The 57671-nt window shown below is 44.1% G+C and carries 57 protein-coding genes (1 of these 57 cut by a window edge); 3 read left to right on the top strand and 54 right to left on the bottom strand.

The window, feature by feature from the left end:
- The 29 genes from lysA to ACPW7N_RS03200 form a co-directional block, all read right to left on the bottom strand.
- Window positions 1-298, bottom strand: partial view of a diaminopimelate decarboxylase gene (gene lysA / locus ACPW7N_RS03340; RefSeq protein ID WP_425649594.1) — the start only. Its footprint begins 1028 nt before the window's first position; 298 of the gene's 1326 nt are visible here — the first part of the coding sequence; its start codon is at window positions 296-298; its stop codon lies off the left edge, out of view.
- Window positions 299-447: 149 nt separating this feature from the next.
- Complete coding sequence (locus ACPW7N_RS03335; protein ID WP_425649593.1) at window positions 448-1914, bottom strand: spore germination protein; 1467 nt, start codon at window positions 1912-1914, stop codon at window positions 448-450.
- Window positions 1880-2482 (bottom strand): stage V sporulation protein SpoVABEA, encoded by a 603-nt coding sequence (gene spoVAEA, locus ACPW7N_RS03330; protein ID WP_425649592.1) that lies wholly within the window; start codon window positions 2480-2482, stop codon window positions 1880-1882. The genes ACPW7N_RS03335 and spoVAEA overlap by 35 nt, the downstream gene beginning before the upstream one ends.
- Before the next feature lie 24 nt (window positions 2483-2506).
- Window positions 2507-2857, bottom strand: coding sequence for a stage V sporulation protein AE (gene spoVAE, locus ACPW7N_RS03325; protein WP_425649591.1), 351 nt, complete (start codon window positions 2855-2857; stop codon window positions 2507-2509).
- Window positions 2857-3885, bottom strand: a complete 1029-nt coding sequence (gene spoVAD / locus ACPW7N_RS03320; RefSeq protein WP_425649590.1) for a stage V sporulation protein AD — start codon at window positions 3883-3885, stop codon at window positions 2857-2859. Before spoVAD ends, spoVAE begins: the two co-directional genes overlap by 1 nt.
- A 31-nt stretch (window positions 3886-3916) precedes the next feature.
- On the bottom strand, window positions 3917-4390 hold the full coding sequence (gene spoVAC / locus ACPW7N_RS03315; protein WP_425649589.1) for a stage V sporulation protein AC: 474 nt from the start codon (window positions 4388-4390) through the stop codon (window positions 3917-3919).
- A gap of 92 nt (window positions 4391-4482) precedes the next feature.
- Window positions 4483-4902, bottom strand: coding sequence for a stage V sporulation protein AB (locus ACPW7N_RS03310; RefSeq protein ID WP_425649588.1), 420 nt, complete (start codon window positions 4900-4902; stop codon window positions 4483-4485).
- On the bottom strand, window positions 4899-5513 hold the full coding sequence (locus tag ACPW7N_RS03305; protein WP_425649587.1) for a stage V sporulation protein AA: 615 nt from the start codon (window positions 5511-5513) through the stop codon (window positions 4899-4901). Before ACPW7N_RS03305 ends, ACPW7N_RS03310 begins: the two co-directional genes overlap by 4 nt.
- 110 nt (window positions 5514-5623) lie before the next feature.
- Entirely contained in the window at window positions 5624-6379 is a 756-nt protein-coding gene (gene sigF / locus ACPW7N_RS03300) for an RNA polymerase sporulation sigma factor SigF (protein WP_425649586.1), read from the bottom strand.
- A 10-nt stretch (window positions 6380-6389) separates the two neighbouring features.
- The gene (spoIIAB, locus tag ACPW7N_RS03295; RefSeq protein ID WP_425649585.1) at window positions 6390-6839 is read right to left on the bottom strand and encodes an anti-sigma F factor; all 450 of its coding nucleotides are present in this window, start codon (window positions 6837-6839) and stop codon (window positions 6390-6392) included.
- Window positions 6840-7190 carry an anti-sigma F factor antagonist gene (gene spoIIAA / locus ACPW7N_RS03290; RefSeq protein ID WP_425649584.1) on the bottom strand — a complete coding sequence of 117 codons (351 nt, stop codon included), beginning with the start codon at window positions 7188-7190 and terminating at the stop codon, window positions 6840-6842.
- Between the two features lie 153 nt (window positions 7191-7343).
- Complete coding sequence (locus ACPW7N_RS03285) at window positions 7344-8522, bottom strand: D-alanyl-D-alanine carboxypeptidase family protein (RefSeq protein WP_425649717.1); 1179 nt, start codon at window positions 8520-8522, stop codon at window positions 7344-7346.
- 139 nt (window positions 8523-8661) lie between these two features.
- Window positions 8662-10788, bottom strand: coding sequence for a methyl-accepting chemotaxis protein (locus tag ACPW7N_RS03280; protein ID WP_425649583.1), 2127 nt, complete (start codon window positions 10786-10788; stop codon window positions 8662-8664).
- Between the two features lie 222 nt (window positions 10789-11010).
- The gene (locus ACPW7N_RS03275) at window positions 11011-11973 is read right to left on the bottom strand and encodes an ABC transporter ATP-binding protein (protein WP_425649582.1); all 963 of its coding nucleotides are present in this window, start codon (window positions 11971-11973) and stop codon (window positions 11011-11013) included.
- 15 nt (window positions 11974-11988) lie between these two features.
- Window positions 11989-12984, bottom strand: coding sequence for an ABC transporter ATP-binding protein (locus tag ACPW7N_RS03270; RefSeq protein WP_425649581.1), 996 nt, complete (start codon window positions 12982-12984; stop codon window positions 11989-11991).
- 11 nt (window positions 12985-12995) lie between these two features.
- Window positions 12996-13913, bottom strand: a complete 918-nt coding sequence (locus tag ACPW7N_RS03265) for an ABC transporter permease (RefSeq protein ID WP_425649716.1) — start codon at window positions 13911-13913, stop codon at window positions 12996-12998.
- Window positions 13914-13916: 3 nt separating this feature from the next.
- Window positions 13917-14846 (bottom strand): ABC transporter permease, encoded by a 930-nt coding sequence (locus ACPW7N_RS03260; RefSeq protein WP_425649580.1) that lies wholly within the window; start codon window positions 14844-14846, stop codon window positions 13917-13919.
- Between the two features lie 267 nt (window positions 14847-15113).
- Window positions 15114-16760, bottom strand: a complete 1647-nt coding sequence (locus ACPW7N_RS03255; protein WP_425649579.1) for a peptide ABC transporter substrate-binding protein — start codon at window positions 16758-16760, stop codon at window positions 15114-15116.
- Between the two features lie 108 nt (window positions 16761-16868).
- Entirely contained in the window at window positions 16869-17336 is a 468-nt protein-coding gene (locus tag ACPW7N_RS03250) for an Lrp/AsnC family transcriptional regulator (protein ID WP_425649578.1), read from the bottom strand.
- A gap of 406 nt (window positions 17337-17742) precedes the next feature.
- The gene (locus tag ACPW7N_RS03245) at window positions 17743-19044 is read right to left on the bottom strand and encodes a pyrimidine-nucleoside phosphorylase (protein ID WP_425649577.1); all 1302 of its coding nucleotides are present in this window, start codon (window positions 19042-19044) and stop codon (window positions 17743-17745) included.
- A gap of 42 nt (window positions 19045-19086) precedes the next feature.
- Window positions 19087-19896, bottom strand: coding sequence for a purine-nucleoside phosphorylase (locus ACPW7N_RS03240; RefSeq protein WP_425649576.1), 810 nt, complete (start codon window positions 19894-19896; stop codon window positions 19087-19089).
- 37 nt (window positions 19897-19933) lie between these two features.
- Window positions 19934-21112, bottom strand: coding sequence for a phosphopentomutase (deoB, locus tag ACPW7N_RS03235; RefSeq protein ID WP_425649575.1), 1179 nt, complete (start codon window positions 21110-21112; stop codon window positions 19934-19936).
- 56 nt (window positions 21113-21168) lie between these two features.
- On the bottom strand, window positions 21169-22056 hold the full coding sequence (xerD, locus tag ACPW7N_RS03230) for a site-specific tyrosine recombinase XerD (RefSeq protein WP_425649574.1): 888 nt from the start codon (window positions 22054-22056) through the stop codon (window positions 21169-21171).
- 74 nt (window positions 22057-22130) lie between these two features.
- Complete coding sequence (locus tag ACPW7N_RS03225; RefSeq protein WP_425649573.1) at window positions 22131-22370, bottom strand: DUF4227 family protein; 240 nt, start codon at window positions 22368-22370, stop codon at window positions 22131-22133.
- A gap of 63 nt (window positions 22371-22433) precedes the next feature.
- On the bottom strand, window positions 22434-23564 hold the full coding sequence (gene ald / locus ACPW7N_RS03220; protein ID WP_425649572.1) for an alanine dehydrogenase: 1131 nt from the start codon (window positions 23562-23564) through the stop codon (window positions 22434-22436).
- Between the two features lie 125 nt (window positions 23565-23689).
- Entirely contained in the window at window positions 23690-24151 is a 462-nt protein-coding gene (fur, locus tag ACPW7N_RS03215; protein ID WP_425649571.1) for a ferric iron uptake transcriptional regulator, read from the bottom strand.
- Between the two features lie 94 nt (window positions 24152-24245).
- The gene (gene spoIIM, locus ACPW7N_RS03210; protein ID WP_425649570.1) at window positions 24246-24875 is read right to left on the bottom strand and encodes a stage II sporulation protein M; all 630 of its coding nucleotides are present in this window, start codon (window positions 24873-24875) and stop codon (window positions 24246-24248) included.
- Between the two features lie 81 nt (window positions 24876-24956).
- Entirely contained in the window at window positions 24957-26141 is a 1185-nt protein-coding gene (locus ACPW7N_RS03205) for an endonuclease Q family protein (RefSeq protein ID WP_425649569.1), read from the bottom strand.
- A complete protein-coding gene (locus ACPW7N_RS03200; RefSeq protein WP_425649568.1) occupies window positions 26138-26683 on the bottom strand; it encodes an NUDIX domain-containing protein in 546 nt (181 codons plus the stop codon). The genes ACPW7N_RS03205 and ACPW7N_RS03200 overlap by 4 nt, the downstream gene beginning before the upstream one ends.
- Window positions 26684-26736: 53 nt before the next feature.
- On the opposite strand from ACPW7N_RS03200, the gene mciZ reads away from it, so the two are divergent.
- Window positions 26737-26934: a Z-ring formation inhibitor MciZ gene (gene mciZ / locus ACPW7N_RS03195; protein WP_425649567.1), complete on the top strand. Its 198-nt coding sequence runs from the start codon at window positions 26737-26739 to the stop codon at window positions 26932-26934.
- On the opposite strand, the gene ACPW7N_RS03190 is transcribed toward mciZ, so the two are convergent.
- From ACPW7N_RS03190 to ACPW7N_RS03135, 12 genes are all read right to left on the bottom strand, one after another.
- The gene (locus ACPW7N_RS03190) at window positions 26852-28057 is read right to left on the bottom strand and encodes a DUF3866 family protein (protein ID WP_425649566.1); all 1206 of its coding nucleotides are present in this window, start codon (window positions 28055-28057) and stop codon (window positions 26852-26854) included. The genes mciZ and ACPW7N_RS03190 overlap by 83 nt on opposite strands.
- A 168-nt stretch (window positions 28058-28225) precedes the next feature.
- Entirely contained in the window at window positions 28226-29341 is a 1116-nt protein-coding gene (locus ACPW7N_RS03185; protein ID WP_425649565.1) for a M20/M25/M40 family metallo-hydrolase, read from the bottom strand.
- Between the two features lie 111 nt (window positions 29342-29452).
- The gene (locus tag ACPW7N_RS03180) at window positions 29453-31009 is read right to left on the bottom strand and encodes an acyl-CoA carboxylase subunit beta (RefSeq protein WP_425649564.1); all 1557 of its coding nucleotides are present in this window, start codon (window positions 31007-31009) and stop codon (window positions 29453-29455) included.
- A 5-nt stretch (window positions 31010-31014) separates the two neighbouring features.
- Window positions 31015-31848, bottom strand: coding sequence for a methylmalonyl-CoA epimerase (gene mce, locus ACPW7N_RS03175; RefSeq protein WP_425649563.1), 834 nt, complete (start codon window positions 31846-31848; stop codon window positions 31015-31017).
- 24 nt (window positions 31849-31872) lie between these two features.
- The gene (locus ACPW7N_RS03170; RefSeq protein WP_425649562.1) at window positions 31873-33525 is read right to left on the bottom strand and encodes an acyl-CoA mutase large subunit family protein; all 1653 of its coding nucleotides are present in this window, start codon (window positions 33523-33525) and stop codon (window positions 31873-31875) included.
- A 342-nt stretch (window positions 33526-33867) separates the two neighbouring features.
- Window positions 33868-36015 carry a stalk domain-containing protein gene (locus tag ACPW7N_RS03165; RefSeq protein WP_425649561.1) on the bottom strand — a complete coding sequence of 716 codons (2148 nt, stop codon included), beginning with the start codon at window positions 36013-36015 and terminating at the stop codon, window positions 33868-33870.
- Window positions 36016-36270: 255 nt separating this feature from the next.
- Window positions 36271-37635, bottom strand: coding sequence for a dihydrolipoamide acetyltransferase family protein (locus ACPW7N_RS03160; protein ID WP_425649560.1), 1365 nt, complete (start codon window positions 37633-37635; stop codon window positions 36271-36273).
- A gap of 18 nt (window positions 37636-37653) precedes the next feature.
- Window positions 37654-38637, bottom strand: a complete 984-nt coding sequence (locus tag ACPW7N_RS03155; RefSeq protein ID WP_425649559.1) for an alpha-ketoacid dehydrogenase subunit beta — start codon at window positions 38635-38637, stop codon at window positions 37654-37656.
- A 15-nt stretch (window positions 38638-38652) separates the two neighbouring features.
- Window positions 38653-39654: a thiamine pyrophosphate-dependent dehydrogenase E1 component subunit alpha gene (locus tag ACPW7N_RS03150; protein WP_425649558.1), complete on the bottom strand. Its 1002-nt coding sequence runs from the start codon at window positions 39652-39654 to the stop codon at window positions 38653-38655.
- Between the two features lie 114 nt (window positions 39655-39768).
- Window positions 39769-41190 (bottom strand): dihydrolipoyl dehydrogenase, encoded by a 1422-nt coding sequence (lpdA, locus tag ACPW7N_RS03145; protein ID WP_425649557.1) that lies wholly within the window; start codon window positions 41188-41190, stop codon window positions 39769-39771.
- 174 nt (window positions 41191-41364) lie between these two features.
- Window positions 41365-42456, bottom strand: a complete 1092-nt coding sequence (bcd, locus tag ACPW7N_RS03140; protein WP_425649556.1) for a branched-chain amino acid dehydrogenase — start codon at window positions 42454-42456, stop codon at window positions 41365-41367.
- 258 nt (window positions 42457-42714) lie between these two features.
- Window positions 42715-44778 (bottom strand): sigma 54-interacting transcriptional regulator, encoded by a 2064-nt coding sequence (locus ACPW7N_RS03135; RefSeq protein WP_425649555.1) that lies wholly within the window; start codon window positions 44776-44778, stop codon window positions 42715-42717.
- 188 nt (window positions 44779-44966) lie between these two features.
- On the opposite strand from ACPW7N_RS03135, the gene ACPW7N_RS03130 reads away from it, so the two are divergent.
- Complete coding sequence (locus tag ACPW7N_RS03130) at window positions 44967-45230, top strand: DUF2627 domain-containing protein (RefSeq protein WP_425649715.1); 264 nt, start codon at window positions 44967-44969, stop codon at window positions 45228-45230.
- Window positions 45231-45235: 5 nt separating this feature from the next.
- On the opposite strand, the gene ACPW7N_RS03125 is transcribed toward ACPW7N_RS03130, so the two are convergent.
- The 9 genes from ACPW7N_RS03125 to ACPW7N_RS03085 all read right to left on the bottom strand — a co-directional run bounded on the left by ACPW7N_RS03125 (window position 45236) and on the right by ACPW7N_RS03085 (window position 52148).
- Complete coding sequence (locus ACPW7N_RS03125; RefSeq protein WP_425649554.1) at window positions 45236-46096, bottom strand: hypothetical protein; 861 nt, start codon at window positions 46094-46096, stop codon at window positions 45236-45238.
- A gap of 5 nt (window positions 46097-46101) precedes the next feature.
- Window positions 46102-46785 (bottom strand): glycosyltransferase family 2 protein, encoded by a 684-nt coding sequence (locus ACPW7N_RS03120; protein ID WP_425649553.1) that lies wholly within the window; start codon window positions 46783-46785, stop codon window positions 46102-46104.
- Entirely contained in the window at window positions 46742-47341 is a 600-nt protein-coding gene (locus ACPW7N_RS03115; RefSeq protein ID WP_425649552.1) for a copper transporter, read from the bottom strand. The genes ACPW7N_RS03120 and ACPW7N_RS03115 overlap by 44 nt, the downstream gene beginning before the upstream one ends.
- A gap of 11 nt (window positions 47342-47352) precedes the next feature.
- Window positions 47353-48516, bottom strand: a complete 1164-nt coding sequence (gene steA / locus ACPW7N_RS03110) for a putative cytokinetic ring protein SteA (protein WP_425649551.1) — start codon at window positions 48514-48516, stop codon at window positions 47353-47355.
- 136 nt (window positions 48517-48652) lie between these two features.
- Entirely contained in the window at window positions 48653-48820 is a 168-nt protein-coding gene (locus ACPW7N_RS03105; RefSeq protein WP_425649550.1) for a DUF2759 family protein, read from the bottom strand.
- Between the two features lie 120 nt (window positions 48821-48940).
- The gene (locus ACPW7N_RS03100; RefSeq protein ID WP_425649549.1) at window positions 48941-49519 is read right to left on the bottom strand and encodes a beta-class carbonic anhydrase; all 579 of its coding nucleotides are present in this window, start codon (window positions 49517-49519) and stop codon (window positions 48941-48943) included.
- Between the two features lie 184 nt (window positions 49520-49703).
- Window positions 49704-50348: a CBS domain-containing protein gene (locus ACPW7N_RS03095; protein ID WP_425649548.1), complete on the bottom strand. Its 645-nt coding sequence runs from the start codon at window positions 50346-50348 to the stop codon at window positions 49704-49706.
- 176 nt (window positions 50349-50524) lie between these two features.
- A complete protein-coding gene (locus ACPW7N_RS03090; protein ID WP_425649547.1) occupies window positions 50525-50992 on the bottom strand; it encodes a Dps family protein in 468 nt (155 codons plus the stop codon).
- A gap of 130 nt (window positions 50993-51122) precedes the next feature.
- Complete coding sequence (locus tag ACPW7N_RS03085; RefSeq protein WP_425649546.1) at window positions 51123-52148, bottom strand: NADH:flavin oxidoreductase/NADH oxidase; 1026 nt, start codon at window positions 52146-52148, stop codon at window positions 51123-51125.
- 164 nt (window positions 52149-52312) lie between these two features.
- Here ACPW7N_RS03085 and ACPW7N_RS03080 point away from each other — a divergent pair, with 164 nt between their 5' ends.
- Complete coding sequence (locus ACPW7N_RS03080) at window positions 52313-52669, top strand: winged helix-turn-helix transcriptional regulator (RefSeq protein ID WP_425649545.1); 357 nt, start codon at window positions 52313-52315, stop codon at window positions 52667-52669.
- 5 nt (window positions 52670-52674) lie between these two features.
- On the opposite strand, the gene ACPW7N_RS03075 is transcribed toward ACPW7N_RS03080, so the two are convergent.
- From ACPW7N_RS03075 to ACPW7N_RS03060, 4 genes are all read right to left on the bottom strand, one after another.
- Window positions 52675-53976, bottom strand: coding sequence for a GGDEF domain-containing protein (locus ACPW7N_RS03075; RefSeq protein WP_425649544.1), 1302 nt, complete (start codon window positions 53974-53976; stop codon window positions 52675-52677).
- Window positions 53977-54066: 90 nt separating this feature from the next.
- On the bottom strand, window positions 54067-54819 hold the full coding sequence (locus ACPW7N_RS03070; protein WP_425649543.1) for a peptide arginase family protein: 753 nt from the start codon (window positions 54817-54819) through the stop codon (window positions 54067-54069).
- Between the two features lie 215 nt (window positions 54820-55034).
- Window positions 55035-55817 (bottom strand): sporulation transcription factor Spo0A, encoded by a 783-nt coding sequence (gene spo0A / locus ACPW7N_RS03065; RefSeq protein WP_425649542.1) that lies wholly within the window; start codon window positions 55815-55817, stop codon window positions 55035-55037.
- 417 nt (window positions 55818-56234) lie between these two features.
- A partial coding sequence (locus ACPW7N_RS03060; RefSeq protein ID WP_425649541.1) for an Ig-like domain-containing protein occupies window positions 56235-57671 on the bottom strand: 1437 nt, incomplete at its 5' end.

Raw genomic sequence — 57671 nt, 5'->3', positions numbered from 1 at the left:
AACCAGCTTGAAGTGCTGTATATAGCTCGCCGCTTGATACAACATCAAGGGAAAGCCCTTCTTCCTCTACGAGTTTGCACATGGCCATGGTGCAGAACGCTTTACTGGCATAAGCAACCTGAAAAGAAAATCCGCTTTCCTTGAAGGCTTGCATGTAAGCACGGCATTTATTGCGAATCAATTCCTCGTCATATACATAAAGTGGTGTTTTAAACTCTTGAGCTAACTGGGTTGTATCACAACCGCCGATTTCGAGATGACCTAATTCATTAATGCGACTCGTGCCATGCAAAAACATCTGCAGTTCCTCCTTAAATTCCCTCTCATCCCGTTTTCCGGATACTAGAAAGCAACTGACGAACCCGTCAGTTGCTTATATATGTTATTTACTATATCATGTGCATTTCCTACCTGACAATGGGGGTTTCGTCCAAAATGCATAAATATTCATTGTCGATAAGGGTCCTGTGGCTTTACGATACTAGGCCTTGTGTTTTTAATGGGTACTGCCATGCGGAAGAAAACTTCTTTGATCGCTTGATAGTTAAAGGGCACAAACGGCCATAGGTAGGGCGTATCGAGTGATCTTGTTAATGCCAGGGTCAAAATGACGACAATTAGTCCGATCATTAAACCCGTAACCGAGAAAAATCCAACCATCAACGTTAGGAATATGCGTACAAGCCGATTCGCCAAACCGAGCTCATAACTTGGAGTTGCAAATGTGCCAATTGCGGCAACTGCGATATAGAGAATGACTTCTGGTGAGAACAAGCCGACATCAATAGCCACCTGACCAACCAGAATCGCTGCGATTAAGCCCATCGCTGTGGCAAGTGGAGACGGGGTATGAATGGCAGCCATTCTCATCAGATCCAATCCAATCTCTGCAATAAGAAATTGAACCAGCAATGGGATTGACCCTGACTTCTCCTTAATACCCAGAAAATCCAATGGCTCGGGAATCAGTCCGGGATGATTGACCAAAAGCAACCAGAGTGGCAACAAAAACAGAGATGCGATGATTCCCAGATATCGTACCCACCTCAAATAAGCTCCAACGACCGGACGTTGCCGGAATTCCTCTGCATGCTGTACATGATGAAAAAAGGTAGTCGGGGTGATCATGACACTCGGTGAAGTATCTACATAGATAAGGATATGACCTTCCAACAAATGAATCGCTGCCACGTCGGGGCGTTCTGTATAACGCACCAAAGGAAATGGATTCCATGACTTCCCGACAATAAATTCTTCAATCGTTTTTTCTGCCATCGGAATACCATCAATTTTGATCTTTTGCAACTTGTCCTTGATTTTCTCCAAAAGCTCGGGATTGGCTACATCGTGCAAATGCGCAATTGCCACATCCGTTTTGGATCGTGCCCCGATTTTCATAATATGAAAACGAAGCCGCTCATCCCGAAGCCTTCTTCTCGTTAGTGCCGTGTTCATGACTAACGTTTCTGTAAACCCATCATGCGCTCCTCGAACCACACGCTCCAGATCCGGTTCTTCTGGTTGCCTTCCCGGGTATGACTTCGCATCCAGGATGAGTCCCTCGTTTTCCCCTTCAATAACCAATCCAACCTGACCTACCAGCACACGATCAATCAATTCGTCAGCAGTCTTTACTCTGGTTATTTGGAAAAAGGGAATATAGCGGTAGTAAAGAAGATCAACGGCATCTCCTTCCAAATCGCCTTTTCGTAAATCGTTCATATCTCTCAGGATTTGAGTAACAATCTCGCTGTCTGCAAATCCGTTAATATAGTAAAGTAATATCCGCCTGTGGTCATACTCCATCTCATGCAGGCCAACGTCAAAACTATCTCCAACACCAAGAACTTTGTTGATGTGTTCCTTGTTTTCTTCGATTTTATTGGACAGGGGCAGTTTCTCTTTGGTTTGCATTAGTCTCACTCCTTTCTAAAATCCACTCAACTGCTTTCAGAGTGATCGGGCAACCGTAACGGACATTGTCTTTCCCGTGCATTTTCCCGATGTCACCAATTCCGATGACATTAGGGATATTGTATTTGTTGAGAACGTCAACCGTATCTCCGTAAATGTGATTTTCTAACGACTTGTCTGCATAACCATCTTTGTCTACAGCTTCATCTAAAATCTTTCCTTCATTCGTGATGGAATACTGTACTTTGGCCCCTTCTACGGTTTTGGTATTGGATGCGACTGCAATTGCCCCAATGACCTCGATCGATGGATGGGTAAGTAGATAAGCAATTGCTTGTTCTCCGGGACCAGTGGCGAAGTTGCCATTGTCATCAAACATGACGAGCACAGGGTCCTTGGCAGCTTGTGTAATCAACTCTGCCATTTGCGGTCCAGATAACGAGGTAGGATTGCCCGCTGATAAAGAAATACATCTCCCACCCACATGACGAGCAACTGCCTCAACCACTTTTTGGGCTACGTAATCTCCATCTGTTATGACAATAACTTTGCGCCGTTTTGCCACCATCCTTTGATGTCTCCTTTCTGCGCATTATCCTTTGGGCTTAAACACCAATGATGCAAGAAAGCCGAAGACGATTGCAGCAGAGATTCCCGCACTTGGCACTTCGAAAATTCCTGTAATGACTCCTACTACCCCATGCTTTTGGGCTTCTGAAATAGCACCATGATACAGGGCATGCCCAAAGCTCGTAATGGGAACAGTCGCACCAGCACCGGCAAAATCAATCAGAGGATCGTAAATCCCTACAAAATCAAGTACCACTCCCGTTACTACCAACGTACTCATGACATGTGCTGGAGTCAGCTTACCCACATCCATCATTAATTGACCCGCAACACAAATTAATCCACCCACTATGAAAGCGATGATATATTCCATCATGTCCCTCCTTCAAAAACGACTGCATGGGCAATACATGGGATGGAATTTCCTTGCTGATAGCTCACTGGGCTTAACAGTGCTCCTGTTGCCACTACCAGCACCCGTCCTAGTTTTCCTTGTTCAAGCTGGTTCATGATATACCCGTATGTAACAGTCGCACTGCTTGCACAACCACTTGCACCAGCGAAAACTTCCTGCTCAGGAGAATAAATCATCAATCCGCAATCATTATAAACCTTGTCCATATCATACCCTTGGGTTTGCATGTCTTCTTTGACGATGGCGTACCCCACAGTTGCCAGATCACCTGTGACGATCAGATCATAATCCTGTGGCTTCCGATTCAGATCCCGAAAATGCTGAGTCAAAGTCGATATGGCAGCGGGAGCCATCGCTGCACCCATATCAAATGGATCCTTGATTCCCATATCAACGACCTTGCCCATGGTGGCATGTGTGATTCTCGGACCATTGCCGCCAATACCTACTAGTGCTGCTCCGGCTCCAGTAACCGTCCATTGGGCATACGGAGGTTTTTGTCCGCCGTACTCCGTCGGATAGCGAAATTGTCGTTCTGCTGTAGCATTGTGACTGCTGCATGCAGCAACTACATATTTGGCATAGCCTGCATTTACGAGTGCTGCTGCATTAGCTAGCGTCAGCATGGAAGTGGAGCAAGCCCCGAACATACCCATCAACGGAATATTTAATTGTTCTGCCGTAAAACTGGCTGTAATGATCTGGTTAAGCAAATCACCCGCCAGGATGAGGTCAACATCACTTTCGATTTTATTCGCTTTTTGCAAAGTATACCGGACAGCATCTTCCATCAGTTGTTTCTCTGCCTTCTCCCACGTCTCTTGTCCTGCATACAGATCATCATACGTTTTATCAAAAAACGAGGCGAGCGGACCTTCCGCTTCTTTGGGACCTCCGACGGCTGAAGAGGATTGTATTCGCACATTTTCTGTAAATTGCCATGTCTGTCGGCTGACCCGAGCGTTGTTAGAAGTAACAGAAACCATCCTAATCACCCCTCCTTGTTACCTGTACCTGCTACACCCACCCAAGCAAACTTTTAATAATACCGCCTATGAAGGCAGCTACTACCCCGAACACAATAACAGAACCGGCAAGCTTGAACATATTGCCACCCACGCCCAATACATATCCTTCACTCTTGTGTTCAATTGCTGCTGACGCAATCGAATTGGCGAAACCAGTTACAGGCACGGCAGACCCCGCACCGGCATACTGACCAATATTGTCGTAGATTCCCAGACCAGTAAGTAGAACCGAAATAAAGATAAGAGTAGCTACGGTTGGGTTGCCTGCCGTTTTTTCCGTGAAATCAAAGAAGTTTATATAAAAATTTTGAAGGCCTTGCCCAACGAAACAAATGCTTCCCCCCACCCAAAAGGCTCGGAAACAGTTCTTCCATACGTCACGCTTGGGACGAAATTTGGAGGCTCTCTGTTGATACAATTGCTGGGTTGCTTCCATCCGTGCATCCTTCGTTTTGGTTGCCATTTTTTTCTCCCTCTCTGCATAGAAGATATGCCGCTAATTAACTTTATTTTTTTCGCTAACCTTTCTTTCTATTAGTGTCAACCATTGCCAAATCATAACTGAAAGATCCACTGGATAATGCAACCGATCACCTTTCCAAACACCATCGCCATCAGGAAGAAGAGAATGTAGCGCTCCATCTCCAGACGTTTTGCGAGAATCGGGAAAACGTTAAGCACTTCTGTCAGTCCGGCAGCCAAGGTTCCAATAAAGACCCCCGCCAAAAGTCCAATGAAGATCAGAATTGCCACGGGAAGCTGCAAGACGATCTCAAAGAAATCAATCAAGGTAAAAAAAAGGGCACCAAGAACCAGAGCCCATTCGTAACTTCTGACAAACGTTTGTGAATTCGTTAGTTGGGCTAGCCGTGGAATGATATCGAGCACAGTGATAAATGCGACTAATCCACTGCCGACCGCAAACCCTCCAGCCACTCCAATCAAGATTTGTAGCAATGATAAGGTGATACTCATGGCTTCGTCCGCTCATTTTCTTTATTTTCGTGCTGGATATAGTACTGATCTACATTTTGTTGATATAAAAACAGTTCAACCTCAAGCGGGCTCGGTTCTTCGTTAATTCGTTTCCGGAAAATATGATTAAAAAACAGGATCATCCCTAATCCCACCCCGATCGAATAGGGGATTTGCAAGAGAAGAGGCTGATGATTGAACTGTCCCGTAAGTAAAAAAAAGATGCGCTGATGTACTTGCAGCATGCTCACATCGGTATGAAAATTCATGATTGCCAAGCCGGAACCGACAAAAAGAATCAACCACACCAATCCAACCATGACGACATTTGGAGCTTTACGTGGATTATTCACCTCAACAATAATCTGAGGTGAGCCTTGAATCTCTATTGTCAAATCCGGATAAATGGACTTCAGCCTTTTGATCACTTGCATGATATCGATAATGATCAGGTCGCCATCCTCAGGTTTCACCTGATAAACAGGCAGTTTCTGCATGGTTTCCTCTTGCAGCCCATCACAATACAATTGGCAGATGTCTCCCAAACGAATCAAAGCATGCGGCTTCACGGCTAGCTTTTTTCGCAGTTTCAGGAATAAAGGTTGATCCAACGGTCTTCCCCTCTCTTCCTTGATTATGGCCATTTTCAACTAGTATGTGTTGTTTTTGATGTCTTATAAATAAAGCCTTTCTTACACGTCAAAAGAAAAAAGCCAGTGAGCTATTGCTCAATCTGGCCTTTTATGGTTTGGAGAATTCTTTTTTCTAAACGGGATACCTGAACTTGTGAGATTCCCAGCCTTTCAGCTACTTCAGATTGCGTAAAATCCTTGTAGTAACGCAGATAGACGATAAGTTGTTCCCTTTCAGTCAGTCTGCTGATTGCATCTTTGAGGGCAATTTTGTCAAACCACTTCCCAATGCTTTCATCGGCAATCTGGTCAATTAGCGTAATGGGATCTCCATCATTTTCAAATACGGTTTCATGGATCGAAGAAGGCGCCCTGCTAGCTTCTTGGGCAAATACAACTTCTTCTGGCGTTATCGATAAAGCTTCAGCAACCTCTGCAATGGTAGGTGACCGACCAAATACCTTGTACAATTCATCCTTCACTCGTCGAACCTTGTTTGCTGTTTCCTTTAGCGAACGACTCACTTTGACCGTGCCATCATCCCGGAGAAACCGTTGGATTTCACCGATAATCATGGGAACAGCATACGTTGAGAATTTTACGTCATACGCTAGATCAAATTTATCAACAGCTTTCAAGAGTCCGATGCAGCCAATCTGGAACAGATCGTCTGCTTCATATCCACGGTTAATAAAGCGCTGAACAACAGACCAGACCAATCGGATATTGCTGTTCACGAGAAGTTCTCTGGCATCATTGTCACCAGCTTGGCTTTTGGCGATCAACTCTTTAACTTGTTCGTTCGTCAGAAATGGGTGACTGGCGTTTTTTATATCTGCTCCCATGGCATTACCCCTAATTGTTTTGCACGGCTTTTGATAAGGTAAGATGTTTGGTCATACGGATCTTTGTACCTTTTCCAAGACCAGTGATAACCTCAATAGAATCCATGAAATTTTCCATAATCGTAAAGCCCATTCCGGAACGCTCCAATTCAGGCTTAGATGTGTAGAGAGGTTGCATTGCCAAATTGATATCTTCAATCCCTTTTCCGTGATCTTCAATACTGAGTTCAACAATGCTGTCAGTCAGCGTGACTTGAATATGAACCAGTCCTTCGGCATTCTCATCATACCCATGAATGATGGCATTGGTTACACCTTCTGAGACAACCGTTTTGATTTCCTCCATCTCTTCCATCGTGATGTCCACCTGGGAAATGAATGAGGCGACAGCAACACGAGCAAAGGCTTCATTTTGGCTGAGAGCGGCAAATTGCAACTGCATGAAGTTACGTTTACTCATTTACGCCACCCCCAATACAGTTAATGCAGCCGTTTCGTTTTCTTTGAACTTGATTACTTTAAACAAGCCCGACATTTCAAAAATTCGATGAATGGTTGGATTAATCGAACATACATACATTTCACCTGAACGACTGGTGATTTGTTTTAATCGTCCCAGAATGACACCAATTCCCGAACTGTCCATGAACTCCAACTCTGCCAAACTGAGCACGATATGGCGGATTTCTGTATCTTTGAGGACCTCGTCCACTTGATTACGGAGTTCAATTGCCGTGTGATGATCCAATTCGCCTTGCAAACGAACGATGAGTACTTCGTGTTTGGTTTCCATGTTTATGGTAAGACTCATATTGGTTAGCACTCTCCTTCTTCCCGTTGATACCCTCTTTTTCTCCATCGTTTTATCCAATTCCTCCCAGTCGACAAAAGAACAAAAAAATCGAGAAGCCTTCTCCACTCATTCGAGGCATCTCGATCCTTTTTGCGTCTTTTTCCTGCTGGTTTAATCGTAACTGATCAAGATCTTCTTGGTTGTACGCGCAAAGATTTCCCACATGCCTGCTGGACCAACCTCTTGATCCGGGTAAAGATCAATTCTTGCTACTGTTTGACCATCCTTTTTAATAAAGATGTGCCCTACAACATCCGATTTCTTAACGGGTGCTTTCAGGAAAGGACGCAGCTCAATTTCTTTCGTGTACTTGTCTACCGTCTCACCCTTTTTGGCCAGAACACTGACTGGTTGGGCAGTAATGATGTTCACCCGAGGCTGTTTTCCTTTATCAACATTAATCGGTTGAATGATGTCACCCTTTTTGTAGACGGGATAGACCTGGAAGTGGTTGAAAGCATAGTTAAACATCGATGAGACTTCACTGTTTCTCGTCTTGGTATCTGGCTCTCCGAGAACGACGGTAACTACCCGCATATTGTTGCGTTTGGCTGTCGCCGTCAAGCAATATTTGGCTTCTGAGGTATAGCCAGTTTTTAGTCCATCCACACCCTCATAAAAACGAACAAGTTTATTCGTATTGACGAGCCAGAACGGATTAGAACTATCTTTTCTCAGGTAATCTTGATAAGTGCCTGTGTATTTTGTGATTAGATCATGCTTAAGCAGTTCACGAGACATAATTGCTATATCCATAGCAGAGGAATAGTGATTGGGAGCAGGCAATCCGTTCGAATTGACAAAATGCGTATTCTTCATATCCAATTGCTTGGCCCGTTCATTCATTTTGGCGACAAACGACTCTTCTGTACCCCCGATATGTTCTGCCATGGCAACCGAAGCATCGTTTCCAGATGCGATTGAGATGCCTTTGATCATATCGTCAACCGTCATTTCTTCGCCAGGCTGGAGGAAAATTTGTGAACCACCCATGGATGCTGCCCGTTCACTTGTTCTAACTTTGTCTGTTAACTTTAATTCCCCACGCTCAATCGCTTCCATGATCAATAGCAACGTCATTACTTTTGTAATACTTGCCGGAGGAAGCTTTTCATTCGCGTTTTTCTCATACAGAATCGTCCCTGAATCCATCTCCAACAGAACAGCGGACTTGGCATTTGGGGCAATATTCAACCCCTGTTGCTGTTCCTGCGCAGCAGCCAATGCTGATGAGGAAAAGAAGACGATGCAGGTGATGCTACCAATCAAAAGACGTCGAAAGCTTTTCATAACGTTCTCTTCCCTCCATTTCATGATCCTATTCTCCCCAATCAATCAGGAAAATATTCACATCTAGCAATCGTTTTTGAGACAATTCAAACGAAAAAAAGGACCCTTTTTCCATTTCGGAAAAAGAGTCCTTCGACTATTAGATTTGAAAACGCTTGACACTCTCTGACAAATCATCTGCCAGCGTTTTGAGGTTCTCTGCACTTTCATTGATGCGGGCGATGGAAGCAAATTGATCATCAATCGTTTCAACTACACCCGAGATCGATTCATTAATATCATCGGACATGGATGCTAGGCGACCCATGGAGCTTGTGACCATCTGATTTCCGGCTGCCATTTCTTCAGCCGTAGCGGTCATCGCTTCACCTTGCTCTGCTGCAGCTTGTATATCAGAGAGAATTAACTGGAAGTTCTGGCCAACGGACTCTACAGAAAGCAAGCCGTCACCTACCATTTTGGCCACATCGTCCATGTTGTTGCTCATTTCAATTGATTCATCGTTGATAGAGCGGGCAATTTGCGCAATTTTCTCAGAGAAATTACTGCTTTCCTCTGCCAGTTTACGAACTTCCGTCGCAACGACAGAGAATCCTTTTCCTGCATCCCCAGCTCTTGCAGCCTCAATCGCTGCATTGAGGGCCAATAGGTTCGTCTGCGAAGCAATCGCACGAATCATCTCAACAATGCTTGTAATTTCTTTTGCACGGTCACGAAGGCTGTGCATTCGGTATGCTGTAGCTTCTACTTCTTTTGTTGCGGAACGAACGCCATGGATAACATCTTCCACTAATTGTCTGCCATTCTGTGCACGTTCGAATGTACGGGTTGTCGCAATTGAAGTATGTTCCGCAGCAATAGCTACCTGCTCAACACCTTGTGAAATTTCTGCAACGGTATGCGCTGTATTCTGTACTTCGCTTGTTTGCACTTGTACACGTTCAGAAATAGAAGAAATATTGTTTGAAATAACATCAATCGCCTGTTTGTTTCCATGAGCAAATACATTTAAATCATCGGCAGCGACATTTAATTGCGAAGCTTGTCCCTGAACCAGCGAGATAATTTTTCGGAGTTCAGTAACCATTTCATTCATGGAGTTGGCTACAAGTGCGATTTCATCTCGACCACGTACTTGTACTTCTACATTCAGATCTCCCGAACCGATGCGCTGCATGTCACCTGCAATTTGATGAAGAGAAACTCGGATTCCCTTGGCAAACCACCAGATGACCGCTGACGCCAGGATGATGACGGGAACACTAAATAGGATGAATGCCCAACCCATGCCGTTCACTTCTCCATACACTTCATCAATTGGTGTTGTCAAAATGATAAACCAGTTAACGGAAGGGATCGGAGCCAAAGCAGCAAATGAATCGACACCATCATCATACAAGACACTGTTGCTTTGACCAGCAGCCATTAATTGAAGCATTTCACTATATGCTGTGTTTTGCTTTAAATCCAGCTTGTTGTTCTGTTCTTTATCCTTGTGAGCCATCACAAGTCCATCTTTATTAACCACAAACGCATATCCATTTTCCATAAAGGAGAACTCTGGTATCTCTTTCACCAATTTATTAATCGAAAAACCAGCGATTAAAATACGATCGGTATTGTCATTGGCATCACCAATTGGTGTTGCTACATAAAGCGTGCTTTTCTCAGCATTCGGAGTTATTTCTACATCGGACACCACTGCTTGTTTGGTGTCTCTTGCTTGTTTGAAATACTCTTTGTCAGAGAAGTCTGTATGTGTATTTCCTGTCATGGAGTAAATTTCTTTACCTGACTTCCCATCGACAAGGAACACTTTGGTCACTTCACGATGTGTTTGATTCAGGTTGTGGAACTGCTCCTTGATTAAGGTTTCCACATCAGTCGACATCAGCCGCTTGGAAGCGATCTCTTTGGTTGAACCCATAATATCCGTAATCCAGGTATTAATCGTGGACGCATGCTGTTCAGCCAACATTTTGGACTGTGATGACGTAATTTTGATTAGTGTGCTTTTTGAGTAAGAAAGTGCGATAAACTGTGATGAAACAATTACAACTACGATTAGCAAGATACCCAACACGATCATTTTTTTGGCAATTGAACTTCCAATGGAACCAAAAAACGCATTCGGTCGAATATTCCGGCGTTTTGGCTTTTCATCCTTTTCTGAGTTGTCCATTTTTTCGGAGTTGTTAGATTTATTTTTTTTGAACCGATTGACTGTCTCTTTTACCCGTTCAATAAACTTTTTGCTCCTACTCATTGGTGCTCGCCCCCTTTTGTCTTCCTTGAACGAAATAGAAAATCTATGTATTTTTCATACTTACTTTCCTGCATTCGAAAGTGGATGAATATGTATTCGTCATAATCGCAAGAATTCCTACATAATGAGTAAGAATTTGACAAAAAAATTTTGAGCGTAAAATAAATTCGTTATATAAATTCCAAAGGATACTCCCGAATCAGGAGTATCCTTTGTGTCAGCTTAGTTGTTATACAAATGGCATGCAGTGAAGTGACCAGGTTCAACTTCACGCCAGGTCGGTTCAGCAGCCGCACACTCAGGCATCGCTTTCGGGCAGCGAGTACGGAAATGACATCCACTTGGCGGATTCATTGGGCTCGGTACGTCGCCTTCCAATACGATACGTTCACGTTTGCGTTCAACTTCAGGATCCGGGATCGGAATCGCTGAGAGCAATGCTTGCGTATATGGGTGAAGCGGATTTTCATACAATTTATCAGCAACAGCAAGCTCAACCATTTTGCCCAGGTACATTACACCGACACGGTCAGAAATGTACTTAACCATGGAGAGGTCATGGGCGATAAACATGTAAGTCAGGCCCATTTTTTCTTGTAATTGCTCAAGCAAGTTAACAACCTGTGCTTGTACGGATACGTCAAGTGCGGAGATTGGCTCGTCACAAACGATGAATTTTGGTTCCACCGCAAGTGCACGTGCAATACCGATACGTTGACGTTGTCCACCAGAGAACTCATGTGGAAAACGGTTGATATGCTCAGGGTTCAAACTTACCAGAGAAAGAAGTTCTTGAATGCGCTCTTTGCGTTTTTGACCAGTTGCAAGTCCATGAATATCAAGGGCTTCCCCGATAATGTCGCCAACTGTCATACGTGGGTTCAGTGATGCATAAGGATCCTGGAAGATCATTTGCATACTGCGGCGCATTTCCTTCATTTCTTGGGCATTCAGTTTGGTAACATCCTTGCCGTCGAAAATCACTTGACCGCTAGTCGGTTCATATAAACGAAGGATTGTACGTCCAGCCGTAGATTTACCACAACCGGATTCCCCTACGATACCGAGGGTCTCACCACGTTTAATTGTAAAGGAAATATCGTTAACAGCTTTTAATTCCTTGTCGCCAATTTGGAAAAATTTCTTTAGATTTTTTACCTCGAGTAGGTTGTCGTTCTTTTCCAAAACTGCCCCTCCTTCCTAAGATCCAACGCGGCTTTGAGCCATAGGATGTTGTAACCAGCACGCACAATGTTGTGTTTTGCTAATCTCGTTCAATTCTGGATCAGCTTCCTGGCAAATGCGCATTGCAGATTCGCAACGAGCTGTGAAACCGCAACCGACTGGCGGACGGAGCAAATCAGGCGGTGTACCGAAAATTGGTGTCAATGGTTCGTCTTTGTTCAAGTCCAGACGTGGAACGGAACGAAGCAAACCTTTGGTATATGGATGTTGCGGATTGTAGAACACTTCGTCTACCGTACCTGTTTCGATAACTTTACCTGCATACATTACAATTACACGGTCACACATCTCAGCCACAACACCAAGGTCGTGTGTGATCATGATGATGGAAGTTCCCATTTTCTTTTGGAGATCTTTCATCAATTCAAGAATCTGCGCTTGAATCGTCACGTCAAGAGCTGTTGTCGGCTCATCGGCAATCAACAGTTTTGGTGAACATGCAAGTGCAATGGCGATCATACCACGTTGACGCATACCACCTGAGAATTCATGTGGATATTGCGTAATACGTTTATCTGGTTGTGGAATCCCAACGATTTCCAGCAACTCTATTGCACGCTGACGAGCAGCTGATTTTGACATTTTTTGGTGTTTGATGAGACCCTCCATGATTTGATTACCAATTGTCATGGTTGGATTCAAGGAAGTCATTGGATCCTGGAAGATCATCCCGATATCTTTACCACGGATGGATTCCATTTCCTTATTCGACTTCTTAACAATATCTTCACCATTAAAGATAACCTGACCTGCTTTGATATCACCAGGAGGCATCGGGATCAATTTCATCAAAGATTGAGCCGTTACGGACTTACCACAGCCTGATTCCCCTACAATCGCTACTGCTTCTCCACGATTTACATGGAAGTTCACGCCACGAACTGCTTTTACTTCGCCTGCGTAGGTATGGAAGGACACATGTAAGTCTTTTACTTCCAAAATTTTGTCCATGGTTGTACCTCCTATTTACGAAGGCGTGGGTCTACTGCATCGCGTATACCATCGCCCAACAAGTTAAAGGAAAGCATTGTAAAGCTGATGAAAAGTGCCGGGAACATCAATCGCCAAGGATAGTACTTCATTGCCGGTAAGCCTTCATTAGCCATTGTACCCCAGGAAGCGATCGGAGCAGCAACCCCCAAACCTAGGAAAGAAAGGAAGGACTCAGTAAAGATGGCAGAAGGTACTGTCAAACTCAAAGTAACGATAATTGGGCCAAGAGCATTTGGAATCAAGTGTTTGAAAATGATACGGCTGCTGTCGGCACCCAAAGAACGAGCAGCCAATACGAATTCTTGTGCTTTTAGTTGCATCATCTGACCGCGAACAATACGGGCCATCCCAATCCAACCGGTTATACACATCGCTATGATAATGGTGAGAACACCTGGTTCCATAACAACCATCAAAAGGATAACGACGAGAAGGTAAGGAATAGCAAACAGGATATCGGCAATACGCATCATAATTTCGTCAATTTTACCGCCATAGAAACCTGCAATACCGCCCCACAGAATACCGATAATCAAGTCCATGATTGCAGCGGCAATACCAACTTCAAGGGAGATACGAGCACCGTACCAAACACGAACAAACACATCACGACCAAGGTCGTCAGTACCAAACCAGTGTTCACCCGATGGTTTCAGGTTCTTTCCTGACAAATTCGTCGTAAAATAATCATTGGAGCTTAACATTGGAACAAATGTCGCACACAAAATCAAGATTACGAGGAAAATCATCGAAGCCATAGCAACTTTATTTAATTTCAGACGTCGCCAAGCATCTGCCCAGAAGGAAAGGCTCGGTCGCTTGATTTCTTCCGCCTGGCGGAGGTCCATGGAAATGGGTTGGAAATGTTCTTTTGTCAATTGCATGATTGATTACTCCTTTCCGCCAGTTAGTTTAATACGTGGATCGATGAAGGTATATAAGATATCGACCAAGAGTACAAGAACAATAAGCAAGATCGAATAGAAGACTGTTGTACCCATGATTACGGTATAGTCACGGTTACTAATCGATAATACGAACTCACGTCCCAATCCAGGGATACCGAAGATTCGCTCGATTACGAATGATCCAGTCAAAATACCAGCAGTAAGTGGTCCAAGGTAAGTTACAACTGGAAGTAATGCATTACGAATAGCATGTTTAACAGTAGTCGTTAAACTGCTAAGTCCTTTTGCTTTTGCTGTTTTGATATAATCTTGTCCTAACACTTCAATCATGTTGGAACGAGTCAAACGTGCGATAAATGCCATCGGCAGCATACCAAGTGCGATCGAAGGCAACACCGTATGCTTCCAAGTATCCCACTTCGCAATCGGAAACCATCCAAATTCAATCGCGAAAACATACTGAAAGAAGGCTGCAAGAATAAAGCTTGGTACAGACAAACCTAATACTGCTAAAATCATTGCAGTAAAATCTTGCCACTTGTTATGCTTAAGTGCGGCAATGATACCTAATGTCATACCACCAAAAACAGAAATGAATAGTGCTTGTAAACCTAAGTGAAGGGAAACTGGAAAACCACGATTAATAATGTCATTAACATTGGAAGACTTCTCCGAGAAAGAAGGTCCGAGGTCCCACGTAATTACTCGACCGAGATACTCAACATATTGTTGTCCAATCGGTTTGTCAATTCCATAGTGCTTCTCAAGTGCTGCTAAAATTTCAGGTGGAACATTTCTTTCTGCTGTGAAAGGACCACCTGGTACTGCTTGCATGAGGAAAAAAGTGGCAGTTACGATCAGGAACAACGTAATAACCATAAATACGAGACGCTTGCCTAGATAACGAATCAAATCTCTTACCTCCTTATTTGTATTTGACTGCTTCCACTTCCCATCTTTACACTGGTTCGTTGCCTTAACAGTGCAAAAATCGACTGTGTAAATCTGCCCTATTAAAATTTTCTCTCTTGCGGCAATCTTTTCTCTCTATATTATATAAAACCTGATAACAGGTATTGCCGTTATCGTCTGATTTGTCGCAAAAGTTAAGGTATATGGTCATCCATATACCTCAACCTTGCAACATTTCAAATCCATCAATTAATCAAACTTCAAATCCTATTCAATGAAGCCCCATTTGAAGTCGATAAATCCAAGACCGTCTACGATAACTCCTTTAACTTTATCATTTTTAACCCAGGAGTTAGTATAGAAATAAATTGGAGCAATTGGCATATCCTCCATAAGGATCTTCTCTGCATCAGCCAAGATCTTCTTACGAGCTGCCGAATCTTTCTCAAGAGCAGACTTGTTCAAGAGTTCTTTGTACTGTGGATTTTCCCAGTTTGTATCGTTGTTTCCACCTTTTTTGTCTTTGTAAAGCTCCAAGAAGTTGATTGGATCATTGAAGTCACCCAACCAGCCCATGCGGCCAACTTGGAAGTTTCCTTGATGCAAATCTTCGATGTATACTTTCCACTCTTTGTTTTCGAGTTTGACATCTACACCAAGATTTTTCTTCCATTGATCCTGAATGGCTTCGGCAATTTTCTTATGACCTTCAGAAGTATTGAAGGAAAGAGTGATTGGAGGCAATTTGTCAATGCCAAGCTCTTTCATACCTTCTGCGAGAAGTGTTTTCGCTGTTTCAAGATCGTTGTCTTTGAAATAGCCGTCAACACCAAGGTTCATAGATGGAGGTACCGCTCCCATTGCAGGCGCTTGGTTTGTTTGTGTTACGTTGTCAATGATCGCTTGTCGATTAATGGAGTAAGCAAATGCCTTACGAATTTTCACGTTGTTGAAAGGTGCTTTTTCTGTATTGAATTTGTACCAGTAGGTACCAGCAATTGGTTGAGTTGTCATTTTGCCGCTTTGTTTCAAAGCAGGAATCGCGTCGGTTGGCAAGGAGCTCAATGGAGAGCCTGCCCAGTCAATCTCACCGTTATCAAACATGGAGAGTTCTGTATTCTCATCCTCAACCATGGAGAATTCAATCTTGTCAAGTTTTACAGCATCTTTATCCCAGTAGTTTTCGTTTTTCACGAGAACCAATTTGCTCTTATGTTCCCAAGATTCCATTTTGAATGGACCGTTACCAACATGCGTTTTAGCTTCGGAAGCCCATTTTGGATCTTTTTCTACGACTGCTTTGCTAACTGGGTAATACGTATAGAACGCTGTCAACTCAAGGAAGTAAGGAGTTGGATTTTCAAGGGTAACTTGAAGTGTCTTGTCATCAAGAGCTTTAACTCCAATATCTTCAGGCTTTGCTTCGCCTTTGTTCGCTTTTTCTGCATTCTTGATGTAGTACAATTGGTATGCATAGTTAGCTGCAGTTTTTGGATTGAGTACGCGTTTCCACGCATATTCGAAGTCGTGCGCAGTCAATGGCTCACCATTGCTCCATTTAGCGTCACGAAGATGGAATGTGTAAGTAATAAGGTCGTCTGAAACATCGATTTTCTCAGCTACTGATTCATGTGGCGTTCCATCTTCACCAGTACGAGTCAAACCGTCGAAAGTAGCGCGGATAACTGCACCGGATGTAGTATCTTCTGCAAGACCTGGGTCAGCAGTTGGTGGCTCGGAATGAAGGTTCATTTTGAGCACTTGTGGTGCAGCCGGTTTTTCTGCAGGAGCAGGTGTTTGAGCAGAGTTGTTGTTGTTCGCAGGTGGTGTAGAAGCACTTTGTCCACCGCAGCCAGCCAATGCAGCGCCAAGAACGAGTACGGAACTTACTAATGCAAATACGCTTTTTTTCAACGTAATTACCCCCGATTTTTTCTTTTTTTGTTTTTTTCAGAAAAAGAGAACAATAAGCGAAGCAATGGTTCCTTTTTTGTGAGAGTTAGGAAATCACCACTCCTTTCACTATATAGCAACTTCGTCATCGCGAACGTAAGAGAAGGAATCCTTGTACTGCTTTAGTTCCAGCGACACATCGGCCGCTGCAATTCCTTCAATGCGTGAGAGTCGTTCGTTGACGAAGAAGATTAACTCATTGTTGTCGTGAAAACAGGCTTGAATCATCAGGTCATGCTTTCCGCTGAACGCTCCGACGAACCGGACTTCTGGCAGAATACTCAGTTCTTCTGCTACATTTTTTTGCATCCCTAGTTTCGTCGTAAGTCCGATGATGGCTTGAACCTGCAACCCTAGTTTCTCTGGGTTTACCCGGATTACAAACTCAAAAACCTCATCTTGCAACAGCTTGGCAATACGGGAGCGAATGGTTCCTTCGCTGTACCCGAGTTGGTGAGCGATTTCTGTGTAGGGGGTTCTCCCATCTACCAGAAGAATCTGTAAAATCTGTTTATCAATTTGGTCAATTTTCTTCAACACCTACCACTCCTAGCAATGTATACAGGTAGATGGACAACTCTTGTATACGATTTTACGTGGTCCTCAACCTATTTTTTACGAAAATCGCAAAAATCCTTAATATATCTGTTGTCAATTTAAAAATAAACGGAATTGAGAGCGGTGTCAACGAATTTTGACAAGTAGAAAAATAAAAAATTATAAATAGTTTCAGTTCAATCAATTAATTTTTATGAATCATTTTCAGAATAATCATACCGCTTTGCGCCCAGAAATGGCAAGGATTCGTGAGAAAACAACTCAAAAATCCTTGCCAAATCGCACAAATCTCTTATTAATAAGCGCCATATTACGTACAATACTAAAAAGTTGAAGAATCAAGTAAATAAGCTGTTTTAAATTTCATTCTTTTTTATAAGGTAAATTATAATATTTTATATATTAATTGTTGAGAGCTCGGAGCTGTCGAATGAAAACGAAATGCTGACTCGACTTCGGCCCTTGCACTCTCTCCTTTTTCCTTGTCATTGGCATGAATAACGGCAATGGTATCCCCTTCTGATACGAGATCACCAATTTTATGAGTAAACAGCATGCCGACAGCCAAGTCAATTGATGCTTCTTTGGTGAGACGGCCTGCACCGAGCATGACAGAAGCATGGCCGACCTTCTCTGCATCAATTTCGCTAATATATCCAGAAACAGGTGCCTTGATTTCAATTAAATAAGAAGCTTGCGGAAGCAGTTCCGGCTGATCGATCTGTTGCGGGTTGCCTCCCTGCGCCTGCACGAACTCCTTGAACTTTGCCAATGCCTTTCCTGACGAAATGACTTCCTGCAATTTCTCATAGGCACGGTCAAAAGTCGCCTGTTGACCACTTAAAACAAGCATGTGAGCTCCGAGGGTCAGGGCGAGCTCCGTCAAATCTTTCGGACCCCTTCCGGCCAATGTCTCAATTGCTTCCTTTACTTCCAATGCATTTCCAACAGCAAAACCTAGCGGCTGGTTCATGTCGCTAATCACAGCAATTGTATTGCGTCCAACTTGACGTCCAATGTCTACCATTGCTTTCGCCAAGTCTTCTGCCGCTTCGAGAGACTTCATAAAGGCTCCCTTGCCCACTTTGACATCCAGGATGATGGCATCTGCACCTGCGGCAATTTTTTTGGACATGATGGAACTTGCAATGAGCGGTACCGCTTCCACAGTAGCAGTTACGTCACGCAGGGCATAGAGCTTTTTATCTGCTGGCGTCAAATTCCCTGTCTGACCAACGACAGCAACACCAACCTCACGTACTTGATTGAAAAATTGCTCATCAGACAGTTCCACATTAAAACCTTCGATGGACTCCAATTTATCGATGGTTCCTCCCGAATAACCTAATCCACGTCCAGACATTTTAGCTACAGGTATTCCTGCAGCCGCTACCAGTGGAGCTACGACAAGCGTTGTTTTATCTCCGACTCCGCCTGTACTGTGCTTGTCAACTTTGGTACCTGGAATTAAAGACAAGTCAAGCTGATCACCCGAAGCAGCCATCGCCAATGTCAAATCTGCCGTCTCTCTCCCACTCATACCCTGAAAGAAAACGGCCATCGCCCACGCGGACATCTGATAGTCAGGAATCTCCCCCGCTGTATAGCTTTGCACAATATATTGAATCTCTTCCGTTGTTAACTCATGACCATCACGCTTTTTGGCAATTACATCTATCATTCGCATCTCAATTACCCCTTGGTAACGATATTAAGTGTCCCATCGCCTCTACATCCTGGCTAGAATTCCATGGACCAGCTTCAAGAAATCGTGTTTGACTCGTTCAGTCGTCTCGATAACTTCTTCATGATTTAACGGTTGCTCCAAAATACCTGCTGCCATATTACTGATGCACGAGATTCCCAATACTTCCAAGCCGATATGACGAGCCACGATAACCTCCGGAACCGTGGACATACCTACTGCATCGCCGCCAAAAATACGCAGCATGCGAATTTCCGCTGGCGTTTCATACGTTGGACCTGTCAGACCGCAGTATACACCCTCTTGTAGCGAAATTCCTTGCTCCTTGGCAACACCCTTAGCCAATTCACGCAAACGCTTGGAATAAGCCTCTGACATATCAGGGAAACGAACTCCCACTGTTTCGTCATTGGGTCCAATCAACGGGTTTTGAGAAGTGAGATTGATATGGTCCGCAATAAGCATCAAATCGCCAGGATAGTAGGAGGTGTTAATCCCCCCTGCTGCATTTGTGACAAGAATCGTCTCTACCCCGAGTGCTTTCATGACGCGAACAGGGAAGACAACTGCGTCAAGACCATGTCCTTCGTAGTAATGAAAACGTCCTTGCATTGCTACTACTGTTTTTCCTTCGAGTGTCCCGATAACCAGTTGACCTTTATGTCCTGCAACCGTCGATTTGGTGAAATGAGGGATTTCTGAATAGGAAATCGCCACAGCATTTTCTATTTCATCTGCCAAAACGCCTAATCCCGATCCCAAAATTAGACCAATCTGCGGTTTTACTGATGTTTTTGCTTCAATCGCTGCCTTTGCTTCCTGAATGGCACTCATCTATGACACTCTCCTTTGTTTTCGAAAACTCTCTTGATTACAAACGATGCAGGATACTTTTGCCGATAACCGGAAGTTCAACACCAAAATTGTCAGCAATCGTCGCTCCCAAGTCTGCAAACGTACTGAATACACCGAGGTTTTCACCTTGATTGATTCCTTTATGGAAAAAGAGTACGGGTACATATTCTCTCGTATGGTCTGTTCCGTGATGTGTAGGATCGTTGCCATGGTCAGCAGTTAGTACGAGCAGATCACGTTCGCCCATGGCTTCAAGAAACTCCGGAATACGTGCATCAAATTCCATCAAGGCAGCACCATACCCTTCTGGATCACGGCGATGACCGTACTTTGCGTCGAAATCAACCAGATTGACAAAGCTTAAACCTGTAAACTCATCTTTCATGGTTCCCAGGATCTGGTTGACGCCATCCATGTTATCTTTTGTCCGAATGGATCGGGTAATCCCTTCTTCTGCATAAATGTCTGATATTTTGCCAATCGCAATCGAGTCAAGACCAGCATCTGCCAATCGGTTCATCACTGTTGGAGCAAATGGTTTGACAGAGTAATCATGACGATTGGAGGTACGGGCAAATGCGCCAGGTGAACCAATGAACGGGCGTGCAATGACACGAGTAACAGCAAACTCATCTCGCAAGGTAAGCTCACGAGCAATTTCGCAAATCCGATACAGTTCTTCCAGAGGAATAATTTCTTCGTGTGCTGCAACCTGGAATACACTGTCCGCTGAGGTGTAGACGATGACATCCCCTGTCTTCATATGTTGCTCGCCAAGTTCATCAAGAATTTCAGTTCCAGAAGCAGGCTTGTTGCCCAGGACCTTGCGACCAATGCGTTGTTCAAATTCATCAATCAACTCTTGCGGGAATCCTTCGGGATATGTTCGGAATGGCGTAGAAACATGAAGACCCATAATTTCCCAGTGTCCAGTCGTCGTATCTTTCCCGACGGATAGTTCACCCATCTTGCCGTAGTGGGCTTGAGGATGTTCGACTGGCTCGACATGCTGAATTGGCGCAATATTACCCAAACCCAGTTTTTGCAGGTTAGGAAGAGCAAACCCTTTTACCCGTTCTGCAATATGTCCTAATGTATGTGCTCCCTGGTCGTTAAATTGAGGAGCATCAGGCAATTCCCCAATACCTACACTATCCAATACAACCAGAAAAATTCGTGAAAAACGCTGACTCATAGTAACTTCCTCCTATTGTCGTTAGACGTCTGACGACTATATTGAAAAAAGAGAGTCTATGCTCTCGGATGAGTTTTGGCATAGACATCTTTAATTCGCGTGCGTGTAATATGCGTGTAAATCTGTGTTGTGGAGATATCGGCATGACCGAGCATCTCTTGGACTGAACGCAAGTCCGCTCCATTCTCAAGCAGATGCGTAGCAAACGAATGTCGCAAGGTATGTGGTGTTATTTCCACTCGTATACCCGCTTTTTGTGCATACTTTTTAATAATTTTCCAGAATCCCTGACGTGTAATCCTTTTACCCAGATGGTTCAAAAAAAGCGAATGATCTGTGGAAGCTTTCAATAATTGTGTGCGCCCTCTTTGAATATATGTACGAACGACCTCAATCGCAATCCGACCGAGCGGAATGATTCTTTCTTTTGAGCCTTTCCCCATACACTTGAGGAATCCCATTTCAAGGTTTACATCACTGATGTTCAGGTTAACCAGCTCCGATACGCGTATTCCTGTTGCGTAAAGAAGCTCCAGCATCGCTTTATCCCTCATGCCAGTCGGTTCTCCCAAGTCTGGCCCCTCCAGGAGAAGCTCGACATCCTGTATGGAGAGGACTTTCGGCAAGCGCTTCTCAATTTTAGGAGTCTCCAGATGAATGGAAGGATCGTTACTGATAAATTTATCACGCACAAGAAATTGATAAAATGCTCGGATGGAAGCCATATTGCGAGATAACGTTGCTGTAGCACGTCCTTTTTCCTGGAGCATCATCAGATATCCGATGATATGCGCTCGTGACGTATCCTGGATATCGATTACTCCATTATCACGCAGATAAGAGACATACATAACCAGATCCCGTTGATACGACTCAAGTGTATTCGCAGACAATCCTTTCTCTACAGCGAGAAAATGAGTAAAATGGTCGATGAGCATATCCATGGAGTTGCTATCCCTTCAACGTAAATTCATATGTAACACTTTCCACATCGCATCACAAAAATCCTCTTTTATCTTTAATCTCCTTCCAGATAAAAAAGCTGCAGACGCTCGTAGTCGATAGGCGAGAGACTGGTTTCATTTTTTTGCAGCAACTTTACCACTTTTACCGCATTGCCCGCTGGCTCCCGGTAAGGATTGGCTGGCAATATATGATCGGATAAAAAAGTAATCACTCCGTAGCTCATCAATGCACATGTAACAAAGATCAACAAAAACCGCACCATTTCCATCATACGCTTAACAGCGAGTCCCATCGTACCGTCATCCTCTATCCTGCTTTTTTCTTCCATTTTATTCACAGAGATGCTGGTACATGCTTACACCGGGATCGTTGCCATGACTTCCGAAAGTGGTCGATAAGGCAAGTTAAGTGATTTTGCTACTGCTTCGTAAACGACCTCGCCCTTTAACACATTTACTCCCTTGGCCAATGCAGGATTTTCTTCGATCGCTTTGCGGTAGCCTTTGTTCGCTAGTTGCAGACCATAGGGGACAGTCACATTGGCAAGAGCAATCGTAGAGGTCCTCGGAACAGCACCAGGCATATTGGCCACAGCATAATGTACGACTCCGTGTTTGAGATAGGTAGGCTCACTGTGGGTCGTGATTCGATCGATCGTTTCAATTGATCCACCCTGGTCAATCGCAACATCAACGATAACGGAACCTGGACTCATGGATCGAACCATCTCTTCTGTCACTAGTCTCGGTGCTCTTGCGCCCGGGATGAGCACGGCGCCAATCAGGAGGTCCGCTTCCTTGACTGCATGAGCAATATTGTAGGCATTGGACATCAAGGTGTGAAGTCTACCTTGGAACAAGTCGTCCAACTGTCGCAGACGATTGGCATTCACATCGATGATGGTTACATCTGCTCCAAGCCCCACGGCCATCTTGGCAGCTTGAGTGCCAACGACTCCTCCACCGACGATCACAACCTTACTTGGCGGAACTCCTGGTACCCCTCCGAGCAATACGCCTTTGCCGCCATGCGGCTTTTCAAGAAATTGTGCGCCAATCTGTACAGACATCCTCCCTGCTACTTCGCTCATCGGCATCAAGAGTGGCAAGGAACCATCTGGAGCCTGGATCGTTTCATAGGCAATTCCCACTACTTTTTTGCTGCATAATTGCTTCGTTAACTCCAATTCTGGTGCCAGGTGAAGGTATGTAAAGAGAATGAGATTTTCTTTGAAATACGGATACTCTTCGGGCAACGGTTCTTTCACTTTGCAGATCATGTCTGCCTTATTCCAGACTTCAGCAGCAGAAGAAGCGATGTTGCCTCCTGCGTGCACATAATCCTCGTCAGTAAATCCGCTTCCAATTCCCGCTTGATTTTGGACGATCACCTGATGTCCCGCCTGTACATAAGCTACTACGCCAGCAGGGGTCAATCCAACACGGTTCTCGTTATTCTTGACTTCTTTGGGTACGCCAATGATCATTCCATACGCCTCCTGTAGCTTCATTCACACCTTATCATGCCACAGAAAGAGTTTGCTCAAACCCCAAACGATGATTTCTTGTTTTAAATAAAAAAACTCCTCTCGCAAAAGGAGAGAAGTTCGTTTTACTTAAAATCTGCTGGGTTAACGTGATCAATACATCGACTACAAATTCCGTAAAAGGTCAAACGGTGATCAAGAATCGTAAAATTATAATTTGATTGCACTCGTTCTTCTGCCCCGGTCAATAGATCCTCAAAAATTTCATCCACGGTGCCACAATTTAGACATACCAAATGGTGATGATGATGCTCGGCGTCGTCATCACGCAAATCATATCGAGCCACCCCGTCACCGAAGTTCATCTTATGAATGAGTTTTAATTCGCTTAATAGCTCCAATGTTCGATACACTGTGGCGAGTCCAATTTCTGGGGCTTTCTCTTTTACTAGTAGATAAACATCTTCAGCACTGAGATGGTCCTGTTCATTTTCTAAAAGAACACGGACTGTGGCTTCTCGCTGTGGTGTCAATTTGTAGTTATGGGAATGTAACTGTTGCTTAATTTTTTCTATTTTTTCTTCCATTACTGCCCCTCCCCGCTCGCATGAAACCTGTTCCTATTATAGTAGAGGGGAAAGTAGTAAGTCAAACACATCTGTTATCATATGATAATTATTATTATTTGATGACATATTGCATGATGCTTGGCGAAATATAACTTTCGAACAAGGCTGCTAACGTTAGAATGCCAAACATCACGAGGACTAGCATACTATAGCTGAAAAAATACGGCAGGATTGGGCCTCGATTGTTGGAGATCAGTCTTGTTTTGATCAATCGAAGAGAAAAGGCTATACCAGCCACTCCAATAATTACAAAAGCAGGTATCACCAGCATATTTTGCGGCAAAACACCAGCCAAAGCAAACAAGACACCATCCCATTGGAACTGATTTACGAGAAAACCTACCGTAAAGCCGATGACGATTCCTTTTAGAAACAACAAAAGCAGAATCATGGGCACACCGATTATGGAGAGACCAAAAATCCACATGATTCCTACCGTCTTCACGTAATATCCCATGGCTTGCTGAAATTGCTGATTGGGGTCGGCAATTCCGTTTTGGTCGATATTTCGAAAAAAGTACTGGAGAAAACCAAATAACTCCTGTTTCTGTTCGAGAGATAAGGAATTGACAATAACCGCTCCAAAAATAACGCCCATCGTTATCAAGACAACGGTAAATACATACAGGGACTGGTTCTCCTTCATAAAGTTACGAATGGTTTGTCCTATGCGTGCACGCACTTATGCTCGCCTCCCGACAGCGTAATACTTATGCCTATGCAAGGGAAAGACGAGCTATTCCGTTTTTATAAGATTTGACGTTTACTTGTCAATTGCAATGCGACCATACACCCCAGCACCGCCTGAAGTGACTTTCAGTTGTCCTTGACTGGCACTTGTCAGTGTCCTTGCCAGTTTTTCACCTACAACCTTTTCGAGCTCGGTACAGCTTGTCCGATGGAGAATATTCATTTCTGTACCAAATGCCTGATACAACTTGTTGCGTATTTTGGGCCCAATACCTGGGATAAATTCCAAAGGCACTTGCTCAACATATGGCGGGCGATGATTCGGATGCACTCCTGCTGCAAGATTCGCCAATTCGTTCACCCTTTCATCCACCCCTCGAATGACAGCTTTGTACCCGCAATGAGGGCACCTGCCGTCTGCTGTCTGTGCAAGAGGTTGCCCGCAGGACTGACAAGTCGTCTGGTGGTATTTCCCCAATTGCGGCATCAGACCGTAGTTTACAAGTACTCCTCGCCCGTCTTCTCTCTTCAAGGCCATGACCCATTCCTGAAAACAAGGCTTCTCCATGACGATTTGTTGATATTCCCTCCCGATTTTGGCAAGAGAATGTGCATCAGAGTTGGTTAGGAAGGTCTTGTCATGCAGCTCCATTAAACGGTCTGCCATCCGGGTATTGGCACTTAAACCGAGCTCTACGGCCAGAATCCGTGACGGATCAAGAATTTCATCCATACGATCTGTACAATTGCCATACATGCCTTTATGCGGGGTGAAGATATGGGCTGGAATAACGGTGCCTCCCAGTGAATCGACGACTTGCTGCAATTCTCGGACAGTTGTTGCGATACGCTGTGAGCTGAGGGTGATGTTTTTGCATCGAGCCTGCAGCCACAAAGACAGTTCCCTCATGTTATGTACCGTCGGAATATAACAGAGAAAGTGTGCCTCCCCTCTCCCGTCTTCTTTAATTTCCACTTCGCTTCCCAGTATCAAAGAAGTCTGTTTATATTCGATTCCTCCACCTGCGACCTCATGTGCACTCCCTTGTTCCAGAAGAGCCTCCAGTTCATCCAGCACTTCTGGCACATGGGCATCGATGATTCCGATCATATCCATGCCTTTTCGTTCTGATGCCTCTTCTAGTACACTGGTCAGTGTCATTGATCGAGATGCAGTTATTTTCACCGGCTTTCCTGAACGGGTGGAACCGATATGGATGTGCAGGTCACTGAAGTAGGACGGTAGTGTGGCAGTCATTTGCTGAGCACCCGATTCTCCCAAGCGACGATGGCGAGCACGGTTTTGGCATCGCAAATTTCTCCTTGAGCGAGCAACGCTTTTGCTTCTTCCAATGTAAGGTGGACGGTCTCTACAAATTCATCTTCATCCGGGTGATAGACACCTTCGTACAAATCAGTTGCGATGTACAGGTGCAACAGCTCATTAGCGAATCCCGGTGAAGTGTAAAAAGAGCTATGGTGCTCCAACTGACGTGCCTTAAACCCCGTCTCTTCTTCGAGTTCCCGCACGGCGCAAACAATTGGTTCTTCCCCAATTTCCAGTTTGCCTGCCGGAATTTCCACGATGGTTTTTTCGAGTGGCTTGCGAAATTGACGTACGGCGATCATTTTTCCATCACTCGTTAACGGAAGCACAGCAACTGCCCCTTGGTGGGTGACAATTTCACGTTTCGCTGTGTGACCATTGGGTAATTGTACCGTATCTACTTTCAATTTGATGATCTTGCCATCGTAAATCTGTTCACTGCTAATTGTTTTTTCATATAATGCATCTGTCATAACTTCCTCCTGATTTATAGAACATTTGGTTCTATTCCTACACGATTTCCCATATGTTTCAAACAGATAAGACTTGTCCATGCTATTGTACAGGAGGTCATGACGTTATGAAAACATATGTTGATACAAATCATCTTCGCTTAGTCGGTAAAGCCTGGGAAATCAGAGCTACACTTCGTCGTTTGTCCGAGCATCCCATAACCTTGCAAGAGTTGCTAACACGTCTTGACCAGTCGATGAAGCGGAGATAATTTCTTGCCTATTATTCTCTAGTATTGCATGTAATTTGCGGGCTGTCTTTGCAGCGATATAACCGGTCTGAAAAGGACTGCTGTCCTGATATATGTCCCTGCCCATGGTTGTAATGGGTATGGGGTATTTTTTTTGCAGTTTCGCAAGTTCTGTGATCGGGGGTACAGAGGAACTCAGAATACCATGCTGTATTGTTCGACGACACTCTGTTGCTTGCACTTGAATCACCTGATCACGCCAATCACCGAAAACAGGAAGTGGTACGAAAACCTGACGAAATACGAGTCGTTGTAATAGAGTTCTTGTATGATGACTAATTCCGAAATGGTTCTTGCGCTGGTCAGAAAATGAAATTCTGGGGATCACGACCGGGATTCCACCCAATGCGGAAACAGCATGGATGACATCTGCCAACTCTGCTCCTGAGAAGCCAAACGTTGTACCTGTACCGACAACACCGGGACCAAACATACATAAAATCACATCGGCTTTTGCCACATGTCTGGCTGCAAGTAAACCTGTGTACAAATTAACCGCTTCGATCTCTCCGCCCCACGCATGGCCAACCGTAATGCAAGACGAAAGAATCTCCATTTCCCTTAGATGATTGACATGCTGGCTGATGGCTATTGGCAAGGATGCACTGTCAGGCATTACATAGACAAGCCTCAGATCTGGATTCAACTTTTTTAGTACGAGTGCAACGACGGGAAGATATGCATGCAGTTCCCCGATCAGAACGATTGTCCCTTTTAAATGGCCATTTTCCTCCGTAAATAAATGATGAAAAGGACTATTTTGCTCTTCAATCGCATCCACGGCTAGCTGTAATGGTGTGTAGCGCATTTTCATAATATGCCCCCATCTGGTTGGGTGCATGTCTACCTTCTCATTCTCATCAAGGCGAGTGACGATGATATGATAGCCGCCTGTCCCTAATCCTAAATCGACAGCAGTTGTATTGACCAATACGTGATCTCCCACCTGACAACGTCCTTGTTGTGCAGTTAGATAATAGGCGATTTCTGCATTTGTTTTGCCATCAAGTATGACGGAAACAAATTGAATTCCGGAACGTTCTTCGACGATTGTATCGACGACTGCTGATGTCAGTTGCAACATATCATCAGCCTCCTATCCTGCGCTTTTTCCATCCTATGCGAGTGCGGTTCCTTGTATGAGAAGCCTCGGACTCGTGTGATTGTTTGGACAGCTTAGGTGGAGACCAAAAACAAAAAGGCTCGTGGAATATACTCCCGAGCCTTCTCATTCTCTAATGCTTGTTATTTTCTATTCAAGGCATTCGGCAACGATCGCAACCACGAGTTCAGCCGCTTTGTTCAACTCTTCAATCGGCATACGCTCGTTCGTTGTGTGGATTTCTTCATATCCGATACCAAAGTTAACGGTTGGGATTCCAAAGCCGTTAAATATGTTTCCGTCGCTTCCACCGCCACTCTTCTCGAGTTTTGGCTCACGATTAACACGTTTGATCGCAGCAACCGCTTTTTGCACAACCGGTTGGGATTCATCAAATTTGAAACCATGGTACATAAAGATGACTTCATTCTCACAACGTGCACCCATATCAGCAGCGGCTGATTCGAAAGCAGCAGTCATCTTCTTCACTTGATCCTCTAATTTATCCATAACCAAGCTGCGAGCTTCGGATAATACCTCAACGAAGTCAGCCACGATATTGTATGATTTGCCACCTTCAAAACGTCCGATATTGGCAGTTGTATCTTCATCGATACGGCCAAGTGGCATGCGAGAAATAGCCTTGCTAGCAACAGTAATTGCGCTCACGCCATCTTCTGGATTTACCCCTGCATGCGCGGCTTTTCCATAAATTTTGGTTACGATGCGGTATTGTCCAGCACCAGCAGTGATGATTTCGCCAACTTTACCAGTAGAATCAAGAATGAAGCCTAATTCCGCTTTCAGCAAGCTGCTGTCCATCGCACGGGAACCAACCAAACCAGATTCTTCTCCGATTGTGAACACCACTTGAATCGTTGGATGTGGCAAATTATTTTCCTTGATAGTGCGAATCGCTTCAAAAATCGCAGAAATACCTGCTTTGTCGTCAGCACCCAGGATTGTAGTGCCATCAGAATAAACATAACCGTCACGAACCTCTGGTTTTACACCCTTACCAGGCACCACTGTATCCATATGGCTGCTAAACAGGATAGTTGGCCCTTGGGCAGTGCCTTCCAAAGTAGCGATCAGGTTGTTAGCGCCAAAGCCGGTTTTTGCTTTCGCATCGTCTTCTTCCACGGTAAATCCAAGTGAGAGTAATTTATCTTTTAGCACCTGGTTAATCTCAGCTTCATGTTTGGTTTCACTATCAATTTGGACGAGTTCTAAGAATTCCTGCAATAAACGATCTTGATTAATCACGTTTATACCCTCCTTGGCTGAATCTCAATATGTATCAATTGATTTTCAGTATAACGCAAAAAAGAAAAAATGCCCATTGATAGTCAAAATATTTTTTACAAGCAAGAAAGTTTACAACGGAATATTTCCGTGTTTTTTCTTCGGACGATTTTCTTGTTTATTGCGAAGCATCTCCAACGATACTTTCAAGTGCCTGCGTGTTTCCCTCGGATCGATGACGTCATCTACCATGCCGTGTTCTGCTGCAACGTACGGATTGGCAAACATCTCACGGTATTCTGCGATCTTGGCTTGACGGGTTGCTTGCGGATTTTCACTTTGCTCTATTTCTTTGGCAAAAATAACGTTAGCCGCTCCCTCTGGTCCCATAACGGCAATTTCAGCATTCGGCCATGCGTAGACCACATCGGCTCCGATTGCTTTGGAGTTCAATGCAACATAGGCTCCCCCATATGCCTTGCGAGTAATCACAGAGATTTTCGGAACGGTTGCTTCCGAGTAGGCGTAAAGAATCTTGGCACCATGACGAATAATACCGCCGTGCTCCTGATTGATACCCGGGAAGAAGCCTGTAACGTCAACAAATGTAATTAACGGGACATTAAAGGCATCGCAAGTACGAATAAAGCGGGCCAGCTTATCAGATGAATCGATGTCCAAGCCACCTGCCATCACTTTTGGTTGGTTTGCGATCAGCCCTACTGATTGTCCATTGATTCGGCCAAAACCTACAACGATATTGCGGGCAAAGTTCGGTTGCACTTCCATAAAGTCGCCATTGTCAACAATAAGCTCCAAAACCTTTTTCACATCGTACACTTTGGTTCCGGCTACGGGGACCAGATCGATAATGCCTTCCAACCAGTCTCCATCTTGACCTGTGAATTCTACTCGTGGTGCTTCCTCACGATTGTTCTGAGGCAAAAAGCTTAACAAACGCCGAACCTCTTCCAGCACTTCCTCTTCTGTTGCAGCAGTAAAGTGCGCATTACCGCTGATTGATGAATGTACACTGGCTCCGCCTAAATCCTCACTGGAGATCTTCTCTCCTGTAACGGTCTCGATAACTTTCGGACCTGTAATAAACATCTGAGATGTTTTTTCAACCATGAATACATAGTCCGTAATGGCAGGAGAGTAAACGGCACCACCTGCACACGGGCCCAGGATTACAGATATTTGCGGGATTACGCCTGAATAAATCGAGTTTCTATAAAAAATATGTCCGTATCCATCAAGCGAAACGACACCTTCCTGAATACGTGCCCCTCCAGAATCGTTTAAACCAATCACAGGGACGCCGTTTTTGGCAGCAAGATCCATGATTGTGGCAATTTTTCGTGCGTGCATTTCACCGAGCGCCCCGCCAAATACGGTGAAGTCCTGAGCGAATACATAGACCAGTCTCCCGTTGATTTTGCCGTAACCAGTTACGACACCTTCACCAGGTGCTTCCATCTTGTCCATACCAAAGTTGGTGGCACGGTGCTTCACGAACGGGTTCATTTCGACAAAGCTGTCTCGATCAAGCAAGATGTCAATCCGCTCACGAGCAGTCAGTTTGCCTCGATTATGCTGTGCTTCAATGCGGTCGTCGCCACCGCCCATCTCCACTTTCCGTTTCCGTTCATATAGCTCGTCTATCTTTTGATACATCTGATCACTCATTTGCATTACTCCCCTTTATCCTCTTGTGGGTACTGGCACAACTCATACAAGACTCCACCTGCGGCCTTTGGATGCAAAAAGGCAATTTGTGCTCCGTGCGCACCCTTTTTCGGGGTTTCATGAATGAGGGAGACTCCATTTTCTTTTAACTGGGTAAGGCGGTGATCAATATCATCTACATCAAGAGCGATATGGTGAATTCCTTCTCCACGCTTTTCAATGAAAATCGCAATCGGACTATCTGGTGACGTTGGCTCTAATAACTCGAGTCTAGTTTCACCAATGCCAAGGAATGCTACTTGTACTTTCTCGCTTTCCACGTACTCTTTCCCCTGTAAAGTTAGTCCCAACTGTTCGTTATAGAATGGAAGAGCAGCATCCAGACTTTTTACGGCGATCCCGATATGGGCAATCTTTTTCGGCGGTTTTTGGAAGGTCATCTGCTTGCCCGTAATCTTGCCCCGGATGAAGTCAGCCGTTACTTTTGTTGGTGTACCAGGTGTGAATACTTCCGCGATACCTTGTGACTTGAGGAAGGGGATGTCTTCGTCAGGAATTACACCGCCGCCAACAATGAGGATATCATCTGCGTTTCGTTCACGAAGCAAACGAACGACTTCCGGAAACAGCTCGTTGTGTGCTCCTGACAGACATGACAAGCCGATACAGTCTACGTCCTCCTGGATCGCAGCATTCACGATTTGCTCAGGGGTTTGTCTGAGTCCTGTATATACTACCTCCATACCTTCGTCTCGAAGGGCCTGTGCAACAACTAATGCGCCACGGTCGTGACCATCAAGACCTGGTTTTGCTACGAGCACTCGAATTTTTCTTTCCATGATGTACCTTCCCCCTCACACCGCTTATACGGCTCTATATTCACCAAAAACTTCACGCAATACGCCACAAATTTCTCCGATGGTTGCATAGCATCTGACACAATCGAGAATAAACGGCATCAGATTCTCAGTTCCTTCTGCTGCTGCACGCAGGCGATTGAGCGTTTGTTCAACTTGCGCATTATCTCGTCTTGCTCTCAGGCTGTCTAACTTCTCTTTTTGTTTTTTGCCAAGGGATGGATCGACACGAAGCAGCTCCGGTTGTGGTTCATGTTCCAATGTGAAGCAGTTCATACCTACGACCTTTTCTTCCCCTGATTCTATTTTACGCTGTGTATCATACGCTTGCTTATGAATTTCACGCTGCATGTAGCCCGCTTCAACAGCAGCAACGGCACCGCCCATGCGCTCGATCTTCTCCATGTATTCGAGTGACTTGAGTTCGATCTGATCAGTCAAATTTTCGATAAAGTAAGAACCTGCTAATGGGTCAACCGTATCGGCTACTCCACTTTCAAATGCGATAATTTGCTGTGTACGCAAAGCAATACGTGCGGACTCTTCTGTCGGCAAAGCAAGGGCTTCATCTCGGGAATTCGTGTGCAAGCTTTGGGTTCCTCCCAGAACAGCAGCAAGTGCTTGCAGAGTGACACGCACAATATTATTGTCCGGTTGCTGGGCCGTTAAGGTAGATCCACCCGTCTGGGTATGAACACGGAACTGCCATGACTTCGGATTTTTAGCTCCATACTTTTCTTTCATTAAACGGGACCAGATTCTCCGTGCTGCACGGAATTTGGCAATCTCTTCGAAGAAATTGTTGTGTCCGTTAAAGAAGAAAGATAATTGTGGAGCGAATTTATCAATATCCAATCCTGCCTGAATCGCAGCATCTACATAGGCGATCCCGTCTGCCAGTGTAAATGCAACTTCTTGTACCGCAGTCGAGCCTGCTTCACGAATGTGGTATCCGCTGATCGAAATGGTATTCCACTTCGGCACGTGTTCAGAACAGTAAGCAAAGATATCCGTAATCAGGCGCATGGAAGGCTTCGGTGGGAAAATATAGGTGCCACGTGCAATGTATTCTTTCAGAATGTCATTTTGAATGGTTCCTGACAATTGCGCAGAAGAAGCCCCTTGTTTCTCTCCAACTGCAATATACATCGCAAGCAACACGGAAGCAGGTGCATTAATCGTCATCGATGTACTTACTTTATCCAATGGGATACTATTCAACAGGATTTCCATATCTTCCAGTGAGTCAATGGCCACCCCTACCTTACCTACTTCACCCGTAGCCATAATGTCGTCGGAATCGTACCCGATCTGCGTCGGCAAGTCAAAAGCAACACTAAGCCCCGTTTGTCCCTGTTCGAGAAGATAGCGGAATCGTTTATTGGTCTCTTCTGCCGATCCGAAGCCAGCGTATTGTCTCATCGTCCAGTAGCGCCCACGATACATCGTTGGTTGAACACCACGGGTATACGGATATTCTCCAGGAAATCCAAGTTTCTCCATGTAAGCGTCATCAATCTCATCCGGAACATAGACTCTATCTACTTCAATATTTGACGATGTAGCGAATTGTGCCTTTCTCTCCGGGTTTTTCTCCAGCCGTTTGGTGACTTGCTGTTGCCACTCCCGATAGAGTTGGGTAAAATCATTGTTGGACACGTAAGTCCCTCCATTCCCAAGATTGGTGCAAACATTTTTCTTAGCTATGTAAACCTCAATCAATTCGTTTTCTCGATATAATTCTAGCATAGCTTAGTTGTTTTTCAATGTAACACAGCAATAAAATCGCATTGTTTTCAATATTATGCGAAAAATAGGAAGGAAGGTGATTAGTGATGAAACATCGTTCCGTAATTGCAAAAGTGATTCTTGTGCTGGTAGCACTTTCTTTAATCATTCCGTCCTTTTATATTATGAAATAAATGATCCCCTCTATCATTATCATTTGGGAAGCGAAAAGGAAACCCCTCTCCATCGAGAGGGGTTTTGTCGTTCTTATTCTTACTTGTAAACTACGATGCTGGATGTTGCTGCTTCCCAACCGATTTTGTACTTCAATGTATCGGTTACTGTGCGAATCGGAATCATTGGAACACCATTTTTCACTTGAACAGCTACTGGAAGCTTCACGTTCACGTTGTTCACTTTGGCAATGTTGGAACCAACTGTGAACTTAATGGAAGTAGTGCCACTTGAAATAGTAGCCACTTTATCGTTGTAAATAGTAGAAAGCGACAATGCCTCTTTAAAGAACTGAGCAGGTACCAGTGTATTACCACTCAATGTGTATGGAGCAGCTTTCAATGGATATGCTTTACCGTTCAATGTAAAGGAAGCAACATTAATTTTCACTCGTGCTGCACCTGCAGGTACCGCAGGAGTTGCTGCGCCGCCAATCGCAAGTGTGCGAGTAAATAGTGCAGGTTTTTCTTCGGAAGTATATACACCGATGGTAAAGTTACTTGCCCAAGTAGGTGTTGCGATAGCTGCCGCTTCACTAACAACTACGTTTACTGGAGTATTCGCAGCGATGTCTTGGGAAGGATAAATTACCAGGTTTTGACCACGGGATACTACATAGCCAGGAATTGATCCGTTTACGGAAATTGCAGCAGCGTTCACTGTTACAGGTACTCGGAATCCTGCTGGCAATGCCAACTCCAAGAAGTCACGATTTTTCACCAACGGCATTCCCAACGATTTGATACCTACGGAAATTCCTGTCGGTGTGTTCAACGTAGATTTTGTCAACGCAATCGTTGCCAACGAGTTATTTGCTGGTGTCGTTGGAGTTGTAGGCGTCGTAGGTGTGGTTGGTGTTGTTGGTGTAGTCGGCGTTGTTACACTGCCTCCGGAAATAGTGAAGCTTTTGGATGTAAATGATTTTCCAGCCGCTTTTGCCTTAATTGTATACGTGCCCGCAGCAGGGTTCTTCATATAAGCATTGTAGCTGAAAGAAATTTTTGCTGTGTAGCTTGATGTGAAATCGCTAGGCGTTGTAATCGTGAGTGTACGTCCAGTTGGGTACGCACCGTTTTTCATTGGCTTTCCGTTAATCGTAACAGAGCCTTTGTCAAGGTATCCTTCCAGCATTCCTTCTGAAGGGAACTCAAGTACAATATCTGTATTGTACGTCAGCTTGTTTTTGCCGAAGTCGAGTTCAAACGAATACGAACTTCTTTCGCCACCTGTAGAGTTGGAGAGAGAGACATCAAAGCTAGAACCAGTTGAACTACTGCCTGAAGAACTAGAAGAACCGCTTCCAGTAATTTCGAATTCTTCGGAAGTGTAAGTATCTCCATCATATTCTACTTCGATGGTATAATCATCATCTTCGTCCGGGTTCTCAATTCCTGCGTCTTCAGAGAATTCAATCTCCAATTCATCCCACTCGTAATCGTCATCATCCATATCATCTTCGAAATCATCTGGCAATGTGATAATTACTTCATCGCCATCAATCTCGATATCGTCTGGCTCGACGCCATTCACTTCTACATCGCCTGTGCTTATGCTGCTAGGAAGCATGTCTGAATCCGGGAAGGTAACCGTAATATCTTCTCCATCAGCCAAATCGGAATCAAGAGATATTGGGCCTAAGCTGTAGCTTGATTCCTGTCCTTCTTCGTCATCGCCGAGATCGACAGAGAACTCATCGTCGTTATCATCGTCATCGTCATCGTCGTCTTCATCTTCGATGGTAATTTCATAATCATCAGATTCATCGGTAGTTGTCTCAACATAGACAGTGTAATCCCCTTCATCTTCCGGGTTGGTAATCCCGTCATCGATCACAATGTCAATATCATCATCTTCGCTGAAATCTTCTTCCGTTGTGATGGAGATTTTGCTTCCACTTACTGAAACTTTTGATGAAGTAACGGTATCGCCATTGATCTCGATATTTTTCTTGATCGTAGTAGAATCAAGTTCGTACTCACTATCGAACTCAATGATGATTTTTTCGCCTTCATCCAAGTCTTCATCAAGTGTCATTTCGACCGTATATCCAGTTTCTTCTCCAGCTTCTTCACTATCTGCTTCTACAATAAAATCACTAAACGCTTGCGCTTTAGGTGGCATTACGAACGGACTTGCAACCATAGTAGTCGCAACGACAACCTGGAGTCCTTTTTTGATCTTTTTCATATTATCCTCCTATAATCTACCAAAATGGTTTGATTCTAGATTTGATAGACGTAAACAAGTTTACCATAAATCACTATAATAGGGAATGATCCGACAGAATTTTATCTATCTTTATCACATTTTGGCGATTTGTCCCAACGGACTCTCACTGTTTTAAAGACGAAATGAACATCTAAAAAGTTACATGCTTTTTCAAAAAAAAAATGAAAAAAAGTAAAACCAGGGATGTGCCCTGGTTTTTAGCCCTGCTATACACTAATACAGCTTGGTATCTGCGCTGATGTTCTCCAGTTTTTGCTTCACACTTTGCAGGAATCGACCACAAATCAATCCATCCAGGACGCGATGGTCAAGTGATAAACACAGGTTAACCATGGAGCGGATGGCAATCATATCATCCACGACAACTGGACGTTTTACGATGGATTCTACGCTGAGAATCGCCGCTTGCGGTGCATTGATTATCGGAGTAGACAGGACAGAACCAAATGATCCTGTATTATTCACAGTAAATGTCCCGCCTGTCATGTCTGCCATTGTCAATTTGCCTGCTCTTGTACGGTTAGCCAGGTCCTCAATCGATTTGGCGATGCCATAGATAGACTTCTGATCAGCATCCTTGATAACCGGTACATAAAGCGCATCTTCGGTAGCAACAGCGATGGAAATGTTGATGTCTTTCTTGACAATAATTTTATCGCCAGCCCAAGTTGAGTTAAGCATCGGGAATTCCTTGATCGATTCAACCACCGCTTTGATAAAGAACGGCAGGAACGTCAAATTGATTCCCTCTTTTTGCTTGAACTCATCCTTCACCTTGTTGCGGAATTTGACCAAATTCGTAACATCCACTTCAACCATTGTCCAAGCATGTGGTGCATCGTGTTTGCTTTGTACCATGCGGGATGCAATTGTTTTACGAATAGGTGTTACTGGAATCACCTGATCGCCTGCAGCTACTGGAATGTCATAGGCTACTTCTTTTGCAGGTGCAGCTACCTGCTCTTGTGTAGCAGCAGGTGTTGATACTACAGGAGATGGCGTGATTGGCGCTGTCTCAGCAGCAGTAGATACAGCAGGCGCTACTGGCGTCGCAGCAGGTGTTAAGTGTCCTCCACGCTCAATAAATGTCTGCACATCTTTACGTGTTACACGTCCCTCAGCTCCTGTACCCTGGATGCGAGAGAGATCGATATTATTTTCTTGAGCGAGTCGCATGACTGCTGGTGAGTAGCGCTGTTTACCCGCTTCTGCATTTACCTGATTTTGTACTGGCACAGACACAGTTGAAGCCGTGTTCGGAGTGAAAGCAGTTGGTGGAGCTGTTTGCACAGACTCCTGAACAGGTACACTAACAGCAGGAGCTTCTGCGGCTGCACTTCCCGCCTCTTCAATAAATAAAATCAAGGTACCGACCGCGACTGTTTCTCCTTCTGGGACGACAATCTCCGTTACACGTCCTGAGACGGTAGAAGGAACTTCAGCATTAACTTTATCCGTTGTAACTTCGGCAAGCGGGTCGTATTTGTTCACAGTATCTCCCACTTTTACGATCCATTTGGAGATCGTGCCTTCCGTAACACTTTCCCCTAACTGGGGCATGAGTACTTTAGTTGCCATGTTTGTCCTCCTTACCGATTAGAAGTGCGCCAGTTCACGCATTGCTTCGAGTACTTTGTCAGGATTTAACATAAAGAACTTCTCCATTGGCGGACTGTACGGCATCGCCGGCACATCTGGTCCGCACAGACGGCGAATGGGAGCATCCAGGTCGAACAGGCAGTTCTCAGCGATAATCGCAGCCACTTCGCCGCCGATTCCACCTTCTTTATTATCTTCATGAATGATGAGAACTTTACCTGTTTTGGAAGCCGCTTCAATAATGGATTCTTTATCAAGCGGATACAGCGTGCGAAGGTCGAGCACGTGGGCGCTGATGCCTTCCTGTGCCAATTTCTCTGCTGCTTGCAAGGCAAAGTGCAAAGTCAGTCCATAAGAGATAACCGTAATGTCTGTACCTTCCCGTTTCACATCTGCCTTACCGATCGGAAGGACGTAATCTGTTTCTGGAACTTCGCCTTTAATTAAGCGGTAACAACGTTTGTGCTCGAAAAATAATACAGGATCGTTGTCTCGAATGGCCGCTTTCAGCAATCCCTTCGCATCATACGGCGTGGAAGGAACAACGATTTTCAATCCAGGCGTGCTGTTAAACATCGCTTCTACCGACTGAGAGTGGTAAAGCGCACCGTGAACCCCTCCGCCAAATGGTGCACGAATCGTAATCGGGCAATTCCAATCGCTTGCTGAACGATAACGCATTTTTGCTGCTTCACTAACGATTTGGTTCACTGCTGGCATGATAAAATCAGCAAATTGCATCTCAGCAATCGGGCGCATGCCATACGCGGCGGCACCTATCGCTACCCCTGCAATGGCAGACTCTGCCAAAGGAGCGTCTATTACACGATCTTCTCCAAACTCTTCGATTAATCCATTCGTAGCACGGAATACGCCACCACGTACCCCGACGTCTTCGCCCAATACGAATACGTTAGGATCACGACGCATTTCCTCACGCATCGCCATGGTAATCGCATCAATATATGAAATGACTGCCATCTTGTCTGTACCCCCTTACGATTCGTAGACGTGCGTCAAAGTAGATTCAGGCGCTGGATACGGCGCATTTTCGGCATATTCTGTCGCTTCATCTACTTCTTTTTGCACACGAGTCAGATATTCTTGTTCTTTCGCCTCATCGAGTAAGCCCACTTCTTTCAGATACGCAGCAAATCGAATGATTGGGTCTTTTTTCTTTGCTTCTTCTACTTCTTCACGAGTACGGTATACCCGATCATCATCGTCACTGGAATGTGGCACCAGACGGTATGTGACAGCTTCGATGAGCGTTGGGCCTTCACCACGACGTCCACGGTCTGCTGCTTCTTTCACGACCCGATACACTTCAATCGGATCATTTCCATCGATACTTACACCTGGGAATCCATAACCGATTGCACGATCTGCTACGCTTTCGCAAGCAAGTTGTTTGGCTAGCGGTACAGAGATCGCATATTTGTTGTTCTCGCAGAAGAAAATAACTGGCAGCTTATGGACACCTGCAAAGTTTGCTCCTTCGTGGAAATCCCCTTGGTTACTGGAACCCTCACCGAACGAGGTGTATACTACGTGGTTTTTGCCTTGCATTTTACCAGCTAAGGCAATCCCAACGGCATGAGGAACCTGGGTAGTTACCGGACTGGAGCCAGTCAGGATATTCCACTTCTTGCCTCCGAAGTGACCAGGCATTTGACGCCCGCCACTGTTTGGGTCTTCAGCTTTGGCGAAAGCTGAAAGCATACAATCACGAGCCGATTGGCCCAAAACGAGCACTACGCCTAAATCTCGATAGTATGGGCAAGCGTAGTCTTTTCCTAATTCCAATGCGAATGCAGCACCAACTTGTGCCGCTTCTTGACCTTGGCAAGAGATAACGAATGGAACTTTACCTGCACGGTTGAGTAACCATTGACGCTCATCTACTTTACGAGCGAGTAACATGTAGTAATACATATCCAGTACTTGAGCATCCGAAAGACCGACCGCTTGATGACGGTTTTGGGTCGAGTTGGTCATAACTGTATGCCTCCTTTTTTATCATCGTAAGGTGTGACAAAAATCCTGCAGCTTTATATCAAACACCCCAATGCCCACATGGCCGAGCATTGGGGAGGAACTACAGCAAGTTTCTTATGAATGAATAGCCAGACCATCTACTGCTAAAGCAGCTTCCTGAATGGCTTCTGACAATGTCGGGTGCGGGTGGATGGTGTGTCCAATTTCCCATGGAGTCGCATCTAGCACACGAGCGAGTCCCGCTTCAGAAATCATATCCGTAACATGTGGTCCAATCATGTGTACGCCCAATAAGTCATTTGTCTTTTTATCTACAACGAGTTTTACAAAGCCATCATTTTCGCCGTGAACCAAAGCTTTGCCAAGTGGTTTGAAACTGAATTTCCCTACTTTTACATCATAGCCCTGATCTTTCGCTTCTTGTTCGGTTAAACCAACATTGGCAACTTCCGGTCGGCTATACGTACACTTCGGAACTTTGGTGTAGTCGATTGGATGTGTCTCGACACCAGCGAGGTGCTCAACTGCCACGATTCCTTCATGTGAAGCAACGTGAGCCAGTTGCAATCCTCCAATCACATCACCGATTGCATAGATATGTGATTCGGCTGTTTGGAAGTACTCATTGACAGCAATGACGCCACGCTCAACCTTGATTTCAGTCGCTTCTAGACCAAGTCCCTCCACATTGGCTTGACGTCCAACTGATACGAGCAGCTTTTCAGCGGTAAAGCTTTCGACGGTCCCATTTACTTCTGCTTGCACGATCACCTGACCATTTTCTTTGACCACCGTTTCAGGCAGCACTTTTGCGCTGGTAACAATCTTGATTTTGCGTTTTTTGAGCAAGCGGGTCATTTCTTTGCTTACTTCTTCATCTTCCAAAGGCAAGATGCGGTTGGCATACTCGACGACAGTCACTTGTACACCGAAATCATTTAACATCGATGCCCACTCGATACCGATTACTCCACCACCGACAATTGTGATCGAAGCAGGCAATTCTTTCATTTCAAGCGCTTCGTCGCTGGTAATGACATATTGTCCGTCGACTTCCAATCCTGGCAAAGTTCTAGGACGAGAGCCTGTTGCAATGATCAGGAAGCGTGGAACGATAATCTCTTGCTCCCCATCTGGCGTCTCAATTCGTACTGCTCCTGCCTGTGGAGAAAAAATCGATGGTCCCATCACTCGCCCAATACCTTCGAAGACTTTAATCTTCCCTTTGTTCATCAAGTATTGAATTCCTTTATGTAACTGATCGATAATTCCCTGTTTTCTCGCCTGAACCTTGGTGAAATCAAAACCTACGTTTTCAGCCAAAATACCGTACTTGTCGCCTTCTTTCACAGTTGCAAGCACTTCTGCACTTCGCAACAATGCTTTGGAAGGAATGCAGCCACGATGGAGGCAAGTTCCTCCGAGCTTATCTTTTTCTACGAGAGCAACAGACAACCCCAATTGTGCAGCCCGAATCGCTGCAACGTAGCCTCCTGTTCCCCCACCCAGTATGACGACATCAAATTCTTGAGACATAAGCGAAAGTCTCCTTTTCTATTTAGTGTAGAGCTACCTATTAAAGAACGGCATATGATTAATGTAAATTATTGGCTTGTTTAAGGCAACGACGGAAATTAACCTTTTACAGTTAATTCCCGTCGTTTATCTTTTCTATACCTTCTATTAGATCGTTCTCTACGAATTTTAGACTTAGCGACTCAACACAGACTTGGCATCTTGCAAGAACGTGCCACGGGATTTTGCAACTCTGGCAATGCGTTCTTCTGCCATACGATCTGCTGCCTTGTAGGTAGGAATTCCGTCGCGTTCAGCAATTTCGAACACACGAAGGATGTTGTCATAAATGGTTTCAACTTTTTTCAACGCACGCTCACGGTTGTAGCCTTGCAACTCATCTGCTACGTTAATCAATCCACCTGCATTGATCACGTAGTCAGGGGCGTAGATCAAGCCCATCTCGTTGATGATGTCACCATGGCGCTCTTCTTTCAACTGATTGTTTGCAGCACCAGCAATGACTTTTGCTTTGATGAGAGGAATGGTATCGTCGTTGATGATTGCACCAAGTGCACACGGAGAGAAGATGTCGCAATCTACTCCGAAGATATCGTTAACGCCAACGGCTTTCGCACCAAAATCATTGACAGCACGAGCCACATTCTCTTCATTAATATCAGTAACGATCAAATCTGCGCCTTCTTCATGAAGATGTTTGCAGAGATTGTAAGAAACGTTGCCAACACCTTGTACAGCAACTACTTTGCCAGAAAGATTATCACTGCCATATGCTGCTTTTGCTGCAGCTTTCATACCACGGTATACACCATATGCCGTTACAGGAGATGGGTTTCCGCTGGAACCGAATGCAGGAGATACACCTGTTACATAATCTGTTTCTTGATGGATCAAATCCATATCAGCTACTGTTGTGCCTACGTCTTCAGCAGTGATATAACGTCCATTCAACCCTTGGATATAACGTCCAAACGCACGGAAAAGTTCTTCACTCTTGTCTTTTTTCGGATCTCCGATGATTACGGTTTTACCTCCACCCAGGTTAAGACCTGCAGCAGCTGCTTTATATGTCATTCCTCGTGCCAAACGGAGTGCATCGACGATTGCATCTTCTTCTGAATTATATGTCCACATGCGTGTTCCGCCAAGTGCAGGACCAAGTGTAGTATCGTGAATAGCGATGATTGCTTTCAGGCCAGAGGTTTCATCTTGGCAAAAAACCAATTGCTCATAATCGTAGCGTTGCAAGTAGTCAAAGATCTTCATGAAAAAAGCCTCCTGTAATGATAATTTCAAATCCGTGATTAGAATTAAGATCGATTACTTCCTATATAGTTTACTGGAAAAACAACACCTATGTAATATGCAAGAGGCGTGCCAAACCCAAAATAATATGAAAGCGCTTTATTTTTTGTGAACAATGCGACACATTCTTGGTTTTTTCTACCTTCGTTCGCGCAATTTTTTGCATTGATACGCAAAAGCTTGCACGCAATATTTTGCATACAAGCTCCTTTCCACCAATCAGGCCTGATCAATTCCTAGTTTTTCCATTTTATAATATAAATTACGAAGAGAGATTCCCAGACATTTGGATGCCTCTGTGCGGTTTCCCTGGCACTGCTCCAGTACACGGTTGATATGATTGCGTTCTGCATCATCGAGCACATCCTTTAACGGCCTGTCGTCTTTGTTATGACTGACCTGCTGTGTGGATGGATGTGCTATAGAAGACTTGTGTTCAAGTGTTGGCAAATGCGAAACAAGAATGACGGTTTCGTGAATCTTCATGTGAATTAATGCCCGACCCAACACGTTTTCCAATTCCCGTACATTCCCAGGCCAATGATAACTTAACAACTCCGCCATCGCTTCACCTGAAATGTCCGTAACATTGCGGCCGTACTCCAGATTGTACTTGCGCAATAAATGAAGTGAGAGTGGCTTGATGTCCTCTTGGCGCTGGCGAAGAGGTGGGATGTGGATCGGTACTACATTCAGACGGTAGTACAAATCTTCACGGAATCGACCGGATTGAATGGCTGACTCGAGGTTGACGTGCGTCGCTGCAATCACCCTGACATCAATCGGTATTGCCTTGGTGGCACCTACCCGTACAATTTCCCGTTCTTGCAGTACCCGCAACAGCTTTGCTTGCATGCCTATCGATAACTCACCAATTTCGTCAAGGAAAATTGTTCCGCCGCTGGCTTCCTCAAACAATCCCCGTTTGCCGCCTCGCTTTGCACCCGTAAACGCACCTTCCTCATAACCAAACAGTTCGCTCTCTAAAAGAGTCTCGGAAATGGCCGCACAATTCACTCGGATAAACTGATTGTAACGACGCTTGCTTGCATTATGTATGGCATGGGCAAACAGTTCTTTCCCTGTTCCTGACTCGCCACGCAAAAGAACGGTTGCCGGTGTCCGAGCAGCTTTCTGCGCTTGCTCAATCGCCAATTTCATCGGTTCACTTTCACCGATAATTTCTTCAAATGTATATTTTGCTTCCAGTTTGCGAATGATTCGGCGGGCTTTCTCTAACTCTTCAGTCAGTGTTTTAAATTCTGAAATGTCATGAATGACCCCGACACTTCCCTTTAGTTCGCCGTCAACCATGACTGGAGCAACGTTTACGATGACATCCCTGCTTTGCAAACCCAATTTCATCGGTACACCACGGACTGGCTTTTTGGTGCGAAGAACCTGCATATGCATGCTCTCCCCTTCTGATATATCGACCGTTGCCGGTTTTCCAATGACATCTTCTTGGGTCAATCCCGTCAAGCGAGTGTATGCCGGGTTAATCAATAGCCCATTTCCTACTGCATCCACCACCGAAATGGCTTCGTCGGATGATTGGATAATTGCTTGCAGCATACTTTTCAACTCTTTGAGATCCGTAACTTCTTCTGCCAAAGCCATGACTTCGGTAATATCCCGAAAAATTGCCACAGCACCTATGACTTGTCCCGCTTCATCAATGACAGGCACTCGGTTTGTGATGATCCGTGTTTTATTTGACAGCTCCTGCTCCTGATTCAATTCAGGTAAACCATTTTCCAAAACAATATGTAACCTGGTATTCGGGATCGTGTCTTCTGCTTTACTTCCTAGTACAGCATTCGCATCGATACCCATCAATCGCTCGGCTGCCCGGTTAAAAATGGTGACATTGCCTACTGCATTTACGGCGATGATCGCATCATGTGTCGAGTTGAGCATAATTTCATGTTCCCGTTGACTATACGTCAACTTGCCGATCAACTCTTCTCTTTCATCAATTAATCTCATCACAAGACTGGTGAACGTACCTGGAATCAGCACGGTATGTTTGGGCTTCTTGCGCAAGATTTCGTTATACGCTTCTTCATCTCCGGTAGCTTCCAAAATCACATTTACGTCTCTATTCAAATAAGGAAGATAGTCCGTCCCTGTTTCGATTCCATATGATTGTGCCAACGCTATACCGGGAGCATTTGCATTTCGATCCACAACAGCAACAATGCGGATTTGCTCCATCTTCCCCATCATCTGTAAGAGTGCGCTACCACCCCTACCTGCTCCGACTATTAATACCTGAAGCATAAGCACCCCCTGCTTTCCCAAACAACACCTTTATTCCACGCTTGGTCTGTCCACTATATTGTAACTTATTTACTAGAAAAACGTCTCGGGCTTTTTCATTTCGAGGAAAATGCCGCTGCAGGTCAATGGACAAGTAATTAATGATGCTTTATGATGGACGAAGAATTCGTCACAAGGAAGTGGATCAGATGCTAGGCCAGAAATTAGTTGCCCTCTTGATTATGGTTATTCCTGCCGTCATTGCTGGGTTTGGAATTAAAATCATGCGTGATGTACTGTATCTTTACTTTGATCCCGCAATCAATATGTTCCTTTGGGGACGTTTCGTTCTCGGATTTTTCCTTTTTGCCTTGCCAGTTGCTTTTATCGCTGGCTTTGTTCTTCATCATGACCGTAAACGGAACCGTGTACAACCACGTTTTATGTTGCAAGAAGAGGAAGATGACGAATAATCGTCCTATACATTTCGCCCGAATTGATCAACCCATCGCAACCACGATTTGGATTGGATGACCTGCGAGAGGGATATTCGCTCTGCCAACAAATGCAAAATGATGAGAAGGAACAGCACGGTGATTTTGGCAGGGAGGGAAAGCGTTAGTATCATCTCAAAACCGATCATGTAGCCCAAAAAATTGGAACCTGTATCCCCTAACATGATCTCACCTCTCGCATCCCGAAAGAAAAACCAGAGAGTCGCACTCAACAGGGGCAAAAACCAAATCCAGGCGACATACCAATCGCCAAAGGGAGAAAAGAAAAAGATGGGCATTGCGATCAGCCAAAAAACCTTTATCGCACGGGCAGGACGCAAATCAAACAGATTGATCAGGTTGGTACATAAACCCAGCAACAGTATATTGATGATCCCTTCTACCACACTGTAAGAAATAGGGATACAAACGATCACCGCTGTACCTAATCCGCCAAAAGCTTTGAGCATCCCGCTGGTCATTCTTTTTTCCCTGATCAAAATCCGCAAATGCCCCTGGAAGCCTTTACTCGTCGTATCGTAGGCACCATCATCCTGCCATCCCAAACAGACGATGGCAATCGAGCCAGCAAGAAACATCATCATCAAACGAAGTGAGCCAACAAAAAGTTCGAAATAGACCATGAATATGGTTACGATTACCCATGTAATCATTAGACTAAGGAAAAGCAAGAGACCGCCTGCTGTAGGTATGCGTTGTCCCTGGTAGTTTTTCCTTGTCATCCCCGCTTTCTTTAACAACTCCACCCCTGGTTGATAGATGAGCATAAACACTCCCCAAGGAAGCACGATTGACAGGATAAGTAAATAGTACAATTTTTCCATGTTCATCATTTTCCACGAGTGCCTTCCCGAAATTTTTTCCCTAACGCTCGTCCAATGGCCACAAATTCTTTTCCTCGATGCCAATACCCTCGAAAATCGTTTCCTGTGAATCGATGCGTAAAATTGACTGGTACCTCCTGTACACGAAAACCAGCCCGGAGAATATCAACAGTCATACCTACTTCCACCCCAAACCCCCAATCCAGGCTCTTGATGGAGTCAAGTGCCTCTCTTCGAATCGCACGTTGACCGGATAGAGGTGATGTTGCCTCATATCCAGTAAGCATGCGAATTCCCGTTCTCGCCAGTCCTTTCGCAAGACCCATCCCTGTTTTTCGAGGTGGCTTGGGGAGCTGGGCAACACTCATATCACAATGATCTGCCAGAACGGGTTCGATTAGCTGATAGCCAAAACGGGCGCTTTCACATAAATCAGCATCCAGCATGACGATGATATCTCCATCTGCTTGTCTCCAGCCGGTTTGAAGTGCAACCCCTTTTCCCTTGTTCAGTGGCAGACGAACGACCAGGTCAGCATGTTGGCTGGCAACGTCCATGGTATTATCCCTACTCCCATCATCGACAACAATCAATTCATGGTGAGGTATGTATAATCGAATGGCCTGAAGGGTGCGCATAATTCTGTCAGCCTCGTTGTATGCCGGTACGATGATACTCACTTTTTTCATTTTGTCGCCTCTTCTCTTTCAGAAGGGATTGCACACTTTCCAGGAGCTTCCACTGCTTTGCAGGCGAATCAGGCACGTTTTCTACCTGAGTCCATTTCTGGTTGGACGGCAAGTTTTTCACCCATTCGGGCAGTTCATGGCTCACGATTAATAACGGATAATCAGCTAGTGCCTCGGATTGTTTTCCATCAGCAGAATATAACTGGATCACGATACCAGCCGAATTCAGGACATGTTGAATTTTTTTCAGATCCATTGAATCACTTTGCCAGACATAGATTGTCTGTCCTTGTAAATCCTCGGCATACTGAGCAGTCATCAGATGGATGACTTCATGATTATTTTGATCAACTTGCGCAATTAACTGATTGATTTGCTGTTTCATTTCATTGTTGCTTCTCAGCGCTTGGTTGTATTTTCGCTCCATATTGGCAAGAAATTCACGTTCCTTGGCGGTAAACCACGATTGCCCTGCTGTCCCACCCAGCAAGATGCCAATGCCTAAAGCCAAAAAAATAGCAGCGATTGTTATGAAGTGATACCGAATATTGATCATTTTTCCTCACCCTAAAACGAAAGCGTAATCCATTGCTGATACAGCATCTGCACGACATGCCTGGTGACCGGATTCACCGCTATGATCGCAAGTATTGGCACAAGCGTAGCAATCAGAAACAATGCCCATACATTTGCATTCATGCGGGGCTGATACAATTGACTTACCCCTTTGGCGTCGATTAGTTTTGGTCCAATTTTGGTTCGAACGAGCAATGTACTTGCCATGCCTTTCCGTCCCTTCTCCAGAAAGTCGATCATGTTGGAATGTGTCCCAATCGTTACAATTAATTCCGCTTCTTGTTCAAAGGCGAGCAGCATAGCCACGTCTTCGCTAGTGCCAGGTGCAGGCAACAGTTGATAATCAACTCCGAGGTTCTCTACACGGTGTTGGCCAGGTGCCTCTCCATTGACAAACGCATGCACAACCACCTCGGCTCCCGAGAGCAATGCCTTGTCTGAGATGCTGTCCATGTCTCCAATAATGATATCCGGTTGATATCCCGCATCAAGAAGTGCATCCGCTCCGCCGTCAACTGCTAGTAAAATCGGCTTGCATTCTTTGATATACGCTGAAAGCATCCGTAAATCTTCACGATAGTGCTTCCCTCTCACGACGACAACGACATGCCGATTCGCCAGTGTTGCACGTAATTGCAGGGAAGGAATTGGCTTCATAAACAGATTCTTTTCCCACTTTGCAAATTGCAACGTGTTATCGATAAATTGAGACAGCGTTCGATCAAGCTTTCGGTTTGCTTCCTCGGTTTTGGACCAGATATGATCCATGGTCACAGGCACCAAGCATGCAATCGGTTCCCATTCAGAGTTACTGCGTACAAAGAATGTTTTATCATGAATTTTTGTTGCGATACCATCAGACATCTGGATTGCTGTCAGTTTTTCCATGGAGTCGTGTATTTCGAATAAAGGAACGCCCGCTTCAAGCAGTTTCTTTGCACCGATGGACGGATAAGTACCTGTCATAAATGAACACGTATTAATCACAGCCAAAGCTTTGGCTTCGATTAAAGCATCTGCCGCCACCTCATCCACGTCTTCGTGGGCGATAACTGCAATTTGGTTTGGCTGTATTCTCATGCACAGTTGCTTCGTTTTCGTATCGACTACAATGGTGGCTTCGCTCATGAAGCTTGCTCGTTTATTTCGGAGCAATCAACCCACCTCCACCTGTAGTATGGGAATAAATGGGGATTTCCATGCACTCTCTACCCCGGAGGGTCTACAAAAAAGAAAGAGGCTGTACCGAAGTACAACCTCTTCCTACTCTTTAAAAGCTATGTACAAAGATTTACGCTTTTGTTGCGAAATAAATAATCAGACCGTCCGCGAGTACGAAAATTGCGAGAGAAAACAAGCCAAACAGAATCGCAAACGTATTTTTCGCCTTCATGGAACGGTAAACACCAGCTGCGATGAAGATCGTCATAATAAACATAAGAACGTCAAACAAGTTCATGATATTACAGCTCCTTTAGTACGATATAAGCAATCTGACATACAATAGCAATTTACATTATATATTTTAACCATTAGTGATTCAAGTCATATCGTATATTATCACACGGTCTGTCACAATTTATTCAATTTTTGTAATCCACTCATACCCGTCAACAACGAGATCAAGCTTTCCAGTACTCGGGTCAATGATCAGTCCGTGAACAGGAATATCCTTAGGCAGAAGCGGATGATTTTTGATCATACCTACGCTATTTTTGACACCGTCGGACACATGATCAAATCCTTGCAGCCAATCGCGCAGGTTGATACCAGCATGTTCCAGTGTTTCAATCGTCTCCCGAGAAACTCCTTGTTTCTCAAATTTGTTTAACAACTTATCCGCATTAATACCCCCCATCCCGCAGTCATAGTGTCCCACCACGCATACTTCTGCAGCTTGCAGTTCATAGATCGCCACCAGAATACTTCGCATGATGCTTCCAAATGGGTGTGATACCAATGCGCCAGCATTTTTGATATGTTTAAAGTCGCCGTTGCGCAAGTTCATTGCTCTCGGCAACAGTTCCACAAGCCTGGTATCCATACAAGAGAGGACGACCAAGTGCTTGTTCGGAAACTTGTTGGTTTGATATTGTTCATATCCCTTATTGACTACAAACTCTTTATTACTTTGCAGGATCTCATGTAGTAGCTGCATGGTAAACGTTCCCCCCGATCCAATTATTCTTGTTTACTTTACCACATTTTTTCGTTCCATGAGAAGCTTAAGCAAATGATTCTTATCTCAATTTTCATAAAAATAAAGTTTCTAGCTATTATTCTTGGTTTACTTGCAAAAAATGCTCCCGAATCATCTCGGGAGCACATTAGCCTGTGTGGTATTATTCGTAATTTTCTCGAACGGAAGTTACTACGTATCCATGCTTTTCGAGATCCGCCTTAATTTGATCTGCACTGTCTGTAGATGTAAATTTCATCAAAATCCGTCTTACTCCATGATGTTCTGAGTCGAAGGATACACAAGAGATTACATTCGTGTCATGCTTGCCAAGAATCGTAACAATCTCCTTCATGACTCCTTTTCCTTCATAGTGAGTGATCACCATCCGTGTACCCTTTACACCGATTCCAAAGACGGACTCCAGAATCAATTCAATATCTTTTCGCTTGATAATCCCGAGGAATTGTTCGCTTTCATCAACAATCGGTACGAACGGATAACGTACAATTACCGGAAGCAAATCTTCATAAAGATGATCAATGGTAAGGCGCGGGATTTGATGATCAACACCTTCTGCGAGCGGCAGATTAACAAATGCTGCAAAGTCTCCGACAAATTTGCCATCCTCGAGTAATTCGAAAATACTGCTTTTGCTTACTGTTCCGTAAAATGAACCATCCTGATCAACCACCGGCAGGCTATTCAGGTTTTTATCCTTCATAATCTGTAGCGCATATGTAATCGTATCATTGGGACGGACAGTTGCTAGATTTTCTACCGTGGTTAAGCATTCCTGAATAAACATATTTTAGTTTCCCCTCTCAAACAGGTAGTATGAAGGTTACACTCTTAGTGTACCATTACCCCATCCACTTCGGCTAGAATAAATTGGAATAAAACACCAGAACTATGCGATTTGTCCGTAACTCGACACAAAAAAATACCCTTGAACGGGATGTCCAAGGGTACTTGAAAACAAGCTTATTTTCCGAGGAAAGAGGAAAGCATCCAAACATGCTTTTCGAGTGTAGTATGGATTGCCAAGAGCATGTCTCCGGTAATCTCGTCGTTTGCTTCTTCAGCAACGCTCATGCCTTCTTTGAGCTCAGAAATCATTTGGTTAAAGTCATTGATAACTTCTTGAACCATTTGTTCTGCATTCTCTTTTCCTGAAGCCTCTTTTACGGAGGAGACAGCCAGATAGTCTTTCATTGTCGCTACAGGTTGTCCACCAACTGACAACAAACGCTCAGCCAGTTCATCAATGTGCAGGGCCGCTTCGTTGTAGAACTCTTCGAATTTCGTATGTAAGGTAAAGAATTGTGGCCCTTTCACATACCAGTGATAGTTGTGGAGTTTCACGAAAAGAACGCTCCAGTTTGCGATTTGTTTGTTAAGTACTTCTGTAATTTGCTTACTCACACTCGTCACCTCGACTGTTATTGCCATATTTTTCTCACTCCTTCATTGTACACCACGTATATGTTTGTTTCAGTAAAATTTCTCACTTGTAATAAGATATCCAAATTCATCAAAGAAAACCCCTTCACATGGGAAGGGGGGTAGACAGCGTTCATGATTAAAAAGCACGTTGGTATTGCTTTGGGGCAACCTCATTTGCCTGCTTCGTCAGCTCCTGGATAGCATGTAAAGCCCAATAAGGGTCTCGAAGCATGCCGCGACCTACCGCAACCAGGTCTGCATCTTCATTCGCAACAGTTGCCTCTGCCACTTTCGGATCGTCCAGATTTCCAACTGCGATCACAGGCACTTGTAACGCCTGCTTGAGTTCTCGTGCAAACGGAACCTGATATCCTGGATGTGTGCCAGGTTTTCTTTTACCCACAGGTCCTTCTCCGCCGCTGGAGATATGGAACAGATCAACACCTGCTTCCTTGTATTTGCGGCAAATCGAAATCATATGCTCCAAATCGTATCCTTCATCCATATACTCAATAGCTGACACTCGCATAATCAGTGGCATGTCATCTGGCATCACGCTCTTAATTGCCTGAATCACTTCTACTCCAAAAAGGGAAAGGTCTCTTCCGTATTGGTCTTCCCGACGATTGATTGCTGGAGAGTGGAACTGGTGGATCAAGTACCCATGTGCTCCGTGAATCTCGATGGTATCCACACCTGCATCAATTGCTCTCTTTGCTGCTTGCTTAAATTTGAGCACCATTTCCTGTACTTCTTCTGTAGAGAGTGCTCTTGGCTTTTTGCTATTCTCATTCACCGGAATATCAGATGAACTGACGGGAACCGCCGCATCTTCTGCTTTTCGCCCCGCATGTGCAATTTGGATGGCAACTTTGGCACCATATTTCTGTACTCCCGAAATAATGCGCTGAAATGCAGGAACTTGTTCGTCAGACCATAATCCCAAATCATAGTCTGAAATCCGGCCATCTGGCTCCACATCGGTCATCTCGATGATAATCAGTCCTGTCCCTCCAACAGCTCTTGATACATAGTGAACGAAGTGCCAATCTGTTGGAATTCCATCCTTTGCATTAACTGAGTATTGACACATCGGTGGCATGACAATCCGATTTTTCAGTTCCAATCCTTTTAACTTGAATGGTGTTGATAAATTCGCCATTTGTGGTTTCTCTCCTTTTTCTTTACCGTTCATGAGCTTATTGTAAAACCAATATTTCATTTTTGGAAGTAGTGGTATTTTTGTCATATAGTTTCCCAAAAGTTAGTTTTGTGATATTGTTGCATTAGATGATTCATTTTTTTGAAAAATAGGTGGTGACGAACATGGAGCAAACAGTTTTGTCCAAAGGTATTCCTGGTGAGACCTGTTCAATAGAAGTAGCTATCGATATTATCGGGAGTAAATGGACATTTTATATCATTCGTGATCTGCTGATTGATGGAACCATGCGATTTGGAGATCTGTTGAAATCGTTAGAGGGAATCAGCCCCAAAACCTTGTCTGTGCGTTTGCGAGAGCTGGAGGAGCAGCACATTATTCAACGGACGGTCTATCCTGAGGTTCCACCTCGTGTAGAGTACTGCTTGACTGAGAAAGGGAAACTGCTCGAACCGATCTTTATCGAGCTGAAAAAATTTGGCATGCTGATCTGCGAAGAAAACAAAAAAAAGAAAGACTAGCCAACCTAGTCTTTCTCATTTTTTATAACTAAATCAATCCTGCGATGATTCCGTGATTTATTCTGATACATTTCCTTGTCTGCGTAAGAAATCAACTCTTTTATACTGTGTCCATTGGTTGGAAAATGAGCAATTCCAATACTTACTGAAAGATTGATCAGATCGTTTTCTAAAGGGATTGGCGCGAGAAAATTTTGCTCAATTTTTTCTGCCACCATTTTCGCTTCCACCACTCCCTGATCATGCAATAGCACGACGAACTCATCGCCGCTTACACGAAATATCGCCTCTTTATCGCCAATGCTTCGAATTAAGCGGTCCGCCACTATTTTTAAAACCAAATCCCCGCTCAAATGACCATACTTATCATTGATGATTTTAAATTTGTCTACATCCAAAAGCAGAATAGAAAACGAGCCTGAGAGTTGACTGGCTTCATAAAATGTATCATGAATTGTTTTTTCGAATAACAAACGGTTCGGAACAGTAGTTAACAAATCATAATGAGCCAGTCTGTGGTTTCGGATAACGAAAATTCTTTGGTTGATCATGCTCCAATAAAAGAAGAACAGTAACAGTGTGGGAATCATGAGATAGCTGATGACCAGATAGTGGACTCTTTTTATACTATCCGTCCAAAGATTTCCATCAAAATCAATTCCAAGGACTGCCTCCACTTTTCCATCTTTATAAATCGGTGAAAAACCTCCAATGGAGGAACCCCATTTATCAGTGGTTGGGTAAAGCTCCATCGTTGTTGCTCCTTCGAAAGCCTGTTCTAACTCCGGGATGTACTCTTCATAGCGCTCGCCAATTGGTGTACTTTTTTCGAGATCCCCATCTATTTTACCGTTGCGGTTATAGTCCGTAGGCGTATCGAGAATAATGTAGTTTTTCCCATCAGAATACTTTCGAATCGTATAAACACATTGGATCAACCCGCTTAAGCTAGCCCAATTTTTCGCTTTTCGCAAAAGAAGTTGGTATGTTGGATCGTTTGGTTTGGTATCCAGTGAAATGTAACTATGACCCGCATCTTCGAATTTTTTACTTAAAGTAGGTAGAAACCCATTAACGACAAATTCAAGCTTGTCTCTCTCCACCTTTTCAAAGTAACTATTTAGAAAAAGACCCGCTACAATGAGCAAAATAGTAAATAAGAAAAAAAGTCCTGGATAATATCTGAAGACTGATGTGGCCTCTTTCAAAGATAAATCAGTCACTCTTTTGCGCAACATCAAATGAATGACAAAAGAACCGATTACTACAAGTACAGAAAAAAGTACATATTCTTCACTGTACATCATGCTGAATTGCTTCCTTTCTGCGAAGAATGACTCTACTTACTTCAAACGTTCGATGCTAACAAGTACCCACTTTTCGTTGGGATAAAACATTTACCATTCATCTGCTGCTGAAAGCTGCAACTCAAAGACCTGAAGAAAAATGTCTAAAAGCTGCTTTGCTGTCTCGTTTCCTCCGCAAAACTCAGGAGAAAGAGCAACCGTAATTACGTCCCATTTTGTAAAGTTTCTCAGATCCTGCAGCGACTTTTGAATTTCATCCTTCGAGGACTTGGACAGGTTGAAGTAATCAAGATCGATATCCAAAATTTTCGTCTGAGCCATTTGGTTGGAAGCAAGCGTAACACCAGAAAGGAACGACTGAATATCTAGGTACCTCTGATGTTGATACGTACAACCTTCCGGCAATCTGGAGAGAATTTCCATGCAGTTCTCGTTACCTTTCAGAAAGGCTTCATCAAATAATACATCAAGGGAAAGCACTTCTTCGTCTTGGTGCGAGACGAAAATGGTTTCACCAATCGTCCCTCTCGCTACGGAAGCCCAAATAAAGTTGTCGATCTGCATGCAATTGGAGGGAGCCGCTCCACTTTTGACATAGTCATGTCCTTTTGCCACGGCGAGTATCTCTTCTTCTGTGTTTGCCTCATGTAAACCAGTCACGAAAACCCCATCCGGCGTATCATCAAGATGTGCATCTACGTGCACGAGTAACGATTGATTCATTAAATTGCCTTTGACCTTTTCCAACTCCCAGGCTGCAAATGCCCAATTATGTTGCCGCATGAGATAAATTCGCTTTTCTGGATACCGTACTTTCCAATCAAATTGATCTTGCCAATACAAGGTGCCCCTCCCCAAGATACGACTTTCAGAAAGCAATAATCCACTTCGAACATGATCCACCCATAAATAAACCAAATGAACGCATATAAAGCAATGACAATTGTCCAACTAACGAAGGGAGCAACCGCCCTTCTTACCTCTCCAATAAAAGATAAAACCCAATAAATCAAAGGATTTATCGGGTGATAAAGAAAATATTTATTTGCAATAAAAAACTAACTAATCTTCGCCTCAATCCGCAGCTTGTCCGCCACCATCGCAATAAATTCGCTATTGGTTGGCTTCGCTTTGGAATTGGAAATCGTATAGCCGAACAGACTGGAGATGGAATCGAGATTACCCCGGGACCAGGCTACTTCGATTGCGTGGCGAATCGCACGCTCTACACGGCTTGCGGTGGTATTGAATTTTTTCGCAATGTCCGGGTAGAGAACCTTGGTAATAGAACCAAGCAGCTCTACGTCGTTGTATACCATGGTAATGGCTTCTCGAAGATATAGATAACCCTTGATATGGGCAGGCACACCGATTTCATGAATGATATTGGTGATGGCTGCGTCCAGATTGCGTCCTTTTGGAGCAAGGGATGTTGTTTTGACCGATGGTGATGTAAAGGAAGATTTGTTGTTAATGATTTGGCGGATACGCTGAGCGAGGACCTCCATATCAAACGGCTTCAGGATATAATAAGATGCCCCGAGCTCTACTGCCTTTTTCGTAATCTCTTCTTGTCCAAAAGCAGTAAGCATGATGATTTTGGGTTGTGGCTGGATTCGCATAGACTGGATATGTTCAAGTACGGCCAACCCATCAAGATGAGGCATAATAATATCCAAGATCAAGATGTCCGGTACTCGTTCTTCCAGCACCTTCAGGACATCATTTCCGTTATATGCCACTCCTACTACACTCATATCGCTTTGATTGTTGATGTATTCCTCTAGGAGACTGACAAATTCGCGATTATCATCGGCCAATACCACTTCAATCTTATTCAATGTAGTTCCTCCTTACATCTTCTTGTCAGAATAGTTTATGAGTGCTTGTATGTACTGCCTGCTGTAAAAACCTCGCTGTCACAAGAATTTCACAATATTCTATAAAAATATTTTCGACAGGATAGAGGCAGTTCCTGCCAATGACGAAAGATTGAAAGATTTTCCCAATTATTCGACATATTCTTCCGTTCTATTTTATCGTTACGATCTATTATACTGCTTTTGCCCCAAAAACTAAAGGCAGGCTTCCTTTAGTTTTTTTGGGGTAGTTTCAAAAGGAGCAATGCAACTTCTTCCTAGAACACTTTTTTCTATTTTTATCATATCACACCATTTCAATTGTGGAATGAAATGAATATCATTCCTATCAGAAAGAAGCCCAATCCTTTTCTGCCAAGGACTGGGCCAAATCTTCCCTTACTTTACTTTCACAGTAATCGTAACATTTTTTCCACCGTAGATTGCTTTCATTTTCGCCGTTCCTTTTTTATGTGCTGTAATGACACCCGCTTTTACCGAAACAATATCTGATTGATCTGACGACCAGGTCGCAAGTTCTGTTACTGGTATCGAAGTCTTATCAGTTAATAACGCTTGAACTGATATCTGTTTGGATTCACCCTTACCTAAGGAAACTTCCTTATCTGAAGCAATCAGTTTAGAAACTCCGACTTTTGAAACAATAACGTTAAAAGTGGTAGTTTGATTCTTATACGTAACCTTAATTTTTGCAATCCCTTCGTTTTTTCCCGCTTTTATAACGTTTTTCTTTATCGTTACTAGATCAGGTGATAAGTTTTCTATCGTTGTTTCCTTTTCTTTCGTAATATCTTTCTTGCTGCCATCATTCAAAGTAGCATACACTTTCAGCACTTTGGTTTTGTTGATAACAAGATGTAAATTCTGTTCTGGCACTTCGATTCCAACCAATTGACCCTTTTTAACCTTTACAACACATTTTGCTTCTTTATTGCGATCTTCTGTTTTTGCTTTGATAATCGCCGTTCCTTTTGCGAGTGGAGTAACGTTGCCTGTTTGGTCTACAACAGCTACTTTTTCATTACTGCTGCTCCACACAATCTTTTGATTGGTTGCATTCTCTGGAAATACTGTTGCCTTAATTTTGAATGGTGTGCCATATTCTTCGGTATCCACATTTGTTTTATCCAAAACAATTTTCGTTACGGGAGTAGTCTGTGCTTTCACCACAATTCGGCAAATATCTGAAATGTTCCGATCTAATGAGGTTACCGTAATAACTGCTTCTCCTGCCATTAACGGCGTCACTTTACCTTGTTGGTCCACTGAAGCTACAAGCTGATTACTGCTACTCCAGATTACCTGTTGGTTACTGGCATTAGAAGGCTTAATAGTAGCATGTAAGGTAATCGGCTCTCCACCCGCTTGCAATTCTACACGGGTTTTATCCAGAATAACATCGGTTACCGGATAATAAGGTGGTGGTGTCGAGTTAGAAATGGTAATGGATATTGTTGCCAAATTTGACGAAGAATGTCCATCATTAACGCGGAAAGTAAATGAATCATTTCCCGTCTCACCTGCGTTTGGTACGTAAGTAAATGCACCCGTGGTTGAATTTGTAATAGTTGCTGTCCCTTTTGTTCCATTTTGATCAATAGAATACGTTAATGGATCACTATCTGGGTCAGATGCTCTCAGAATGCCTGAAACCGGGGTATTGACAGTAGTTGCAAACGAATCATTCTGGGCAGTAGGTACTTGATTTGATGGAGTTGGCGGTTCGATTGAGACGGCAACTGTTGCCGTATTTGAATATACTTTCCCGTCATAAACTCTAAACGTAAATGAGTCATTCCCTGTTGCTCCATTGTT

The organism is Brevibacillus nigriterrae, from assembly GCF_049846925.1.
Classification (GTDB): Bacteria; Bacillota; Bacilli; order Brevibacillales; family Brevibacillaceae; genus Brevibacillus_H.
This window is presented reverse-complemented; position numbering and strand designations above follow the sequence as displayed.

Bases quoted from the DNA above. Each gene is read 5' to 3' on its own strand.
- ACPW7N_RS03115 (WP_425649552.1), bottom strand. From the start codon at position 47,341: ATGATCAATATTCGGTATCACTTCATAACAATCGCTGCTATTTTTTTG.
- spoVAC (WP_425649589.1), bottom strand. From the start codon at position 4,390: ATGGCAACCAAAACGAAGGATGCACGGATGGAAGCAACCCAGCAATTG.
- ACPW7N_RS03090 (WP_425649547.1), bottom strand. From the start codon at position 50,992: ATGGCAATAACAGTCGAGGTGACGAGTGTGAGTAAGCAAATTACAGAA.
- ACPW7N_RS03310 (WP_425649588.1), bottom strand. From the start codon at position 4,902: ATGAGTATCACCTTATCATTGCTACAAATCTTGATTGGAGTGGCTGGA.
- ACPW7N_RS03120 (WP_425649553.1), bottom strand. From the start codon at position 46,785: ATGAAAAAAGTGAGTATCATCGTACCGGCATACAACGAGGCTGACAGA.
- ACPW7N_RS03180 (WP_425649564.1), bottom strand. From the start codon at position 31,009: ATGAGTGATCAGATGTATCAAAAGATAGACGAGCTATATGAACGGAAA.
- spoIIAA (WP_425649584.1), bottom strand. From the start codon at position 7,190: ATGAGTCTTACCATAAACATGGAAACCAAACACGAAGTACTCATCGTT.
- ACPW7N_RS03240 (WP_425649576.1), bottom strand. From the start codon at position 19,896: ATGAGTGCCATTCAGGAAGCAAAGGCAGCGATTGAAGCAAAAACATCA.
- sigF (WP_425649586.1), bottom strand. From the start codon at position 6,379: ATGGGAGCAGATATAAAAAACGCCAGTCACCCATTTCTGACGAACGAA.
- ACPW7N_RS03165 (WP_425649561.1), bottom strand. From the start codon at position 36,015: ATGAAAAAGATCAAAAAAGGACTCCAGGTTGTCGTTGCGACTACTATG.
- spoVAD (WP_425649590.1), bottom strand. From the start codon at position 3,885: ATGGTTTCTGTTACTTCTAACAACGCTCGGGTCAGCCGACAGACATGG.
- spoIIAB (WP_425649585.1), bottom strand. From the start codon at position 6,839: ATGAGTAAACGTAACTTCATGCAGTTGCAATTTGCCGCTCTCAGCCAA.
- ACPW7N_RS03285 (WP_425649717.1), bottom strand. From the start codon at position 8,522: ATGAAAAGCTTTCGACGTCTTTTGATTGGTAGCATCACCTGCATCGTC.
- ACPW7N_RS03085 (WP_425649546.1), bottom strand. From the start codon at position 52,148: ATGGCGAATTTATCAACACCATTCAAGTTAAAAGGATTGGAACTGAAA.
- ACPW7N_RS03270 (WP_425649581.1), bottom strand. From the start codon at position 12,984: ATGGACAAAATTTTGGAAGTAAAAGACTTACATGTGTCCTTCCATACC.
- ACPW7N_RS03280 (WP_425649583.1), bottom strand. From the start codon at position 10,788: ATGAGTAGGAGCAAAAAGTTTATTGAACGGGTAAAAGAGACAGTCAAT.
- ald (WP_425649572.1), bottom strand. From the start codon at position 23,564: ATGATCATTGGCGTACCCAAAGAAGTCAAGAATAACGAGAACCGTGTT.
- deoB (WP_425649575.1), bottom strand. From the start codon at position 21,112: ATGAGTCAGCGTTTTTCACGAATTTTTCTGGTTGTATTGGATAGTGTA.
- ACPW7N_RS03155 (WP_425649559.1), bottom strand. From the start codon at position 38,637: ATGGCAGTCATTTCATATATTGATGCGATTACCATGGCGATGCGTGAG.
- ACPW7N_RS03190 (WP_425649566.1), bottom strand. From the start codon at position 28,057: ATGTTGCAACTGACATCAGCAGTCGTCGATACAATCGTCGAAGAACGT.
- bcd (WP_425649556.1), bottom strand. From the start codon at position 42,456: ATGAAGATCTTTGACTACTTGCAACGCTACGATTATGAGCAATTGGTT.
- ACPW7N_RS03135 (WP_425649555.1), bottom strand. From the start codon at position 44,778: ATGCTTCAGGTATTAATAGTCGGAGCAGGTAGGGGTGGTAGCGCACTC.
- ACPW7N_RS03075 (WP_425649544.1), bottom strand. From the start codon at position 53,976: ATGATGTACAGTGAAGAATATGTACTTTTTTCTGTACTTGTAGTAATC.
- fur (WP_425649571.1), bottom strand. From the start codon at position 24,151: ATGGAAGAAAAAATAGAAAAAATTAAGCAACAGTTACATTCCCATAAC.
- ACPW7N_RS03125 (WP_425649554.1), bottom strand. From the start codon at position 46,096: ATGGAAAAATTGTACTATTTACTTATCCTGTCAATCGTGCTTCCTTGG.
- ACPW7N_RS03245 (WP_425649577.1), bottom strand. From the start codon at position 19,044: ATGCGAATGATAGATGTAATTGCCAAAAAGCGTGATGGTCATGAGTTA.
- ACPW7N_RS03160 (WP_425649560.1), bottom strand. From the start codon at position 37,635: ATGGCAACTAAAGTACTCATGCCCCAGTTAGGGGAAAGTGTTACGGAA.
- ACPW7N_RS03150 (WP_425649558.1), bottom strand. From the start codon at position 39,654: ATGACCAACTCGACCCAAAACCGTCATCAAGCGGTCGGTCTTTCGGAT.
- ACPW7N_RS03130 (WP_425649715.1), top strand. From the start codon at position 44,967: ATGCTAGGCCAGAAATTAGTTGCCCTCTTGATTATGGTTATTCCTGCC.
- ACPW7N_RS03225 (WP_425649573.1), bottom strand. From the start codon at position 22,370: ATGGGACTCGCTGTTAAGCGTATGATGGAAATGGTGCGGTTTTTGTTG.
- ACPW7N_RS03105 (WP_425649550.1), bottom strand. From the start codon at position 48,820: ATGAACTTGTTTGACGTTCTTATGTTTATTATGACGATCTTCATCGCA.
- spoVAEA (WP_425649592.1), bottom strand. From the start codon at position 2,482: ATGGTGGCAAAACGGCGCAAAGTTATTGTCATAACAGATGGAGATTAC.
- mciZ (WP_425649567.1), top strand. From the start codon at position 26,737: ATGTTTCAAACAGATAAGACTTGTCCATGCTATTGTACAGGAGGTCAT.
- ACPW7N_RS03200 (WP_425649568.1), bottom strand. From the start codon at position 26,683: ATGACAGATGCATTATATGAAAAAACAATTAGCAGTGAACAGATTTAC.
- spoVAE (WP_425649591.1), bottom strand. From the start codon at position 2,857: ATGGAATATATCATCGCTTTCATAGTGGGTGGATTAATTTGTGTTGCG.
- ACPW7N_RS03335 (WP_425649593.1), bottom strand. From the start codon at position 1,914: ATGCAAACCAAAGAGAAACTGCCCCTGTCCAATAAAATCGAAGAAAAC.
- ACPW7N_RS03100 (WP_425649549.1), bottom strand. From the start codon at position 49,519: ATGCAGCTACTACATGAGATCCTGCAAAGTAATAAAGAGTTTGTAGTC.
- mce (WP_425649563.1), bottom strand. From the start codon at position 31,848: ATGGAAAGAAAAATTCGAGTGCTCGTAGCAAAACCAGGTCTTGATGGT.
- lpdA (WP_425649557.1), bottom strand. From the start codon at position 41,190: ATGTCTCAAGAATTTGATGTCGTCATACTGGGTGGGGGAACAGGAGGC.
- ACPW7N_RS03095 (WP_425649548.1), bottom strand. From the start codon at position 50,348: ATGTTTATTCAGGAATGCTTAACCACGGTAGAAAATCTAGCAACTGTC.
- ACPW7N_RS03205 (WP_425649569.1), bottom strand. From the start codon at position 26,141: ATGACTGCCACACTACCGTCCTACTTCAGTGACCTGCACATCCATATC.
- xerD (WP_425649574.1), bottom strand. From the start codon at position 22,056: ATGGATATGCTCATCGACCATTTTACTCATTTTCTCGCTGTAGAGAAA.
- ACPW7N_RS03080 (WP_425649545.1), top strand. From the start codon at position 52,313: ATGGAGCAAACAGTTTTGTCCAAAGGTATTCCTGGTGAGACCTGTTCA.